Genomic DNA, 55,419 nt, shown 5'->3' with positions numbered 1-55,419 from the left:
TCGATTATCCGATGAATTACAATGTCACCGGCTCGATCCGGTTGGCGCACACTCAGGAGCGTTTGCAGGAGTTTCAGCGTGTCGTCGGCATGGGCCGCTATCAGGGCATGGATCTGAAGATCCTGACGCCGGATCAGATTGCCGAGGTTTATCCCTTCATTGCGACCCATGATCTGGTGGGGGCTTTGTATGACCCCTATGACGGCGACATTGACCCGGCGCAGTTGACCCAAGCCTTGGCGAAGGGCGCGCGGCAGATGGGCGCGCGGATTGAACGGTTTTGCCCGGCGACGGGCGTGCGGCGTGAGGGCGAGGAATGGGTGGTCGAAACCCATAAAGGCGATATTCGCTGCGAAATCGTGGTCAACGCAGCGGGCTATTACGCCCGCGAAGTCGGCAAATGGTTTGGCCGCGAGGTGCCGATGATGGTGATGAGCCATCAATATATGCTGTTTGACACCATCCCCGAGGTCGAGGCCCGTACCAAAGCCGTCGGCCACAAGCTGCCACTGCTGCGTGATGTCGACAGCAGCTACTACCTGCGGCAAGAGAAAAATGGCTTTAACCTTGGCCCCTATGAGAAGAACGGCAAAGCCCATTGGGTGACCAAGGATGATCCGTTCCCCGAAGATTTCAGCTTCCAACTGTTCCCTGACGATCTGGAGCGGTTGGAGTGGTATATCACTGACGCCATGGCCCGCGTGCCACTGCTGGAGACGGCTCCGCTGACCAAAGTGATCAACGGCCCGATCCCCTACACCCCCGACGGCAACCCGCTGATCGGCCCGATGCCGAGGGTGCCGAACGCCTATGAGGCTTGCGTGTTCACCTTTGGCATCTGTCAGGCCGGGGGTGCCGGCAAGGTTCTGGCCGAGTGGATCACCCAAGGTGCCACCGAATGGGACATGTGGTCCTGTGATCCACGCCGTTTCACAGGATTTGAAGATCAGGACTACTGCGTTGCCAAAGGCATGGAGGTGTATGGCCACGAATACGCCATCCACTTCCCGCATCATGTCTGGGGCGAAGGGCGCGGCAAGAAACTGTCACCGCTGCACGACCGCACGGCAGCGTTAGGTGCGCAGTTTGGCCCGTTCAACGGCTGGGAGCGGCCTTTGTGGTACGCCCGTCCGGGTGATGATGTGTCTGAGGATGCGCAGCGCACATGGAATCGTGAAGGCCCGTGGTTCGGTGCAGTGAAGGCAGAATGTGAAGCAGTGCGCGATGGCGTGGGCGTGCTCGATCTGCCCGGTTTCTCGCGGTTTGAGGTCGAAGGGCCGGGGACGGCAGAGTGGTTGGCGGGCCGCATCTCGGGCGCTTTGCCAAAGATCGGCCGGATGGGTCTGGCGTATTTCCCCGATGATCAAGGCCGAATCGTGACCGAAATGTCGGTGGTGCGGCGCGAGGAGGATGCCTTCACCCTGATCACCGCCGCCGTGGCGCAAAGCCATGACGCCGATTGGCTGCGCCGCGACATGGCCGCCGGGCTGACTTTCCGCGACCGCACCAATGATTTCACCTGCCTGATTGTCACCGGACCGAAATCGCGCGACTTTTTGGCGGGGCTGACCGAAGCTGACCTCAGCGCGCCTTGGCTGTCGGTGCAACCCGCTGTCGTGGCAGGACAGGATTGCGCGCTTTTCCGCGTCAGCTTTGCCGGAGAATTGGGCTGGGAGGTGCATGCCACCCCCGCGCGGATGCCGGCGATTTATGATGCGATCTTGGCTGGGGGTGCGGTGCCGTTCGGCATGTTCGCGCTGAACTCCTTGCGGGTGGAAAAGGGTTATCGCGCGTGGAAAGGCGATCTTTCCACCGATTACACCTTGCTGGAGGGTGGCCTCGATCGCTTCATCAAATTCGACAAGCCGCAGGATTTCCCCGGCAAGGCGGCTCTGCTGGCGCAAAAACAGCGCGGTGTGGGCAAGCGGTTCTGCACCTTGCTGATCGAGGCGGGCGATCAGGACCCGCCCTATATGTCAACGATCTGGGCGGGCGATACGGTGGTGGGTGAAATCACCAGCGGCTATTACGGTCACCGCGTCGGCGCTTGCATCGGGCTGGGCATGTTGCGGGCCGATCTGAACCTGCCGGGGCAGGCGGTGGAGGTGGAGATTTTCGGGCAGCGCTATCCAGCCGTGGTGCAGGCAGATGCGCCGCTGTGGGATGCAAAGAATGAGCGCATTCGCGCGTGATTGATGACGGAGCGGGGGCTAGCCCCCGCACCCCAAGAGTATTTTTGCCAAGATGAAAGACAAGTGATGGCTCAGGTTCCGAACAAAGCGCGGGCGGTGGTGATTGGCGGCGGGGTTTCAGGCTGCTCGGTGGCGTATCATCTGGCCAAAATGGGCTGGACCGATGTGGTGCTGTTGGAGCGCAAGCAACTGACCTCGGGCACCACTTGGCACGCGGCGGGGCTGATCGGGCAGTTGCGCGGTTCGGCCAATATGACCCGGCTGGCAAAGTATTCGGCGGATCTCTATGTGAACTTGGCCGCCGAAACCGGGGTTGAGACCGGGATGCGGCAGGTGGGCAGTATCTCGGTTGCGCTGACCGAAGCGCGGCACGAGGAACTCCTACGCCAAGCAACTGTCGCGCGGATTTTCGATGTCGATGTGGCCGAGATTTCGCCCAATGAGGTCAAGGCGATGTATCCGCATCTGAACGTCGCCGACGTGGTGGGCGCGGTGCATCTGCCGCTGGATGGCCAGTGCGATCCGGCCAATATCACCATGGCTTTGGCCAAAGGCGCGCGGATGCGGGGCGCGCAGATTTTCGAGCATGCCAAGGTTGTGGGCGTCACCAAGGCTGGGGGCAAGGTTACGGGCGTCGATTATATGGGTGCCGATGGAGAGCCGGGCCATATCGCGACGGATGTGGTGGTGAACTGCGGCGGCATGTGGGGCCGTGATCTGGCGGAGGCTTCGGGTGTCACCTTGCCGTTGCACGCTTGTGAGCATTTCTATCTGATCACCGAGCCTATTCAGGGCCTTGGCCATTTGCCGGTGCTGCGGGTGCCGGACGAATGTGCTTACTATAAGTCCGACGCGGGCAAGATGATGATCGGCGCGTTCGAGCCGAAAGCCAAGCCTTGGGGCATGAACGGCATCCGCGAAGATTTCATGTTCGACACCTTGCCCGAGGATTGGGACCATTTCCAGCCGATCCTGGAGGATGCGATGAACCGCATGCCGTTGTTCCAGACGGCGGGGATTCATACGTTTTTCAACGGGCCGGAGTCGTTTACGCCCGATGACCGCTATTACCTTGGCGAAGCACCGGAACTCGGCGGCTATTGGGTGGCGGCGGGCTATAACTCGGTCGGGATTGCCGGATCGGGCGGCGCGGGCATGGCCTTGGCGCATTGGATTGTGGAGGGCGAAGCCCCGTTCGATCTCTGGGAAGTTGACATCCGCCGCGCCCAACCGTTCCAGAAGAATCGTAAGTATCTGAAGGAACGGGTGACCGAAACCTTGGGCCTGCTTTACGCCGATCACTTCCCCTACCGTCAGGTCGAAACCGCACGCGGGGTGCGGCGCACGCCCTTGCACGAACATCTGAAAGCCCGTGGTGCGGTGTTCGGCGAAGTGGCGGGCTGGGAGCGCGCGAATTGGTTCGCCAATGAGGGCCAAGAGCGGGAGTATCGCTATAGCTGGAAGCGGCAGAACTGGTTTGAGAATCAGAAGGCCGAGCATCTGGCCGTGCGAAATGGCGTCGGCTTCTTTGATATGACCTCGTTCGGCAAGATCCGCATCGAGGGCCGCGACGCCTGCGCCTTGCTGAACCGGGTTTGTGCAGCGGAAATGAATGTGGCCGTGGGGCGGATCGTCTACACGCAAATGCTCAACCAGAAGGGCGGCATTGAAAGCGATCTGACCGTGACGCGGCTGTCGGAAACCGCTTATCTGGCCGTGGTGCCGGGGGCGACCTTGCAGCGCGATCTGGCTTGGCTGCGGCGGCATGTCGGTGAGGCTTTCGCGGTGATCACTGATATGACGGCGGCTGAATCGGTGCTCTGCGTGATGGGGCCGAAGGCGCGGGATGTGATGCAAAAGCTAAGCCCGAATGATTTCTCCAACGCTGCACATCCGTTCGGCTCCATGCGGCAGATCGAGGTTGGCATGGGGATCGCGCGGGCGCATCGGGTGACCTATGTCGGCGAACTCGGCTGGGAATTGTATGTCTCATCCGACCAAACCGCGCATGTGTTCGAGGCTTTGGAAGAGGCGGGCGCTGATCTGGGGTTAAAGCTCTGCGGGCTGCACACGCTGGATTCTTGCCGAATCGAGAAAGCTTATCGCCACTTTGGCCATGATATTACCGATGAAGATCATGTGCTTGAGGCGGGGCTTGGCTTTGCAGTGTCAAAGAAAAAGCCGGACTATATCGGCCGCGATGCCGTTCTGCGCAAACAAGAGACAGGGCTGGATCGCAAGTTGGTGCAGTTCCGGCTTACCAACCCCGAGCCGCTGCTGTTCCATAATGAGGCTGTGGTGCGGGATGGTGTGATCGTCGGGCCGGTCACAAGCGGCAACTACGGCCACCATCTCGGCGGCGCGATTGGTCTTGGCTATGTGCCCTGCAAAGGACAGTCGGACGCGGATATTCTGGGCGCGCGCTACGAGATTGAAGTGGCGGGGGTGCGGCATGAGGCCGTGGCCAGCCTTGCGGCAATGTATGATCCAAAATCCGAACGGGTGCGCGCCTGATAAGCGCCGGGAGAGCCGCAGGCCCTCCCGGACCCTCCCGAGGATATTTGAGCACAGAGGATGACGAAAATGAGCGATCTGAGCGAAATCGGTGAAGTGTGTGAACCCTCGCGGGCGCGGCGGTCTGGCGGGCGCACCGCACGGGTGGCGCTGCGCTCGGCCCCCTTGGCCGATGACGTGCGCCCGGTGCGCGGCGGCATGTCGGGCGGGCAGTATAAGCCTTTGAGTGATGCCGGGATCGCACAGATCCACGAAAGCGCCTTGCAGGCGTTGGAGCAGATCGGGCTTTCACAAGCACCACCTTCGGGGGTGAAGCTGTTGACCGAAGCTGGGGCCATCCAAGGCGATGATGGCCGCATCCGCTTCCCGCGTGCCTTGGTCGAGGATATGCTGGCGGTGGCGGCGCGCAATATCACTTTGCACGCGCGCGACCCCAAGCATGATCTGCACTTGTCCGGCAACAAGGTGCATTTTGGCACAGCCGGGGCGGCGGTGCATATCGTTGATCCGATCAGTCTGGACTACCGCGAAAGCACCGCGCAGGATCTCTATGATGCGGCGCGCTTGGTCGATAACCTCGACAATATCCACTTCTACCAACGCACGATGGTGTGCCGCGATGTGGTGGACAATCAGGATATGGACCTTAATACGCTCTATGGCTGCCTTGCGGGCACCTCCAAGCATGTCGGCACCAGCTTTTCTGATCCGTCACATGTCGCCGCCTGTTTTGATATGATCTACACCGTGGCCGGGGGCGAGGAGAAATGGCTGGAGCGACCCTTCGTCAGCAATTCCAACTGCTTCGTGGTGCCGCCGATGAAATTCGCCGAGGAATCCTGCATCACGATGGAGGATTGCATCCGGCGCGGCATGCCGATGCTTTTGCTGTCGGCGGGACAGGCCGGGGCCACGGCTCCGGCCCCGATTGCGCTGACCATTGTGCAGGCGATGGCGGAATGTCTTGCGGGTGTGGTCTACGCCAATGCAATCAAAAAGGGCGCGCCCTGTATCTTCGGCACTTGGCCGTTCGTCAGCGATCTGCGCACCGGGGCAATGTCGGGTGGTTCGGCGGAACAGGCATTGCTGACCGCTGGTTGTGCGCAGATGCACCATTTTTACGATCTGCCGGGGGGCGCTGCTTCAGGGATTTCCGACAGCAAACTGCCCGATATGCAGGCCGGATGGGAGCAGGGCATCACCAACTCGCTCGCCGGTCTGGCGGGTCTGAACATGTGCTACGAGGCCGTGGGCATGCACGCCAGCCTGCTGGGGTTCTGCCTGGAATCTCTCGTCCTGGGTGATGACCTGCTTGGCCAGGCCATGCGGCTGGTGCGCGGTATTGACGTAACGCCAGATACGACCTCGATTGACGCGATGAAACAGGTCTGCCTTGGTGGCCCCGGCCATTATCTGGGCAGCGATCAGACCCTGAAACTGATGCAAACCGAATATATCTACCCGGCATCGGCGAATAGGATGTCGCCGAAGGAGTGGAATGAGGCCGGAAAGCCACTGCTGCTTGACGCCGCCATCGCACGCAAGAATAGTATTCTCGCCAAGGCCGGATGCGTGATTGATCCCGAGATCGACGCCATCATTCGCGCCAAATATAAAATCTACTTCAAGTGAGGATGCCATGATTTCTGCCAACATGACCAAATTCTACATCAACGGCGCTTGGGTTCAGCCGAACTCGGCGGCTCGGATGGGGGTGGAAAACCCGGCGACCGAGGAGATTGTGGCCGAGGTGGCCTTGGGCAACCAAGCTGATATCGACAACGCCATCGCCGCCGCCCGCGCCGCGTTTGACGCCTACACCGTTTGGCCTGTGCAAAAGCGTATCGACTTGGTGAAGCGGATTTTGGAAGTTTACAACTCCCGCTACGAAGATTTCGCGCAAGCGATGTCCACCGAAATGGGCGCACCGATTGAATGGGCGCGTGGCGCGCAGGTTTGGGCGGGGCAGGTGCATATCGAGGCTACGATCAAAGCCGCCGAGGAAATGGCGTGGGAATATTCCCGCGGCACCACTCGGATCGTGCATGAAGGCATCGGCGTTTGTGCTTTGATCACACCGTGGAACTGGCCGATGAACCAGATCGCCTGCAAAGTGGCTCCCGCCCTGATCGCCGGTTGCACGATGGTGCTGAAACCGTCGGAAATTGCACCCTTGTCGGGCGTGTTGTTTGCGGAAGTCTGCCATGAAGCAGGCGTGCCTGCGGGCGTGTTCAACTTGGTGAACGGCACCGGGCCGGAGGTCGGCGCGCGGATGTCGTCACACCCCGAGGTCGATATGGTATCTTTCACCGGATCGACCCGTGCGGGCACGGCGGTGGCAGCTGCGGCGGCCCCGACGGTGAAGCGCGTGGCGCAGGAATTGGGCGGCAAATCTGCCAATATCATCCTGCCCAACGCCGATCTGGCGGCGGCTGTGGCGGCTGGCGTCAATGCGATCATGTCCAACACAGGCCAATCCTGCGACGCGCCGACCCGGATGTTCGTGCAGCGCGACCAGCAGGCCGCAGCGCTTGCGGTGGCGAAAACCACCGCCGAGGCTTTGATCCCCGGCGATCCGACGCTTGAGACCACCACGATGGGGCCGCTGATCTCGAAGACGCAATACGAGAAGGTACAGCGCCTGATCCAAGCCGGGATTGATGAGGGCGCGACCTTGGTGACGGGTGGCTTGGGGCGTCCAGCGGGGCTGAACCGGGGCTGGTTCGTGCAGCCGACGATTTTTGGCGATGTGCAGAATGATATGACGATTTCGAAGGAAGAAATCTTCGGCCCGGTGCTGGCGATCCTACCCTATGACACGATTGATGATGCGGTACGGATGGCCAATGATACGGTTTACGGCCTTGCCGCCTATGTCGCGGGCCCGGTAGAGGATGCCAAACCCGTGGCGCGGCGTCTGCGCGCGGGCACGATCAACCTGAACTACCCCGATTGGGACACCTCGGCTCCGTTCGGTGGCTATAAGCAATCCGGCAACGGACGCGAATATGCCGATTGGGGCATCCATGATTTCTGCGAGATCAAGGGCATCGTCGGCTACGGCGACTGACTGGTTTATACGCAGGGGCGGCTGCCGCCGCCCCCTCATTCCTTAGGATTTACCATGCACTACGGATATATCGGCCTTGGCAACCTTGGCGCCGCCTGTGCGGGCTGTTTGCTGAAGGCGGGCTTTCAGGTGACGGTCTATGACCTGAACCCAGCCTTGGCAGCACCGCTGATTGCGCAAGGTGCTGTTCTTGCCACCAGCGCCGAGGCTTTGGCCGCATCGGCTGATCATGTGATCACCTGCCTGCCGTCGCCCGCCGTATCGGAGCGGGTGCTGCGCAACATCTTGCCGCATATGAAGAAAGATGCGTCTTGGCTAGAGATGTCAACCTTGGGCCGCGATGAGGTGCTGAAACTCGCAAGAGTTGCCGCCGAATCGGGCGTGCGCATGATGGAACTGCCTGTCACGGGCGGCGTGCATCTGGCCTATCAGGGCAAGATCACCATGCTGGCGGGCGGCGATAAAGACCTGTTCGATCTGCACCATGGCGCTATGCAGGCCATGGGTGACAAGATTTTCCACATGGGGCCGCTGGGATCATCCTGCATCATCAAGGTGATCACCAATATGTTGGCCTTCATTCACCTGAAGGCCACGTCCGAGGCGTTAATGCTGGCCAAACGCGGCGGGCTTGATCTGGCGCAGGCTTGGCACGCGATTGCGGCCTCGTCCGGCAACAGCTTTGTGCATGAAACCGAAGGTGCGCTGATCCTGAACGGATCATATGATATCGCCTTCAACGTTGATCTGGCGCTGAAAGACCTTGGCTTTGCCTTGGGGTTTGGCCGCGAATTCGGTGTGCCGCTGGATCTGGCCTCGATGACCAATCAGACCTATATCGCCGCGAAAGCGGCCTATGGCGGTGAGGCGCAATCGCCGATGATCGCCAAGTTGCTCGAAGATCTGCTGGGCACCGATCTGCGCGCCGAAGGCTTTCCCGCCCGGTTGGAATAGCGGCTTGCGCTGGTGGGGGCTTTGGGCGAAACTGTTAACAATATCTTAAAGTCACCACCCTAACCCATTGAAATCAGGGTGAGTTATTTGGTCCCGAGTTGGGACCATGGAAAGAAGCGATGGATAAAGCCTCTCAAACCCGCGCCGCGCAACTGCTGCATCACCGCAGCGCAGGGCTGAAAAAAGGCGATCCGATCAGCTTGCCGATCGTGCCTGCGGCGACCTTCCATCTGCCCGAGGTCGCCGGGGCCAGCCACATTTACGGCCGCAACGGCATGACGACATGGGAGGCGGTCGAGGATCAGCTGGCCCTGCTGGAAGACTCGCCTTGCGTCAGTTTCCCATCTGGGATGGCTGCCATTTCGGCGGCTTTGATGGCGACCCTGAAGGTGGGGGCCAAGCTGATCATTCCAGCCGATGGCTACTACGTGACGCGGGTGCTGTCAGAGGGGTTTCTGGCCCCATTCGGGGTGGAGGTGGTGCAGATCGCGACAGCGGATTATGCCAGCTTTGACTTTGCAGGCGCGGCGGTGGTCTATCTGGAAACGCCCTCGAACCCCGGTCTGGATGTGGTGGATATTGCGGCGGTATCCGCGCGCGCCCACGCGGCCGGGGCTGTGGTGATCGTTGACAACACCACAATGACCCCTCTGTTGCAAAGACCGCTCGATCTGGGGGCTGATCTGGTGGTGGCAGCAGATACCAAAGCACCTGCGGGGCATTCCGATGTGTTGTTTGGCCATGTCGCGGGACGAAATGCGGGCCTGATGGCGCGGGTGCGCGATTGGCGTAAGCTTTCGGGTGCGGTGCCGGGTCCATTTGAGGCGTGGCAGGTGCATCGCGGCATCGAGACGCTGGAATTGCGGTTGGAGCGGATGTGTGGGTCGGCTGAGATTATTGCCAAGCGTTTGGCGGCGCATCGGGCGGTGGCCAATTTGCGCTATCCGGGGCTGGCGGGTGATCCGTCTTACGCAATTTCCAAAGTGCAGATGACGGGATTTGGCTTTCTGATCGGCTTTGAATTGGCGGATGAGGCGCGGGCAGAGCGGTTTTTAAGCGAGTGTTCTTACATTGTACAATCAACCAGCTTTGGCGGCACCCATACATCTGGGGAGCGGCGGGCCCGCTGGGGCGATAAAGTGGCACCGGGGTTTATTCGATTGTCGGTGGGCATTGAGCCATTTGAGCCGTTGTGGGCGGCGATGGAAGCTGCGCTGAACAGTTGAACAAAGGCGATTTCCGATGCGGAAATCGTGTATGGAATTTTTCTTAAAATTCCGAGGAATGCGGAGCGATGTTACAGTAGATTGATCAGCCGCGCGGCCTCATCTTGCGGGTGGATAAGGCGGGCGCGGTCTTCGCCGGGGAAGAAGCGCGCGCGGGTGGCGGTGGGCATGGGCGCTGGGGTTTCGATGCGCACCTGCGGGCCGATGTTGGCGTTTTCGGCAGCCCAGCTGCGGGCAAGGGCGATTTGTGCGGCTTTGGTCGCGCCATACGCCCCGAAGAATTTCTCGCCTGCGCGCGGGTCATCAAAAAACATCGCGGTGCCGTCACCTGCGCGCAACAAAGGCTCGATCATCGGGATCAGCGTACCAGTGGCGCGGACATTGGTAGCGATGCTTTTGTCCCAATCTTTGACGTCCAGCGAGCCCGCAGGCGCAAGCGGGGCGGCATGGATCGCCGTATGAATCCAAAGGTTGAGCCGGCTCCAACGCTGATGGATCGACAGGCAGAGATGCCGCATCGCGTCATCATTGGTGACATCCATCGGGGCGAGGGTCAGCCCACCCGCCCCCGGCAGTTTCAGGGTTTTGACGCGGTCATCGAGTTCTTCCAAGCCACCCACGGTGCGGGCGACTGCGACAACGTGCCAGCCGCGCGCGGCGAGTTGCTCCGCCATGGCAGCGCCCAAGCCGCGCGAGGCTCCGGTGATCAGGGCGAGGCGTGCGGTCATGGTTTAATCCTTTGGGCGGTAGTTTCGCAGCGGCGGTGGAAGCCTCCGGCGGGAGTATTTGAGCCAATGTGAAAGGGCAAGTAGCAAGGGTTATTCTGTGGCGTTGTGGCGCACGGTTCATTCATTTATCGCGGCGGCGAGATCGTCCTTTGCGGCGATCCAATGCCAGAATTTGGAAAAACCTTGCTCGATGGCCTCAACCCGCATCTGCATCGCGCGGGTTTTATCACGCAGGAAATAGGTGATGTTGCTTGTGGTGGTGGCGACGAGATCCCCGGCGATGATGGTGATATCGGTCTTGGGCTTGCGCAGCACGAGGTTGCAAAGCATGGTCTCGCCGCAGGCTTTGACGAGGCCGTAGTTCTTGCGGGCGACGTAAGTTTTATGACGGCGTCGCGGTCGCGGGTGAGGTGGGCGTAGTACTTGGTGTCGCCGAAGGTTTGGTCGTGTTTGCCGATCCATCAGGCGAGGCGGTTGTCGACCTCGATGTGGCTTTCGGGGTAGGCGAAGCGGTTCGCACCCAACAGGTGGCTGCGCGATTCGTGTTTGACAGTGAAATTGGTCACACGTTTGGTGTAACGGGTGGAGGTTTTGGAGCCGCAGCGGTCAGTGCAGAGCACGAAACCTTCGATCATTGCGCGCGCTTTACCGTCGTTGCGACAGCATTTCGGCGGATTTTTCCACTCATTCCGCCGCTTTCATTTCGAAACCTTCTTCGATCTTGTCGGAAGGGGCGATGGGGTATTGGCCGGAAAAGCAGGCGTCGCAATATTGCGGCGAATTGGCGTCGCGACCTGCAGCTTCGCCTGCAGCGCGGTAGAGGCCGTCGAGGGTGATAAATTTGAGGCTGTCCACACCGATCCAGTCGCGCATTTCATCTTCGGTCATGGTGGCGGCGAGGAGTTTGGAGCGTTCGGGGGTGTCAACGCCGTAAAAGCAGGGCCAAGCGGTGGGGGGCGAGGCGATGCGGAAGTGGACTTCGGCGGCACCTGCCTCAAGGATCATGTCTTTGATTTTGCGACTGGTTGTGCCACGCACGACGCTATCGTCGACGAGGATCACGCGTTTGCCTTTGATCAGGGCGCGGTTGACGTTCAGCTTCAGGCGGACGCCCATGTTGCGGATGGATTCCGAGGGCTCGATAAAGGTGCGGCCCATGTATTGGTTGCGGATGATGCCCATCGCATAGGGGATGCCTGATTGCTGGCTGTAGCCGATGGCGGCGGGGGTGCCACTGTCAGGGACGGGGCAGACGAGGTCGGCGTCAACAGGGGCTTCTTTGGCGAGTTCTACGCCGATGGCGTGGCGGGTTTCATAGACCGAGCGGCCGCCAAGGATGGAGTCGGGGCGGCTGAAATAGACGTGTTCAAAGATGCAGAAGCGGGATTTGGCGGGGGCGAAGGGGCGGGTGGAATTGACTTTGCCGTCTTCGATCACCACCATTTCGCCGGGTTCAATCTCGCGGACGAAATCGGCACCGATGATGTCGAGGCCGCAGGTTTCTGAACTCAGCGCCCATGCGGAATCGCCGATGCGGCCAAGGACCAAGGGCCGCACACCCAACGGGTCGCGGACGCCGATAAGTTTGGTGCGGGTCATCGCGACGACCGAGAACGCGCCTTCGACGCGGCGCAGGGCGTCTTTGATGCGTTCCGAGATGTTTTTCTGGATCGAGCGGGCCATCAGGTGGATGATGCACTCGCTGTCTGAGGAGGATTGGAAGATGCTGCCACGCTCGATCAACTCGCGGCGCAGGGCGCTGGCGTTGGTGAGGTTACCGTTGTGGGCGATGGCAGCACCACCCATGGAAAACTCACCGAAGAACGGTTGCACGTCGCGTATAGCAGTGGCACCTTTTGATCCGGCGGTGGAATAGCGGACATGGCCGATGGCGAGGCTGCCCGGCAGGGTTTCCATCACGTCGGGCTTGGTGAAATTGTCGCGGACATAGCCAAAGCGGCGGGCCGAGTTGAAGCCGGTTTGCGGATCGTAGCTGACGATGCCACCCGCCTCTTGGCCGCGATGTTGCAGAGCGTGCAGGCCGAGGACCACGAAATTTGACGCATCGGACACGCCGATCACGCCAAAAATGCCGCATTCCTCCTTCAGCTTGTCATCGTCAAAAGGATGGGCATAGAAGGGTTGCATGGAGCCTCCGAATCCGGGTTCGTTCTGCGCCTTCCCTTTAGGCCCAACCGGGGGCGGTGTCACCCCCTGAAAACCCTGCTAGTTGCTGCAATGCGGCATAGCCGCTCTGCGTTAATTGGAGGGGGCAGTTTCTGCTGCTGGGGCAACCTGTGGCAGCGTGCTGGTTTCTTTTGCACAGGTGGCAGTCAGCTCGTTGTAGCGCGCGACAACCCAATTCGGGGCATCGGTCGGCACGGCGGCGTTGATGTCGCCTTGGAATGAGGCGAAGATTTTGGCCGAGCGCGAATTGTCGACCATCGGCACGGTGTTGGCGGCAACAGCGCGGTCGTAGACGAGGAAGGCGATGCCAACCAGCAGCACGCCGCGCACAACGCCGAACAGGAAGCCTACGCCTTGATCAAGCCCGCCCAGGACCGAGCGTTGCACAACCGAGGAGAACAGCGGCGTGAACAAAGCCGCGACGATCAGGCCGACCGCGAAAACGGCGGCGAAGCCTGCGATCAGCGACAGTTCGCAGTTTTCAAGGAAGGAGCCGACGGCGGGGATTTCTTTCACCAAGGGCTGGGCTTGGGCGGCGAACATATAGGCAAGCACGGCAGCGCCGACCCAGCCGACAATCGCCATCGCCTCGCGCACGAAACCACGCGAATAGGCGAGCACCGCCGACAGCACGATGATGCCAGCGACGCCCGCATCAACAAGGGTAAAACCTTCCATCTTCCGCTCCTTAAGGCTTAGCCCGCCCCGAATATTTCCCCGAGGCGTTAGCCGGCCCCGAACATTTCACCGACGAAAGCGGTGAGGTCCGGCATTTGCCGCACGTTCATGCCCTCGACCTGCCCAAGTTTAGAACCCTTGGGCGCGATTGCTTGTGAGAAACCAAGTTTTGCGGCTTCTTTCAACCTGTTTTCGGTCTGACTGACCGGGCGCAAGGCCCCGGAGAGGCTGATTTCTCCGAATAATACGGTTTCGGGGGGGATGCTGACATCTTCGCGTGCCGAAATTAGCGCGGCGGCGACGGCGAGATCAGCCGCAGGTTCGGTCACGCGCATGCCACCTGCGACGTTTAGGAACACATCAAGGCCTGCAAACGGGATGCCGCAGCGGGCTTCTAAGACTGCGAGGATGGTGGAGAGGCGGCCTCCGTCGAGGCCGACAACCGTGCGGCGTGGGGTGCCTAAGGGTGAGGGGGCAACGAGGGCTTGGATTTCAGTCAAAACGGGTCTGGTGCCTTCGATGCCTGCGAAAACGGCGGAACCGGGGGAGGGTTGGCCGCGTTCGGACAAGAATAGCGCTGAGGGGTTAAGGACTTGTTGCAAGCCGTTGCCGGTCATCTCGAACACGCCAATTTCGTCGGCGGGGCCGAAGCGGTTTTTGACGGCGCGTAAGATTCGGAATTGGTGGCCGCGCTCGCCTTCAAAATAAAGCACGGTATCGACCATGTGTTCGACCACGCGTGGGCCTGCGATTTGACCGTCTTTGGTGACATGGCCCACCAAGATCACCGCGACGCCACGACGCTTGGCGAAGGTGACGAGCTCATGGCACGCGGCGCGGACTTGGCTGACCGAGCCGGGGGCAGAATCGACGGTGTCGAGCCACATGGTTTGGATTGAGTCGATGATGGCGAGGCCGGGGCGTTCGGTGTCCAAAGTGGTGAGGATGTCGCGCAGGTTGGTTTCAGCACCCAAGGCGACGGGGGATTCGGTGAGGCCCAAGCGTTGCGCGCGCATTTGCACCTGGGCGGTGGCTTCCTCGCCCGAGATATACAGGCATTTGACGCCGTGGCGCGAGAAGGATGCGGCGGCTTGCAGCAGCAGGGTGGATTTGCCGATGCCGGGGTCGCCTCCGACAAGGATCGCCGAGGCGGGCACAAGCCCACCGCCTAACACACGATCTAATTCGTCGATGCCAGAGGAGGCGCGCGGCGGGGCTTCGCCGATGGTGGCAAGGTCGGTGAGGTGAATGGCGCGGCCTTTGCCGCCCAAGGCCTTCGGGCCTGCGGACAGCGGGGCTTCCTCGATCAGCGTGTTCCAGCCGCCGCAGCCTTCGCATTTGCCGATCCATTTGCGATGCGCGGCACCACAGGTGGTGCAGGTAAAGGTGGGGGAGTTTTTGCTCATGGTTTGTCTTGCCCTGAAATGGTGCGCTCATCAAGCCTTGCGGCTTTCTTCGCAGGGGTGCGGTGCCAGCGAGGAGGCCCGTTAGGGCTGAGCAGCGGCTTTATGCGAAATGAACAGCGAGGCGAGGATGCAGGCGGTGAACAGGTAGAGGCCCCATGCGGTCTCAATCGTGACATAACCCGCGCCCTTGGCGATGACGATGTAAAGCGCGATCAGAAATACCTCGCCCATCGCGAGTTTGCCCAAGATGTGCAGGGCGGGGACGGTTTTGGGTGACAGCAGGCCGAAGTGGATCAGGGCAAGGCCAAGCGTTTTGGCGAAGGGGGCAAAGATCGCGAGGAAAGTGACCAGCAGCGCGAAGGCGGGGTCGCTGCCCCACAGAGATTGAAGGCCGGTGATGACGGATATTTCATCCATGCCAAAGATCGGCAGCAGGGCGGCGCGCAACAGGGGGGCGAACCATGCGATGGGGAACAGGATCAACAGGGCAAGGTTGGCATATTTCACAGCAGTGCCAGTGTTAGGAGGATGGCGGCGAGGGGGAGAGAAAACGCAAAACCAACAAGGCCGTAACCGAAGGCTCCGACGATGCCGCCGAGCAGGAAGGTGCCGAGCAGTTGCAGCAAGATGCTGAGTTTGGTGCGGTCGGCGCTGATCGTGGCATGGAAGGCACGGCCGTAGACGGCGCGGCCAAGTTCAATCCCGACATCGGTGATCATGCCGGTGGCATGGGTGGTGCGGATGCGGGCGTAGGAGATTTTGGTGATGGTGGCGTTTTGCAGGCCCATGATGAAGCATAGAAGGCCCAAGCCAATCGGATGGGCGACGGTTTCCGGTAGTGGGCTTGTGCCCAAGGCAGCAAGGGTTGCAAGCAGCGCGCCTTGCAGGCCGATGGGCAAGGAATATTGTCGGCTTGGTTTATGGGCGCGGGCCCAGTTGATCACGATGGCGCTGGTGGCGGCGCCGCACACAAACAGGCTGATCGCGAACAGGCTTTGCCCTACCAGCGCGAGATTTTGCAGCACGAGGTTGTCGGCGAGGGCAGAGAGGTAGCCTGTCATATGTGAGGTGTAGCTGCCGAGCAGGATAAAGCCGCCCGCATTAGCGGCCCCGGCGATGCCTGCAAGGATCAGCGCCAATACGCGGTCAGAGCTTGCTGCGCGGTGATGCGCTGCGATCAGCCGAACGCGGCGCAGGGCCGTGGATTTTGGCCCGGTTGCGCGGTTTGGCTTTGCAGGTTTGGGGTTTGGCGCGGGGGACATGGCGGCTCGGGGCTGGGGTTCGAGCCAGTGTTACGCCCTAAGCCGCGCGGTGCAAGGCCGCTATTTGCTGGGTTTTGGTAAGGCGACCACATTGGCGTCGCGGTGATCTTCCAGATCGAAATCATAGCCAAGGGTTGGCAGGATTTCCTTCAGATCGGCCTCCAGCCGTTTTAATTGCTTTTGCGCCTGCATTTCCTCGGCCTGCACATCGCCCATCCAGCGGCGGAGTTCGTCACAGGTGCGCCGCGCGATGGTAAGGCGGTCGGTCAGGTGCTGCACTTCTTCCTGACGCTGTTGCAGGAAGCTTTTGGCGCGGGCGACTTTGATGTCGGAATAGACCTGCGCCAGATCGCGGGTCTCAAGGCTCATTTGTGCGGCGAGTTGCAAGAGTTCGGGTTCAAGGTGCTGGAAATCGGGGTGCTGGCGCAAATGCTCCATCCGGGTGCGCATCGATTCGAACTCGGCTGACAAAGCGAAGACGCCTGCGCGGTCTGCGGCATGGGCGCGGGCATAGGCTTGCGCCACATCGTCCATACCTATGGCAAAGCTGCCGTGGCTGCGTTCAAGGCGGGTCATCCGGCTGTTGGCGGGCAGGTAGAAGGTCATCAGGATCAACAGCAGGGTCAGGCCGAGTTGCAGCCACATGCCTGCGTTGGGCAGGGCAGTGCCGCCGAAGAACAAAGCGATTTGCGGCCAAGGCAAGAGGCCAAAGCTGGCAGCGAGGCTGGCCCCGATCAGCAGCAAAGCCAGCGCCACGATCAGCCCCTGTGCGCAGGTTTGCACCACGATGCGCGCCGTCTGCGCTGTCTCGCGCCAATTCACTGCCATTACTACCCCCACACTCGCACAGCGGCTGGGCTTTGGCCCGCGCGCTTCTGAGAGCTACCTTTCCGAATTATCGCGATTTTTGCAAACATTTTGCTTAAATCGCAGGGAGTTAGCGACCAAAGCTTGGGGCATGAGCATGGTTGTGTCGGGATCGGAAACAGTGCCGCAACCTGCGCGGGAAATTGGCGCAGCTCAGGCCGAAAGCGCGGTATAGGCCAGCGCTGCGATCACCAGTGCCGCGCAGAGAATCACCAACAGATGCGCCCAGCGGGGATGCAAACCAGAACGCCACGCCTCGCGCAGCCAATCTTGCAGCACATAGCCGTAGGTGAACAAAGTCATCGAGCGGTTCATGCCGAGAAGGTCCGCATCGGTCGGGTGCCACGGCGCGAGCATCCAGAGGGTGAGGGCAATACTGGTGATCACTTGGACCCAAGCCAGAATCCGATCATCCGAGCGCGCGTTCAGGCTGGCGATCCCCGCGATGGCGATGCTGGCGGGCAGCAGAGTAATGGCAAGGGCGGGCAAGGGACGCTCGACCAAGGTGATCAGTTGGGCGGCGAGGGTCAGCGGTTCGGTCATCTTACAGATTCGATCGGGCCTTCGGCGCGGCCATGGATGAATTGTTGCAGATAGGGATCGTCGGCTTGATCCATATCCGACACCGGGCCGGTCCAGCGGATCAGCCCATCATGCAGCATCGCCACCCGGTCGGCGATGGCGCGGACCGAGGACATGTCATGGGTGATCGTCATTGCTGTGACGCCCATTTCTGTGACAATCTCGCGGATCAGCGCGTTGATGACGCCGGACATGATCGGATCTAGGCCGGTGGTGGGCTCATCAAAGAAGATGATTTCAGGCTCGGCGGCAATGGCGCGGGCGAGGCCGACGCGCTTTTGCATACCGCCCGAAAGTTCGCCGGGAAACAGGTCAGCCGTTTCAGGTTTCAGCCCGACGCGGCGGAGTTTTTCGATGGCGATGGCACGGGCCTCATCACTCGGCAGTTTGGTCGCACCCCGCATCAGCCGGAAGGCGACGTTTTCCCAGACTTTAAGGCTGTCAAACAGCGCGCCACCTTGGAACAACATCCCGAACCGGGCGAGGAAGGCGTCGCGATTGGCCTCGCGCACATCGGCACCGTCCAGCGTGATGCGGCCTGAATCGGGGGTAACGAGGCCGAGAATGGATTTCAGCAGCACGGATTTACCCGTGCCAGAGCCGCCGATGACCACCATGCTTTGCCCGCGCGGGATGGTCAGATTGACGCCACACAGGACGTGGTTTTTGCCGAAGGATTTGGCGACACGGGAAAGCTCTATCATGATCCGAACATCACCGAGGTCAGCACGAAGTTGGCAGCGAGGATCAGGATCGAGGCGGTGGCGACGGCGTTTTTGGTGGCTCCGCCCACGCCCTGCGCACCGCGACCGGAGTTCATGCCATAATAGCAGCCGATCAGGGTGGCGATGAAGCCGGACACAGCACCTTTGATCAGCGAGGAGACGACATCGGGGGTTTGCAGGAAATCGACGGTGTTTTTGATATAGCTGGCGCGGTTGAAGCCCAACTGCTCGGTTGAGACCAGAAAACCGCCCATGATGCCGATGATATCGCCGACGCCGACCAGCAGTGGCACGGTGAGGAAGCCCGCCAGCACGCGCGGCACGGTGAGGTATTTCATTGGGTTGGTCGACAGCGTTGTGAGGGCGTCGATCTGCTCGGTGACCTTCATCGTGGCGATCTCGGCGGCGATGGAAGATGTGACGCGGGCGGCGATCATCAGGCCGACGAGCACCGGCCCAAGCTCGCGCACCATACCGATGGCGACGATCTGCGGCACCACGGCCTCGGCTGAAAAGCGTTGGCCGCCGGCGTAGATTTGCAGGGCGAGTGCGCCGCCTGTGAAGATCGCGGTGAGGCCGACGACCGGCATCGACAGCCAGCCGACTTGCATCAGCGCGGTGAAAAATTCACGGCGGTAGAACGGTGGGCGGACGATGTGTGACAGGGTCAGGGCGGCATAGATCGCAATCCGGCCAATAGCTGCAAGGGCGTTGAAGGTGGCGCGGCCAAGTCTGGCGAGGCCGGATGCGGGCAGGGCGAGTAGGCTCACGCGGTGCCCTCGTAATAACGCCGGATGTAGCGGGGGCTAAGGCTGGTCAGGATTTCATAGCCAATGGTGCCTGCGATATCGGCAAGCTCATCGACGGTTTGGTTGGGGCCGATGATGTCGAGAGTACGCGGGATTTGGGGCAGGTGGCTGATATCGACGGTGATCAGATCCATTGAGACGCGGCCAATCAACGGGCAAGGGGTGTCACCATCCCAGAGCACGGCATTGTTAGACAGGGTGCGCGGCAGGCCGTCGGCATAGCCTGCCGAGAGGGTGGCGATGGTCGATGGCGCGTCCGCCACCCAAGCGCAGGCATAGCCGACAGCCTCGCCTGCCGCGACTTGGCGGGTCTGAATGACGGGGAGCGATAGGGTGACCGCAGGCCGGGCGGCCTCATACGGGTGGCCACCGAACAGGCCGATGCCGGGGCGGGTCAGATCAAAGTGGTATTTTGGCCCCAACAGAATGCCGCCTGTGGCCGCGAGCGAGCGTGGCACGCCGGTGCCGTTGGTCATCGCAAGAAAAGTGGCAAGTTGGGTTTCATTCAAGCCATGGTCGGGATCATCGGCGCAAGCCAGATGCGACATCAGCAGTTCGGGGCCAGCTTCCAGCACGAAGGGGGCGATGGCTTCCCATTCGGGTTCTTCCATGCCGAGGCGGTTCATGCCGGTGTCAAGTTGCACACCAAAGGCATGGCCGGGTAGCGATTCGAGATGGCGGGTGACTTGATCGAGGCTGTTCAGCATCGGGGTGAGGTCAAGATCGCCGATCATATCGGTGTCGCCTGCCATATGGCCCGACAGGATGCAGATTTGCGGGCCTGGGCCTAAGACTTGGCGCAGGGTTGCACCTTCTTCGGTGACGGCCACGAAAAAGCGCCGCGCACCGGCTTGGGCAAGGGCACGGGCGACCCGCGTGATGCCAAGCCCATATGCATCGGCTTTGACCACCGCAGCGGTCTGCACCCCCGAAGCGGAGGCTTTATCCAAGGCGCGCCAGTTGGCGGCGATGGCGTCGAGGTCGATGGAGAGGGTTGCTGTAGCCATTTGTCGGTTTTGACAGGGCGGCGCGCGGGGTCAAGGGGGAATTCGCGGGTGAGCGCTATACGGGTGCGGTCTCGGGGGTGGGAGGCGGATCAGAAAACGCGCTGGGGGCGCGTTTTCCCGACGAGCGGAGGCCCCGCTCGACCGCTGCTGCCGCTGGGATTTTCTGGATGCGCGGCGCGTGTGGAGGCGGGGGAGCGCGCCGCGCGGGAGTATTTCAGAAAGAGCAATCCGGTAGAGGGAGTGTTTGGGTCTAGGTGCCGATGGCGCGGTCGAGATGGGTGTAGCCGCCGTCGACGAACAGCCATTGCCCGGTGGTATGGGCCGCGCGGGGCGAGAGCGCGAAGACGGTGGTGGCGGCGATCTCACGCGCTTCGGTCATGCGCTGGCCGAGGGGGATGCGGGAGGTGATTTGGGCTTTTTGCGCGGTGGGGTCGGGGAAGCTTTGCAGCCATGCCGCATACATAGGGGTTAAGACTTCCGCCGGGATCACGGCGTTGACGCGCACGCCCCAAGGTGCCAAGGCTGCGGCCCATTCGCGGGTCAGACCCAGTTGGGCGGCTTTGGCGGCGACATAGGCCGAGGTGCTGCCTTGACCTGTCACCGCCGTCTTCGAGGCGATGTTGACGATGGCGCCAGCGCTTGCCTTGAGGTCGGCTTGCAGCAGATGGGCGAGGGTGTAGTAGTGCAACAGGTTTTGGTCGAGAGAGGCGCGGAAGGCCTCGGGTGGGGTGTCGAGATCAAGGTTGTCGTTGGTGCCTGCGTTGTTCACCAAGCCATAGATCTGGCCCCACTGGTTTTGTGCTTGCGAGACGGCGCGGCGGCAGTCTGCGTCACGTGAGAGATCGGCTTGCAGCCAGCCGGATTTGGGGCTGAGGGCTTTGAGGCCTTTCAAGAAGGCTTCGGGCGGAGTGCTGCGGGCGAAGATGACCGGGATGGCGCCTTCTTCGGCCAAGGTTTGGCTGATGGCGGCCCCGATGCCTGCGGCCCCTCCGGTGACGATGATGACTTTGTCCTTAAGACCCAGATCCATTGCTGCCTCGCTGCCCGATATGTTGCGACATGCTGACGGTTGCCAGCGGCATTGCCAAGGGGCAAGGCTGTTTTGATCGGGTTTTGGAGATGGTCAGGCCCTGGGCAACAAGAAACTGCCCATGGCACAGCAAGCCTTGCGGCGCGGCGCTGCGGAGCGGAGGCGGGCTGCATTGCTGCGGCGAGATATGGCTGACGCGGCGGCGGCAATGGATGTGCTGGGGTAAAGTCAGGGCGCTGATGCTGCGGCTGTCGAAGTACGGGGCGAAACGAATATCCGGCGCGGGTTGCTGAGGAAGGCCGCGACGGGGACGGTCACCAAAATGGGCAAGATGGTGATCTGCTGCTGGTGGGGTTGAGGACGCTGGGGCTTTGTATATTGGGCTGGAGGATGCGGTCGTTCTGCCCCTGCCGCCGCTGTTGGTGCTGGGCGCGTTGCTGTTGGCTTATCTGGCCGGATGGACCGGTGGCATTGCGCAAACTGTTCGGCGCGGGCCGCTGCGACATTGATCTGTTGATGTGGGGCGGCGCTGGCGGCGGCTTCGGTGGCGGCGGCACTGGAAGGCGTGGTCTCGCTGGCGCTGTTCGCGTTGTCGCGCGCATTCGCGTTGTCGCGCGCGATGGAGCTTTGCGCGATGGGGCGGTGGCTGCTTTGATGGCGCTGCCCCCCCGATACTGCGCTGCGCTTGCACGGGGTGTTGGCGCGGGGCTCGCCATGCCAAGACGCGATGTCCCGCGCGGTGGTGATCTCGGTTCTGGCGGTGATCTTGTTGGCATTGGCTGCTGCGGGGCGGCGAATGCGCGGATAGGGGCGGATCTGTTGCATCGAGATTTGCCGGCCTTGCAGCCGCCTAAGCGCAGACCATGGTCTGTTTTGGCCGAGGGGCGCTGGTTTTTGGGGCCTTGGCGTAGGCGGCGGCAGATACGCCGCGCGCTGCTGCTGCGGCGGCCGCCTTGTGCGACGCAGGGGTGGCGCAGCTTGTGATGATGACCGGGGATCGCCGCGCGCGGCTTTGCCGATTGCAATCGCGCTTGGGGTGCGGCCGCAGGAGGTGTTCGCCGAACTGATGCCTGCCGACAAACTGCGGCTCGTCGGTGATCTGGCTTGGCGGGGTAGGGTGGCATTTGTCGGCAACAGGGTGAATGGCGCGGGCGGATATGGTGGGGACTGCGGGAAGTCAGGTGGCATTGCAGGCCGCCGATGTGATGTTGCTGTCCGACGATATGGCGCGTCTGGCGCTGGCGCATCGGCTGGTGCGGCGGATGGCATGGGTGATCAAGCAGAACCTTGGTTTCGCACTGGGCGCGATGGCGGTGCTGGTGGTGATGGGCGTGTTTTTCAACCTGCCGCTGCCGTTGGCGGTGATCGGCCATGAGGGCGGCACGTTGCTGGTGGTGCTGAACGGACGGCGCTTGCTGCGCGATCCGATCCGGGTGGGGTGATCTGGGAACGGGGCGGTCTCGGCCCCCATCGAGGGGGCGCTCGACCGCGCTGCCGGGGGATGGGTTATCGAGCGGGAGGGATGGGGCTGGCCTGCGCCTCCGGCGGGGATATTTGCGCCAATGTGAATGGCAGCGGCTTGGCACTGTGGCAGGCCGTGCGGTGGGCGCGGCCTGAGTGAGGGCGGTTTGGGTGCTTGGGCGCGATTGCCTTAAAACCCCACGTCGTCGCCGGGGCCGGAGCCCTGCCATTGTTTGGCGAGGTTGCCAAAGCGGGTGAAGCGGCCCTCAAACGAAAGCTCGACATGGCCGATCGGGCCGTGGCGCTGCTTGCCAATGATCACTTCGGCCTTGCCGCGCACGCTTTCCATGGTGACCTGCCACTGCGCCATTTTTTCCAACTCGTGATCGCCGGGCTTTTCGCGTTCTTTATAATATTCGTCGCGGTAGACGAACATCACCACGTCGGCGTCTTGCTCGATCGAGCCGGATTCGCGCAGATCTGACAGCTGTGGGCGCTTGTCTTCGCGGGATTCGACCTGACGCGATAGCTGTGAGAGCGCGATCACCGGGATGTTAAGCTCTTTGGCGATGGCCTTCAGGCCTTGGGTGATTTCCGAGACTTCCTGCACGCGGTTGTCGCCTTTGCCGGTGCCTTTCAACAGCTGCAAATAGTCGATGATCAGCACATCCAGGCCATGCGTGCGTTTCAGGCGCCGCGCGCGGGCGGCGACTTGGCTAATGGGGAGCGCGGGGGTGTCGTCTATGTAAAGCGGGCAGGATTCCAGCGATTTCGCGGCCTCGACGAATTTGCGGAACTCAAATTCCTGCATATCGCCGCGACGGATTTGTTCGGAGGGGACTTCGGAGGCCTCGGACAGGATACGCGCGGCGAGTTGTTCCGAGCTCATCTCAAGACTGAAGAAACCGACGACACCGCCCTCAACCGCGCCCTCGTGGCCGTCATGGGTGCGGCCGCGTTTGTAGGCCTTGGCGATGTTGAAGGCGATGTTGGTGGCGAGCGAGGTTTTGCCCATCGACGGGCGACCGGCGAGAATCAGCAGGTCAGAGGCGTGCAACCCGCCGAGTTTTTTATCCAGATCAATCAGCCCGGTGGAGATGCCAGCCAGACCGCCGCCGCGTTGGTAGGCGGCGTTGGCGACGTTGACGGCTTCAGTCACGGCTTTCAGGAAGGATTGAAAGCCGCGCTCTGCCACGCCTTGCTCGCCCAGTTTGTACAGGCGCTGTTCGGCCTCGATGATCTGGTCTTTCGGTTCGGAGTCGATTTCAACCTTGGCGGCTTTGGCGGTCAGGTCACGCCCCAGCGCCATGAGTTCCCGGCGCACGGCGAGGTCATAGATCATCTGCGCATAGTCGCGCGCGGCGTAGGATGAAATCGCGGCACCTGCGAGACGCACAAGATAGGACGGGCCGCCGAGTTCTTTCAGACCTTCATCGTCCTCGAAATAGATTTTGAGGGTGACGGGCGACACCAGCGCGTTTTTCTGGATGCGGGCAGCGCTGCGTTCAAAGATGCGCTGATGCACCGGATCGAAGAAATGCTCTGGCTTCACCAGGCTTGCGATGCGGTCATAGACATCGTTGTTGGTCAAGATCGCGCCCAGCAGTTGCTGCTCGGCTTCGATGTTATGCGGCAGCGCCTCGGTTTCCGGGGCGGCGGCAACAGCGGGCGGCATCGGGCGGAGGGTGGCGAGTTCATTCATGGGCTGCCTCGTGTTCTGACCCAGACATACCGGGCAAGGGGGCGTTATTGCCCCAAATTGGCCCGCCGCGATAGCAGGCATATCTCTGTAGATAAGTCAGCGTTGAGTCGTATCTATCAGCACGATACTACCACATCTTGCGGGGAATGGGGGTGCAATCCACCAACAACCGCAGCTTTGTGCGGAGTTGTTCACAATCCGCCCACAGAGTCGCCCCCGGAAAATCTTTGCGCTATTTTGCAGCGCGGGCGGCTTGCCAAGCGCGGGGATCGTTCAGAAACACTTCAACCTCTGCCAAGGTTTTGGCATCAAACGACCCTTGCGCGCGGGCTTCGGTGAGGACGTCCCACCAGGTGCAGAGGTGGTGCAGCGCGACACCGTGATCGGCGAGGCGCTGGGTGGTTTCGGGGAAGATGTCGTAGTAGAAAATCACCGCCGTATGGGCGCAGGTAGCACCGGTTTGGCGAATGGCATCGACGAAGGACAGTTTAGAGCCGCCGTCGGTGGTCAGATCCTCGACCAGCAGCACGCGCTGGCCGGGCGTCATCACCCCTTCGATGCGGGCGTTGCGACCGTAGCCTTTTGGTTTCTTGCGGATGTAGGTCATCGGCAGGGCCAGACGTTCCGCCACCCAAGCGCCCAACGGGATGCCTGCGGTCTCACCGCCTGCGATGTTGTCGAAGGCTTCAAAGCCTGCATCGCGCATCACGGTGACGGTGAGGAAATCCATCAGGGTGGCGCGGATGCGGGGGTAAGAGATCAGCTTGCGGCAGTCGATATAGGTTGGGCTGGGCAGACCGCTCGCCAGTGTGAACGGGGTTTCGGCGTTGAAATGCACCGCCTTGATTTCCAGCAAAGCGCGGGCGGTGAGGCGGGCGATTTCTGACGCAGGGGGGAAGCTGGTCGGGATCATGGCGGTTCCTTTATGGCGGGGCTCGACGCTCCCTTACGGGCGCTTCTCGCGCAAGCGCAGAGGCCTGAGAGGGCCGATAAGCGGGTGGTCAGGCCTCGACGTGCCAATGCACGGGAAAGCCAGGGTTGAAGACGGTGACGGGGCCCGCTTCGGTGAGAATTTTTTCGGGGAAGCTTTGCGGCTGTTCGTGTTTGACAAGGGTGAGTTGCGTCTCATTGACGGGCAGGCGGTAGAAGGCGGGGCCGTTGAGGCTGGCAAAGGCTTCGAGGTGGTGCAGCGCGGCTTCTTCCTCGAACACATGCGCCAGCAGCGGCATGGTGTTGGTGGCGGTGAAGCAGCCCGCACAGCCGCAGGCGTGTTCTTTCAGCGCATCGACATGCGGGGCTGAATCGGTGCCGAGCAGAAAGCGAGCTTCGCCAGAGGTGGCGGCGGCGCGTAAGGCGAGGCGGTGCTTTTCACGTTTTGCGACGGGCAGGCAGTAGTAATGCGGCTTGATGCCGCCTGCGAGGATGTGGTTGCGGTTGATGATCAGATGATGCGTGGTGATGGTGGCGGCCAGATCATCGCCGCCTGCGCGGGCGTAAGCCACGCCTTCCTCGGTTGTGATATGCTCCATCACCACCCGCAGGCCGGGGATGCGGCGGCGCAGGGGATCAAGCACGATGTCGATGAATACGGCTTCGCGGTCGAAAATATCGACAGAGGGGTCGGTGACTTCGCCGTGCAGGCACAACGGCAGACCGATCTCGGCCATTTTCTCTAACACGCCTTGGACTTTCGCGAAATCCGCCACGCCGGAGTGCGAGTTGGTGGTGGCCCCGGCGGGGTAAAGTTTAACGGCTTTCACCAGACCGGAAGCGGCAGCAGTGGCCACATCGGCGGCGTCGGTGGTTTCGGTGAGATACAGCGTCATCAGGGGTTGAAACTTGGAGCCCGTTGGAAGCGCTGCCATGATCCGCTCGCGGTAGGCCTGTGCCTGCGCGCCTGTCACCACGGGGGGCACGAGGTTGGGCATGATCAGGGCCCGGGCGAAATGCCGCGCGGTTTCGGGCAAAACGCCCTTCAGCATCGCGCCATCGCGCAGGTGCAGGTGCCAGTCATCGGGGCGGCGAAGCGTGAGGCTTTGTGTCATGGCAACTCAGATAGCCTAGGCCCCAGTGATTCTCTAGGGGGTGCAATTCTGAGGCAGATGCGCGTCTTGGCGGCAAGTGGCGCAGGGTTGCGACATCTGGCTGTGTCAATTCGGGGCTATGCCTCCTGCGCAGAGAGGTACCGCGCAAAAGCTCTTGTTGCGGCGCAGCATAGGGCTACGTCATATAAGCAACTTGTTCAGGAGAACACGATGAAGCTGATGACTCCGATGGATTTTATCGCTCCGGCGCTTCAGGCGAGCCAGATCATGGCGGAATCGCAGATGGTGATCGGGATGCGACTGGCAGGCATGGCGGGGCTGTGGCCGATGGCAAAATCTGAAACCGACCGGATGCTGGCGGAAAAGCTGTCTGCGGGGATGGATCCGGCACATGCCGCGTTGCGCAGTGGCATGGCGGGCGGTAATCTTTCCGAAATGGCAATGGCGGCGATGCAGCCCGTGCGGGCGAAAACCCGCGCCAATGCCAAGCGGTTGCAGCGCAAGGTAACGGGTGGCTGAGGCCACGCCCGCGAACGGGGGGATATAGATGCGGTTGAATTGGTTGGGATGTGTGGCGGCGCTGGCATCGGCTCCGGCACTGGCGCAGGATGTTGATTGCGCCAATGCCGAGGTGCAGGTTGAGATGACCTACTGCGCCGAGCAAGATTGGCTGGCCGCTGATGCCGATTTGAACGCGGCCTACGGTGTGGCGCGGGACTTGATGCAGGGCATTGATGCAGACCTTGAAGCGTCACAGCGCGGCGCTGCGGATTATTTGCGCGATGGCCAGCGGGCTTGGGTCACCTTCCGCGATGCGACTTGCGCGGCTGAGGGCTATACGATGCATGGTGGGTCGGCAGAGCCGATGGTGATCTATGGCTGCCGTGCGCGTTTGACCGCGCAGCGCACAGCTGATCTTGAGGCGATGGCTGAGGAATACTGAACGTTAGAGCGGGTTGCGTTTGATCTGATGCAATGCTCGTCGAGCGCCGAAAAAACCTTCCCAGCGGGGAAACACTTGTGGGTTTCTTCATTATAGACGGTTTTATCACCACATGTTGTGGTCTTGTAGCGTGCTGTGATTTGAAGGATTGTTAAAGATTGAGGCGACAAGCCTGCTGCGCCTGATCAAACCCCAGAGCGGTTTCCGGATCGGTTTGTACCTATCTTTAGTCGGCATGCGCGCCAATACCTGCACGCAATCCGATGCCGCTTGTGTCAGGAAAAATGCAAACCGGTTTTATATCGCGGCAGCGCGCGCCACCTCAGTTTGTGGGGCAGGCTGTTAGGCGTCGGCCCCAGCCTGAACAACCGTCTCTACCCCTGCCATTCGATCGGTCAATTTCGCCAGACGGCGAGCAAAGCTGGGCGCGCGCAGGCGCTGGCTGACCGAGCGGCAGATCATGATCGCCAGTTTATTGCGCCCGGTGTTTTCGGCTTTGGCAAGGATCGCGCGCAGGTAAGGTGAGTAATGCCGCCGCGCCCGCCACAGCACTGCGAAGCTTTGCATCGTCAGGGTTCCTTCCATCGCCTGATCAACCAGAGCGGGTAGAATACCGCTGCCGATCAGCGCGCGTTCCAGCGTATCGCCCATGTGTCGGGCCGACAGCCGGGTGATATAGGGCGCGCGGAACAGGCTGGCGTGCATCGCCTCGGCGGCAATGGTGGGATCGTGGATCACCACGGCAGTCCCGGCACCTTCCAGCATGTCAGGCGCATAGCCATAGCGTGAGGTGAAATCGAGCCTGCGGGCGGCAAGGTCGCGCCGATCCCACCGCGATTGCGCAGGTTCCAGCGTGGCGCGCGGGTTCAGCGCCAGCACTTGCGCCCCCGGTGCCGTCACTGCAAAGGCGCAAGCGGCATAGCCCGCCATGCCCGCGCCGTAGAACAACACCTGATCGAAATCTTCAAAGAATGCGTCATCGACCTGACGGTCAAAGAAGCCATAAACCGCCGGATCGCGAAACCAAGTGTCGCCATCGGCGATGATGGTCAGCACCGACCAGCCATACGCGCGGGCCAGAGCATCGGCCAAGGGCATCTGATTGGGGCGGGCGAGTACGGCGTCAATCGTCTCAAAGCTGACCAGCAAAGTGGTGCCTTCATCGGCGAAATAGGCCCAATGTGCATCGCCCACACTGTGGAAATAGCCCGAATCTTCGGTCGCCTTTTCCATGCGCTGCTCCCACGCATCGCGGTCGGGCAGTGTGTCGGTTGGCGGTGGCAACTCGGCAATTTCGGCAAAATCGGTCATTTTACATCCAGTCAAACGCTTTACAGGGGGCACTATGGGGTTATGCCATAATCTGCCCTCTGCGCCGTTACGGCAAGCGCAGATCAGGCCAAACTAGCATGGGCTTTGTGAACACTGGGTTAAGACTGTTTCAAGCTGCGATGCTTCGTGTGCCCTTGCGCGTGCCGCAGCACATGGCGCGCCCGCTCTGGTTGTAAAACCTGCGATGGCGGCGTCATCAGCAAGCGGCCAAACAACGCGCGCCACGGCTCTTGCTGCATCAGAGTCTCAAAGCGCGCCTGTCGCCATGCCACGGCTTGATGGTGCAGCGGGCCGAGGATGGGGTCGGCCATCAGTTCGGCGCGTAGCGGCGCGGAGTTCAGCTTCAGGATCGAGCGGTCTTCGACTTCACTGAAGTTGCGCTCGACCCAATAGCTCATATCAAACCCCGAAGCGTCGCGGTTGGCGCGGCCGCGGTCGGCCTTGACCAGATAGTTCTGCATTGACCCCAGCGCGTAGTGGTTCAACTGCACCAGTTGATAATTGTCGCGTGTGTAGTCCGAGAAAATCCGCGCTTGCGGAAAGTCTGCGGGCAGCGGGCGGCCCGAGCCGTCAAACCATCTCGCTTGGCCTGCGCGCGCAGGATCAGGGTTGCGGGGGCGATGCACGCCGAGTTTGCGGTAAGTGCCGTCATTGCGAAACAGCGTTTTGAACAGTTGCGCGCGCCATGGCCATGCAAAGCTGGCGGGGGCGGCGCTGGTGAAGGTTTCGGTTATGGGCTGATCGGTGATTTCGATCACTCCCGCATTGCCAAACATCCGCCAAGTCAGCGCGATGGCGGTGGCCTCGGGCAGGGCGTTCAGCAGCGCCGAAAGGCTGCGGTCGCCGGTATGGATGTTGACAAACTCGTCGATGTCGCAAAACAGCAGCCAATCGGCCTGTGCAACCAGAGGGTGTTTATTGGCAGCCTTCAGCATCGCCCATTGCGGGCCTTCCGGGTGGGGTCCGGCGTTGCGGATATGGCTGAGCCAACCGATGGCTGAGAGGCGGTCAAGCATCACATCGGTGCCATCGCTGCAATCGTTGGAATAGACGAGGAAATCCGTAAAGCCACAGGCGCGGTGATGCGCCAGCCATTCGATCAGGAACGCACCTTCATTTTTCACTCCAAGCAGGGCGGTGGCGCGCATTCTGATCCTTTGCGGCGGGTTGGGGCGTTGTTTGCCTCCGGCGGGGATATTTGGGCAGAGAGGATGACCAAAGGAAAGGGGCAACTTGACGTGTGGGCGTGGCGGCGGCAAGCATGGCGCAAGTTTGGGGGGATTTCGATGCTGTCACACCTGCGGATATCAGAGCCTCATCCGGGGATACTGGCGTTTTATGATGGCCGGGTGGCGGGGCATCGCTTTGCCGATGGGCCGAATTGGGTCGATGATGGGGCGTTGTCGCTGGGAATCGCGTCTTATGCGCTGATCGCGGGGGCGCAGGCGATTGTCTATGACAGCCATGTTTCGGTGCTGCACGGGCGGTTTATTCGGGATACGTTAACGCAGCGCGGAGTGACGGATATCCGTGTGGTGCTGTCGCATTACCATCTGGATCATGTCGCGGGCACCGAAGCGTTTGCGGATTGTCAGGTGATCGCCAATGCCCGCACTCTGGCGCATCTGACCCAGCGGCAGGCGGCGATTGAGGCGGGCACCGATCACGGCCTGCCCGCAATCAATCCGCTGATCCTGCCGGATCTGGTGTTTGACGGGCATCTGACGCTTGATCTGGGCGGCGAGCGGGTGGAGTTGATTGAAGCCAATATCCACTCGGATGATGCGACGGTGCTTTGGTTGCCAGAGCGGCGGATATTGTTCGCAGGCGATACGGTCGAGGATTGCGTGACCTATGTCGGCGCGCCGCAGGATTTCGACATCCATCTCGCCGATCTGGCCCGGTTGCAGGCGCTGGGTGCAGAATGGGTGCTGCCCAATCATGGTGCGTCGGACGTGATAGCGGCGGCGGGCTATGGGCCGGGCCTACTGGCTGCGACGGCGGATTATATCCGGCATCTGCAGAACGATGATCCGCGCCCGATGGCGGAGATCATAGCTTTTTGGCTCGACAATGGCACCCTGCGCTACTTTGCACCCTATGAGGCGGTGCACGCGCAAAACCGCGCCAGGGTGAAAGCGATGCAGCAAAGTTGAACTGGGGAACCAGTGCCGCCATGCGGTGTTATCAAAAGTAAGGCTGACCACACGCGCTGAACGAGGCAGGTGCGAGCGGCTGGCACAGGAGAGCGATCTGGGAGGACTGCTAGCCGATATCATTGCAAAACCCAGCCAATTTGGCCTGCGGTTTAGTCGCTGTTATCGCATATCACCGCCCATCCTGTGCTTTGATGCCAAAGAGGCGGCCCAGTTCGGAATCAGTTTTGAACCTTGCCGCCACGCGATTTTGAAAGGACGACCAATGAGAAGAATGCTTGGAACCACCACGGCGCTGTCGATGGCGATGTTCAACGTACAGCCTTGGCCCTTGATGGCGCAAACGCTGACGGACAGCGGTGCTGTGGTGGCTGTGGATGGCACGGTTTTGTGCGAACCGACCGCAGATGCGGCTTGCGATCCGGCGGCATTTGTCGATCAGGCCAATGCGATCGCGGCGCGGATTGCGGAAGATGCGGCCAAAGCTGCGGCGGCGGCTGAAGCCGAAGCGCAGGCGCAAGTCGAGGCAGATGCCGCTGCTGCGGCTGCCCAAGCAGAAGCCGAAGCTGCCGCCGCTGCGCAGGCCGAGGCGGACGCTGCCGCGCAAGCCCAAGCAGAAGCTGCGGCACAGGCGGAAGCCGATGCGAAAGCCGCGGCTGATGCAGAAGCTGCTGCGCAGTCCGATGCTGACGCAAAAGCGCAAGCCGATGCCGAGGCTGCGGCTCAGGCCGATGTGGCCGCACAGGCTGACGCCGATGCAAAGGCTGCAGCGGATGCTGCCGCACAAGCCGAGGCTGATGCGAAAGCCGCCGCCGATGCGGAAGCTGCGGCTCAGACTGACGAGGATGCGAAAGCCGCTGTTGATGCTGCGGCCGCCGAAGCTGATGCGAAAGCCGCCGCCGATGCGGAAGCTGCAGCGCAGGCTGATGCTGATGCGAAAGCCGCTGCTGATGCCGCCGTGGCTGGCCAAACCGAGGCTGACGCGAAGGCCACCACCGAGGCCGATGCAGCCGCACAAGCCGATGCCGATGCCAAAGCGCAAGCCGATGCAGACGCTGCCGCCAAAGCTGAGGCTGATGCCGCAGCTGGCGCCGAGGTGACGCCTGACGTTGCTCCGGCTGACGAAACCGCCCCGGCGGATCAGGCGACCGAAGCCGCTCCGGCGGATGATTCCGATGCCGCGCCGATGGATCCGACGGTCGAAGCGGCACCGGCTGACCCTGCGACCGAAGAAGCGGCACCTGCGGATGCCACCACTGAAACTGCTCCGGCAGAGGGTGCGGACCCGGCTGCGGTTGATGCAACCACAACGGATGCACCCGTCGTGCTGCCTGCCACGGTGACCGATCCGGCCACCGGGGAAACCCTTGTGGTTGATCCGGCAACCGGTGCGGCTATGACCGAAGCAGAAGCCACAGCCCAAGCCGCCGAGCAGGAAAAGTCCCTCGCCGAAGCGCAAAAGGAAATCGCGGTTGAGGCGGATGGCAGCGTGGTTGACCCCTCGGCTGGCCTGAAAACCTCGCCACCCGTGATGAACCCTGACACCCCGCCAGTTGACGCGCCGGTTGCGTCTGAAGCAGAGGTGCAAACCCTGACCAACCTCTTGGCGCAGCCAGAAGGCGTTGATCCGGCCACGTTGGGGGCGGCTGCGGCTTTGGCAACGGCTACACCTGCTGTGGAGGGTGAAAAGCCCACCGATCAAGCCCCGTCGGCAGATGCGGTCGCGACCGTGACCGAAATGCTGACCAATGACAGCGTGCGGTCTTCGACGCAGGAATTTGCGCCGGCACCGGTGATGTTGGGTAGCGACAAGAAGAAAAAGAGCGGCCTGTCCGATCTGGAAAAAGTCGGTCTGGTGGCGCTGGGCGCTTTGGTGGTCGGTGCGATCATCAAGGACAACAACAAAGACCGCCGTGGTCGTGAGGGCGCGCAAGTGGTCTCGAACACCGGCGACCGGGTTGTGGTGCTGAAACCCGATGGCACCTATCAGGTCTACAAGGACGATGATGCCGTGCTGCGTCAACCGGGCTCGAACGTGCGGACCGAAACCTACCGCGATGGCTCTACCCGTTCGATTGTGGAACGTGCCGATGGCACCCAGATCGTGACGATCCGTGATGCCACTGGGCGTGTGCTGCGCCGCTCGCAATATGACAGCCGGGGCCGCGAATTGGTGCTGATCGACGATCTTGAGCCAGAACAGGTGGTGATCGTGCGCGATCTGCCGAAGCCACGTCCAAATCGGGTGGTGATCTCGACCTCGGACAACGACTATGCGCTGAAAGCCGCGCTTGCGGCGAAGGACATCGAGAAAATCGGCCGCACCTTCAGCCTGCGTCAGATCCGCGAGATTCCGCAGGTGCGCTGGCTGGCCGCGACGATTGATGTGGATAACGTCAATTTCGAGTCGGGATCTTCGGCGATCACGGCGGATGAGGCCTCGGATCTGGCTGATCTGGGCAGCTTGATGCAGGAAATGCTGGATAAAAACCCCGGCGAGATTTTCCTGATCGAAGGCCACACCGATGCAACCGGCAAGGCTGCGATGAACCTTGCTTTGTCGGATCGTCGTGCGGAATCGGTGGCACTGGCGCTGAGCGAGTATTTCGAGATCCCGCCGGAAAACATGGTCATCCAAGGTTACGGTGAGACCGAATTGCGAATCGACACCCAAAGCGATGAAAAGCGCAACCGTCGCGTGGCGGTGCGGATCATCACGCCGCTGTTGAAGGTCGGCAAGTAAGCATCAAATGGTGCGGAAGGCCCCGGGGGAAACCTCGGGGCCTTTTTCGTTTTGGCGGTGGCGGGCGGTTTGGCTTTGCGGCAAGTTGGCTGGAAAGGAGCCCCAGCATGAGCCATGATCTGATCCCCGAAGCCGCCCTCGCCTGGGCGCGTGCGGGCAAAGCTGCCGCCTTGGCGACGGTGGTGGAAACCTGGGGCTCGGCGCCGCGCCGGGCGGGCAGTCAGATGGCGGTGTCAGAGTTGGGCGAGATGGCGGGTTCGGTTTCGGGCGGTTGTGTCGAGGGTGCTGTGGTGCTGGAGGCTTTGGAGGCGATTGCCGCTGGGGTGCCCCGGCTGCTGAGCTATGGTGTGGCGGATGAGACGGCGTTCACGGCGGGGTTGGCTTGCGGGGGGACGATCCGGGTGTTGGTGGAGCCTGTGGCACCGATGTTGGGGCTGCTGGAGGATCTGGTGGCGGCACGGGCGGCGCGGGCTGCGGTGGGCTATGTGGTGGACATGGCGGATTGGAGCCGCAGGCTAATGGCCTTGGGGGACGAGGCTGCGGTGGATGCGCGCTTGCGGGCGGATAAGGCTGGGGTGGAGGACGGGCGGTTCATTCTGCCCTGCAACCCGCCCTTGCGGTTGATTGTGGTGGGGGCGGTGCATGTGGCCCAAGCCTTGGTCGCGATGGCGCGGCTGGCGGGGTATGATCCGATCCTGGTGGACCCGCGGCAAAGTTTTGCCACGGCGGCGCGGTTTCCCGGCGAGGTGATCTTGGAGGCTTGGCCGGACGAAGCGCTTCTTGGGTTGGGCTTGGACAGCCGGACGGCGGTGGTGACGCTGACCCATGATCCGAAGCTGGACGATCCGGCGATTATGGTGGCGTTGCGGTCGGGGTGTTTTTATCTCGGGTGCTTAGGGTCGCGAAAGACTCATGCGGCGCGGCTGGAAAGGTTGCGGGCTGTGGGGTTTTCTGAGGCCGAGATCGGGCGGATACGTGCGCCGGTGGGGCTGGCGATTGGGGCGCAGGGGCCGGAGGAGATTGCGGTGTCCATTCTGGCCGAGGTGACGGCGGTTTTGCGGGGGGTATAGGGTGGTCCCAACTCGGGACCTTTTTTGTTTGTTTTATATCAATGACTTGGGTGTGTTGATTTAAGGATTTGTTAAGACTTGCGCCAGATCGAGCGCGGTTTCGCAATGGATCAAGGTGGTGTCGAACACCGGGACCGCGACGTTGGCTTGGCTTAAAAGCATCCCGATTTCGGTGCAGCCGAGGATCAAACAATCGGCACCTTGCGTGATCAGGCGGGCGGCGATGGACTCGAAAGCGCTGCGGCTGTCATCGGTGGTGATGTCGCGGCACAACTCGGCGTAGATGATGCGGTGGATGGTGCTGCGATCATCCGTGTCGGGGATGATCGGGGTCAGGCCAGCGGCGTGAAGTTTGTCGGTGTAGAAAGCTTCCTGCATGGTGAAGGCGGTGGCCATCAGGCCGGGGCGTGTCAGCCCGGCTTGGGCGATGCGGGTGGCGGTGGCCTCGGCGATGTGCAGCAGGGGAATGGTGACGCCGTCCATCATCGGGGCGGCCAGTTTGTGCATGGTGTTGGTGGCGAGCAGCAGGATGTCGGCGCCGCCGCGTTGCAGGGCTTTTGCATTTGCGTTGAGGATATCGCCTGCGGCATCCCAGTCACCGCTGGCTTGCAGGGCGGCAATCGGGGCGAAATCTATCGAGCGGATCAGCAGTTCGGGCGAGTGCAGGCCACCAAGGCGATGCCGCGTCAGATCACAGAGGGGGCGGTAGTAGGTTTGGGTTGAGGCCGCAGACATGCCGCCGAGGATGCCGATGGTTTTCATCGAAGGTGAGGGCATGGCAGGGGCTTTCATAGGGGGTTTTTGGGGGGAGGCTACGGGTATCTCAAAAATGGCGGGGTGAACCCCGCCCTACCGATCGTGCATGCCCTTGCCATCCAGAATCCGGGCGCTGTGTTTTTCGATGCGGGCGGTTTTGGTGGTGGAGGCTTTGGGTTGGTTGAAATGCAAGAGATAACCGCGTCTGCGGCCCGGTGTCAGCGCGTCGAAGGCCAGCGCCAGATCGGGGTTTTCGTCGAGGGCTGCGATCAGTTCTTCGGGATAGGGCAGATCATCCTTGGCGAAGGTGACTTTCTGGCCGGATTTCTCTAGCGCGATGGCGGCCTCGGTATAAGCGGTCAGGGTCGCTGTGGCGGCGGTGATTTGCGCCATATCGGTGAATTTCACCATCCGCACGGAACGGGAATTTTCGCCGGGAGGTATCAGGATGGCTTCTGGATCGGGCAGTAAGACGCCCTTGAAAAAGCCCAGAACGCAGGCGTCTTTGAAGCCCCAGAGGGTGGCGACATTGCCACCCTCAAAGCAATAGCAGGGGCCGCGCCATTTGAAAATTTCCGTCAGACCGCAGCCCAGCAGAATGGCGCGCAGGGCGCGCAACTCGGCTTGCCAGATTGGGGCTGCGTTGAAGAAGGCGTCGATTTTGGGGTCGGGGGTGCTCATCGCCTGCGCCTTTGCATCGGATCGCATAGGGGTAGCGCAGGCGATGTTGTCTGTCTATCGGCGCGTCAGGCGAGGGTGGCTTGCAGCGCGTTCAGGATGCTGGTCCAACCGCGCTCGTGTCCGTTACGGCTATCCTCGGACTTGAAGCGCAGCTGCGTCAGTGTGACAAAGGTGCCGCCGTCTTGCGGGGAGAAGTCGATGCTGATGGTGCTGCCTTCGGCAGAATGCGGCGATTCCCAAGTGAAGCCGAGGCGGCTGTGCGGGGTGATTTCCAGATAGGTGCCGCCATGCGGGATTTCGCGGTCTTCCACCTTCATGGTGATGGCATAGCGGCCGCCGACTTTTGGGTCAGTTTCGGCATGGGCGACGCTGACGCCGATCCCAGAGGTCATGAATTTCATCAGCATTTTGGGGTCGAGCCATGCTGCGAACACCCGCTCGGGCGGGGCTGCGATCAGGCGGGATACGGTGAGGGAAAGTTCAGTCATCGGTCTGCTCCTTGGTGAGTAGGTCATCGAGTTTTTCGAGGCGCAGCGCCCAGATCGAGCGCAAAGCGGCGAACCATTGGTCGATCAGGGCCAGCGGAGCCATCTGCACCTCGATCAGATGCTCGCGCCACAGGGTGCGGCGGGAAACGAGGCCGGCTTGCTCCAGCACTTTGATGTGTTTCGAGACGGCGTTGAGGCTGATGTCAAAACGCGCGGCGATCTCAGTCACGCGGGTGGGGCCGGATTGCGCCAGCAGGGTCAGGATGCCGCGCCGGGTGGGATCGCTCGCGGCTTTGAGGATTTCGGTGAGGGGGTCTTCGGTGGGGGCTTGTTGTTCAACCATATGGATGAATTAGACTGTTGTGCGACATCAGTCAACCAAAAAGTGGAATGATGAAATTTGGGCATGAAAAAGGGGGCCAGTGGCCCCCAAATTCCGCATATTTGCCGGGCCGCCTTACTTCGGCGTCACCATCATCACCATTTGGCGGCCTTCAAGCCGCGGCATCGATTCGATTTTGCCCGCCTCGCCGACATCGGCTGCGACTCGGTGCAACAGTTCCAGACCGAGTTCCTGGTGTGCCATCTCGCGACCGCGGAAGCGCAGGGTGACTTTCACCTTGTCGCCTTCTTCGAGGAATTTCAGCACCGAGCGCATCTTCACGTCATAATCATGCGTGTCAGTGCCGGGGCGGAACTTGATCTCTTTGATCTCAATAATGTGCTGTTTCTTGCGGGCTTCGGCCTCACGCTTCTGCTGTTCATACTTGAACTTGCCGAAATCCATGATTTTACACACCGGAGGCTCGGCATTTGGCGAGATTTCCACCAGATCGAGCCCGGCTTCCTCGGCCATCTGCATCGCGCGTGCGGGGGTGACGACGCCGACATTTTCCCCATCTGCGCCAATCAGGCGAATCTCGGGCGACCGGATGCGATCGTTGATGCGCGGGCCGGTTTCGCGTTGCGGCGGGGCATTGTGAGGTCTGCGGGCTATGGTGGTGGTCCTTTGAATGGTTATTGGCTGGCACAAGATAGTCTTGGTGGGCGACAGCTTCAACCTTAAAAGCCGGATGATTTGCGCTTGGTTTGGCTGCGTGGGGGTGGGGATGCTGCGTAGGTCTTTCCTTTTGCTGTCGATTCTGTCATAGCCGGGGTAACCGAAGGGTACTCGGTATTGGGAGAATAAACATGAACAAGAACGTCCTTATCGGCATCGTGCTGATCGCTTTGGCCGGTGCTGGCTATTACCAGTTCAGCATGAAGCCTGCTCAGGAAGCGGCGGCTATGGCTGCGGCTGAGGCCAAGGCTGCGGAAACTGCGGCGGCTGATGCTGCGGCAGCGACCAAGAAAGCGGCTGACGATGCGGCGGCAGCTGCTGCGACCGCAGCAACCGCTGCGGCGGCTGCAACCACCGAAGCTGCAACTGGTGCTGCGACGGCGACGACTGAGGCTGCAGGTGCTATGACCTCGGCTGCGACCGATGCGATGGCAGCTTTGGACCCGGCAAACTTTGACGCGGCGAAGGTCAACGCGATGATCGACGCGTCGGCTTTGGACGCTGCGATGAAAACCACCCTGAAGGCTGGCGTTGATGCAGCGGCTACTGATGCGGCGAAAGTGCCGGAAGCTCTGGCTGCTGTGAAAACCGCACTGGGCATGTAATTTTTGCCTTAGGGCAAAAGGGCATGTAATCTTCGCCTTAGGGCAAGATCGGGCCGCGCCGGGGAAACCCGAGCGCGGCCTTTTCATTGCAGGCGGTGCTCGGTGTCGATCAGCTTGAGACTGGGCCACTGCCACAGCACCAGATTGCGCGCGCCGGGCGGGCCGCCTTTGGCGAAGGACGGCGCGATCAGGCCGGTGTAGCCAGCGGCGATCAGGGCTTCGGTGATATCTTGCGCCTTTGAGCGGCCCTGCGCCATCATCTGCAAGCGCCAGTCATCGGCGGCAAGATCGGCGGCGGCGATGCCATGGGCTGCGAGATGTGCCGGGTTTAGGCTGTCGAAGATCTGTACAAGATCGGCGTCGTAGCTGACCAGCGTCACAGGTTCAAATGGGCGGCCGATCTGGTTGGCCTCGGCCACGGCGTCCATCACGGTCATCGCGGTGTAAAGCGCTGCGCGACCCTTGGCGTTAAAGCGGCCGCCGTGGCGTTTTGCACCCTCACCCGACAGCGGGTCACGCGCCCAGATCGGGTTGAGGGCGCGGTAGAGCGGGCCTTGGCAGCTGGTCGAGGGATCAGGCAAAGCCGCCCGCATCCACCGCGTCGATATAGTCCATCACCGCAGCCGCCTTGCCATCCTGCAGCAGCCGCGCCGGGGTCAGGCCACCAAAGCCGGGCAGCGGTTCCGAGCGGAACCACGCATAGGCCACCAGACCGGAGCCAAAGCGCGGGGTGAGGCGGTTGATGATTTCGACCATCTCGCGCAACCGGGTTTGGGTTTTCGCCGAGGCCAAGCGATCCTTGCGCGCAATCGCATCGCGGCCAAGACCTGCGGTTCGGGCGATTTCATCTTGAGTGGTCAGCCATTCCTCGGCCAGCAGCCGGGGCTGGAACAGGGAATGATCGGCAAAGGCGAGGATGTTCATCGTGACCTCCATACGGATTGACTGATATATATGTCAATCGGCGCGGAAAGTCAAAGGGCGTGGGCTCTTGGGGTTTCATCTGTTCTTAAATATCCCCGCCGGAGGCTCCTGATGCCTATGTCGGATGCCTCCGGCGGGGATATTTAAGAACAGATGAAATAGCTTGGCGTCAGATGCCGTCGCCGACGAAGGCTTTTTCGACCACGAATTGCTTGGGGTCAGAGTTTGCACCTTCGTGTAGGCCAAAACCTTCGAGGATGGTTTTGACATCGACGTTGAAGGCAAGGCTGCCGCAGACCATGGCGCGGTCTTCCTCGGGGTTCATTTTTGGCAGGCCGAGGTCGGTGAACACCTTGCCCGAGGCGAGGTTATCGGTGACGCGGCCCATGTGGTGGAATGGCTCGCGGGTGGTGGTGGGGTAGTAGCGCAGTTTGCCTGCGACCAATTCGCCGATCAGCGGGTCTTCGGCGAGGCTTTCGACGAGGGCCTGACCGTAGGCGAGTTCGGCGACTTCGCGGCAGGTGTGCATCATTATGACCTGGTCGTATTTCTCGTAGGTTTCCGGCTCGCGCAGCAGGCTCGCAAAGGGGGCAAAGCCGGTGCCGGTGGACAGAAGCCACAGGCGTTTGCCGGGCAGCAGCGCGTCATGCACAAGGGTGCCGACGGGTTTCGGGCGCAGGATGATCTCATCGCCGACTTGGATGTGTTGCAGTTTCGAGGTCAGCGGACCGTCCGGCACTTTGATCGAGTAGAACTCCAACTCCTCATCCCAAGCCGGGGAAGCGATGGAGTAGGCGCGCAGCAGCGGTTTGCCGGTGTCGCCCATCAGGCCGATCATCACAAACTCACCCGAGCGAAACCGCAGGGTTTTGGGGCGACTGACGCGGAAGGAAAACAGACGGTCGGTCCAGTGCTTCACCGCTGTGACGGTTTGCGCATCGGGCAGGTGCGGTTTGGCGGGGGCGATGGTTGCTTCGGCGGAGGAGGACATGCGGGCTCTCTCGTTTATTTCGTTCGTATACATACAAATATTTCAGGCTTTCGTAAACAAAAACCTGGCAGAGATTAGCAATATTATAGAGCCGATACTTGGGGCGGGGAAATTGGGCTTAAGCGCGCAGGCGGGCTTGGTAGTCGTGCGCCTTCCAGTCGGCGCGGGATTTCCACTGCGCCTCGGGCTGGCGGGCGGCCATCTCATCGGGGATTTCCACATCGTCAAAGCCAATGCGCCGCGCCATCGGATATTGATCGGCGATCACCGGGCCCATGGCGCGCAGATGGCCTTCGTATCCCAGCGCGCGCAGGCGGTGGCCGATGGTGAAGGCTCGGCCATCCGAGAACGCCGGGAAGGCGATGCGGATCAGGGTGAGGTCGGCGAGGTAAGGCAGCAGGGCTTCGGGGGCGTCAGTGTGGAGCAGGTCCACCGTGCCGTGGTGGCTGGCGATATCGGCCAAGGTCACGGCGTTGACTTCGGGGGCGGGCGAAAAGCCCTGATCGGTGACGAGGACGCTCATGCGGCGGTATCCTTTCTGATCGGGACGGCTTTGCCATTGATAAAATGGATGCCACATTCGGTTTTGTCCTGCCCGCGCCAGCGGCCCGAGCGGGGGTCTTCGCCGGGGGCGACTTTGCTGGTGCAGGGGGTGCAACCGATGGAAGGATAACCTTGGGCCACCAGCGGGTGACGCGGCAGGCGGTTGTTGACGATGTATTCTTCCAGATCGTCACGGCCCCAATGGGCAAGTGGGTTGACCTTGATGCGGGTGTCGCCCTCGGCCTCGAAGAATTCCACCGCTTGCCGGGTCGCGCCTTGGAAGCGCTTGCGTCCGGTGATCCAGCCATCGAACGGGGCCAAGGCGCGTTCCAAGGGTTCGACCTTGCGCACGGCACAGCAAGCATCGGTGTTGAACTGGTGCAGGGTGTTGTCGGGGTCTTCAAAGTTCAGCCGTGCCGGGTTGGCGCGGATGGTGCGCACGTCGCAGAGGTGGAGTTTCTCGGCCAGCTCGCGCTGGTAGTCGAGGGTTTCCTGGAACAGCATGCGGGTGTCGATGAACAACACCGGGGTTTCGGGTGCTATCACTGACACCAGATGTAGCAGCACCACGGATTCAGCGCCGAAGGAGGACACCAGCGCCACTTGGCCCAGATCATCATCCTTCAGCGCATGTTCCAGCACCGAGGTGGCGGCATGATGTTTGTAGCGGGCGTTCAGCGCCGTGACGCGCTCGGCGACCGAACCTGCGGGGAAATCACGCGGCATCACGGCCGCCTTCAACGTCATACAGCGCTGATTTGAAGGGGGCGAAACCTGCGCGGCGGTAGGTTTGCAGGAAGGTTTCCGACGCATCCTCGCGGATGGCGAGGTAAGCGCGGATGATCCGCTCGATGGCGGGGACGATCTCGTCATAGGCAAAACCGGGGCCAGTTTTTTCGCCAATCGCGGCGGTTTCGGTGCCGTCACCGCCCAGGGTGATCTGGTAGTTTTCCACGCCTGCGCGGTCCAGCCCCAAGATGCCGATATGGCCGACATGGTGGTGGCCGCAGGCGTTGATGCAGCCGGAGATTTTGATTTTCAGCGGGCCTACGTCGTGTTCAAGTTTGAGTTCCTCAAACCGCAGCGCGATTTCTTGTGCCACGGGGATCGAGCGGGCGGTGGCCAAAGCGCAATAATCCATGCCGGGGCAGGCGATGATATCGGAAAGCAGGCCGACGTTGGCGGTCCCCAAGCCAGCTTGGGTCAGGGCCGCATGGACGGCGGGCAGGTCGGATTTATGGACATGCGGCAGGATGACGTTCTGCTCGTGGCTGATGCGCAGGTCACTGTGGCCGTATTTTTCCGCCAGATCAGCCATGACGCGCATTTGGGCGCTTGTCGCATCACCGGGGGTTTCGCCGTGGGCTTTCACCGAAATGGTGACGATAGAATACTGGTCATTGCGGTGCTGGGCGAGGTTGGTATCGACCCAAGCGCGGAAAGACGGGTCGGCTTTGTAGAACGCGTCGTAGCCATCGGTCGGCGCGTTGCGGAACGCCGGGGGGGCGAAGGCTGCACGGATGTCATCCAGCAAAATCTGGTCGGCACCACCAAATTGCAAGCGGGTTTCGAGGAAGCGTTCTTCGATCATCCGGGAAATCTCATCCCGGCCAGTCTCATGCACGGTGATCTTGATGCGGGCTTTGTATTTGTTATCGCGGCGGCCCAGCACGTTGTAGACTGACAGCACCGCCTCGACGTAGGGCAGCAGGTCGGCGATGGGCAAGAAATCGCGGACGGTGAAGGCGATCATCGGGGTGCGGCCAAGGCCACCGCCGACCATGACTTCAAAGCCGGGCTCACCTTGCGCATTACGCACCATGCGCAGGCCGATGTCATGGGCTTTGGTCACGGCGCGGTCGTTGGGGCTGCCATTGACGGCGATTTTGAATTTGCGCGGCAGGAATTGGAATTCCGGGTGGTCGGTGGACCACTGACGCAGCAGTTCGGCATAGGGGCGCGGGTCTTCGATCTCATCCGCGGCGGCACCGGCGAAATGGTCGGCGGTGACGTTGCGCACGCAGTTGCCAGAGGTTTGGATTGCGTGCATTTCAACATCGGCCAAGGCGCTAAGGATCGCGGGCACCTCGGGCAGTTTTGGCCAGTTGAACTGGATGTTCTGCCTTGTGGTAAAGTGGCCGTAGCCTTTATCCCAAGTGTCGGCAATCAGCGCGAGTTGGCGCATCTGGTTGGGGTTCAAAGTGCCGTAGGGGATGGCGACGCGCAGCATGTAGGCGTGCAATTGCAGATAGAGCCCGTTCATCAGGCGCAGCGGGCGGAATTCATCCTCGGTCAGGCTGCCATCCAGACGGCGGCTGACCTGATCGGAAAATTGCGCAACGCGGGCGCGCACAAAAGATTCGTCGAAGTCGGAGTAGCTATACATGGTAGAGATCCACTTGCTTGCCCTCAACTTGCTTGCCATGCGCATAGTTCGACGGGCCACGGGTGCGGAACGCCTCGCGGAAATGCACCGGCTCGGGGCCGTTGGGCCCGGCCTTGGCATCGGCGAGGTAAGCGCCGACGATCACATTGCGTTGGGCAGCACCGAACAGCAGGCGGATTTGGGCATGAGCTTCGTCTTCGATCAACTCGGCCTCGTGGTGCTGGCGGCTCCAGCGGTCATCGGCGGTGAGATAGACCACGTCGCCTTGCCGCAAATCATTGGCGGTGACGACTTTCGGGATAAACTGGCGGCTCATGCTTGTGTCCCTTTGGGAGTGCTCGGTGTGGCGGTGTTGGTTGCCGCGAGGCGGTAGTGGATCGCGCGACGTCCTGCAAGGGCAGTTGGGCAGGTCGTGGCGTGATCGCGTTGTTTTACCCGCTCAATATAGGATATTTTCCCCTGTTTTCGCCAGTCCCCCTTGCGGATAAGGAAGAATGTTCCGATACTCGGGCGGAATGGAATGAATTTCCGCAAAGCAAGGTGTCTGGCGAATGGCGGCCCAGTTGGATGAGTTGGATCGGAAAATTCTTGCCGAGTTGCAAGAGGATGCCGAGCAGTCGTTGGATGAAATCGCCCGCAAGGTGGGGTCGTCCAAAACCCCGGTGTGGAACCGCATAAGGCGGATGCGCGAGCAGGGGGTGATCCTGAAGCAGACGGCATTGCTTGATGCCGAAAGTCTGGGGTTGGAGGCGTGTTTCTTCGTGCTGATCCGCACATCCGAGCATGAAGCCGACTGGCAGCGCAAGTTTTTGCAGGTGCTGCGCTCGCGTCCAGAAGTGCTGGAGGCGCATCGGCTGGCGGGGGATATTGACTATATCCTGAAGGTGCGGGTGAAAAACGCGCGGGCCTATGACACGTTTTATCAGGCGCTGATTTCGGAAGTGAAGATCTATAACGTGACGGCGCTTTTAAGCATGGAAGAAATCAAGGCGACGACGGTTTTGCCGCTGTAGTGCCAAGCGAAATTCAATAGGGCGAATTTCAGGGGGCATTCTGCCCCCTCGGCTTCGCCTCACCCCCTGAGGATATTTGTTCCAATGTGAAAGATAAGCACACCAAAATGGGCTTTCACATTGGTCTAAATATCCCGGGGTGAGCCCAAAGGGCGAGGGGCTGGCCCCTAATCTGCCCGCACCATCAACTTGGTCAGTCCGTGGAAGTGATAGACATCGCCGTAAACCGGAGCCTCCACCAGCCGCAGTTTCGGCAGGCGCTGGAACAGGATCGGCAGGGCGGCTTGCAACTCCAGCCGGGCGAGGGGCGCGCCGACGCAGAAATGCAGGCCTGCGCCGAAGCTGACATGCGGTTTTGCGGGGCGGTTTGGTTGGAAGTGGTCGGGGTTCTCCCAAACGCCGGGGTCTCGGTTGGCGGCTGCCAGCAAAAGCGCAACTTGGTCGCCGCGATGAAAGCTGTGGCCCATCACCTCGATATCTTCATAGGCCCAGCGGTTGAACATATGCAGGGCGGGATCGAAGCGCAGGATTTCCTCGATGCAGGTCCCGGCGTTCTCAGCGGTGACAGTATGCCCGGTTTGCAGCAGGGTTTTCACGCCATTGCCGATGGTGTGGACGGTGGCCTCATGCCCCGCGTTCAGCAGCAGGATGCAGGTGGTGATCAACTCATCGGTGGTCAGCTTTTCGCCCGCTTCTTCGGCGGCGATCAGTGAAGTGATCAGATCGTCGCGCGGGTCTTGGCGGCTGGCCTCGACATATTGCCGCATGAAGGCGACGAAGCTTTCCGTCGCCGCAATCGCGCGGTCTTCGCGGGCGCGGCGTGCGATAGGATCGGCTGGGCCCGCCATATACATGCCGACCATGGCGTTGGACCATTTCAGCAGATCGTCGGACATGGATTCCGGCACACCGAGCAGGCGGGCGATGATGATCACGGGCAGCTTCTGTCCGAACCGCGCCAGCAGATCGAACGGGCCTGCGGGGAAGCTGTCGATCAGCTGATGGGTCAGAGCTTCGATCTCGGGCTGCAGCGCGGCGATGCGGCGCGAGGTGAAGGCGCGCAGCACCAGACCGCGCAGTCGGGTGTGGCGGGGTGGTTCCAGTTCCAGCATCGAATGGGCCTCAACCGCGTAGAACGGTTTCAGATGGTCGGGGATTTTCGGGGCCAGCTCAGTTGGGGCCTCACGACCAAAGCGGCGGTCACGGAAGATTGCACTGGTGGCGGCGGCATTGCCGGTACAGGCCATGTTATACTCGGCCCAATGGAAGAATGGGCCAAGGCTGCGGGCGGTCTCATAGAACGGATAGGGGTTTTGCACAAAAGCGGAGTCTAGCGGCGATTGGTGCAGCGTGTTTAGGCCGGCCATGTTCAGGCTCTCCGCCCCAAGGGGATGATACCCTGCGCGATCAGCACACCGAAGGCCACAAGGCAGGCCGCGGCGGCTTGGCCCCAATCCCAGCGCCCGCCGAGCAGAAACAGGATGATCATGACGTAGAAGGGGGCTGCGTTGATATGCAGGCCCGACAGGCCGATGCCGAGTTTCTCCACCGACATGATCCACATCAGCTGACTTATCCCCAGTGATCCGACCGAGAAGGCCAGCAGGGCAAGGGTTTCTTTCCAGCCCCAAGCGCTGAAATCTGGTGGCGGGGTGCCAAAGGCTATGCCCAGAGCCGCCACGGTGGAGACCGCAATCGCAGCCCCTGAAATTGTCAGCGCGGTGCGGCCGATGGGCGAGACGCCGGGGAAGGCGGTGACGGTCAGGCGGGAGCCCAAGGTGAAAGACAGCACCGATCCGAAGCACAAAAGCGCGCCAAAACCCATCGACATGCCACCGGCTTTGAAATCCAGCGCCATCATTCCCCCGGCCAGCGACAAAAGCAGACCAAGCACCAGCGCGACGCTCAGTTTGCGGCCATCCAGCACGACCTCCATCGCGATGCCAACCACCGGCAGCGTGGCCGAGATCACCGCTGCGGTCACCGCGCCACCCCGGGCTTGACCCTGAATCAAAAACCATGCGCCTAAGCCGATCAGGCTGCCGACGGCGATGCCTTTCAGCCAGTTGACGCGCCGGAATGCGCCCGGCCCCTCCATCAGCGCCCAGACCGGCAACAGGGCGAGGGCCGCAAGCGCCATCCGCAACGCGCTTAGCTGATCAGCAGGCAGCAGCGGGATGATGAAATCGGCGGCAGGCAGGCCTGCGGCCCAGACCAGCATCGAGGCCATGCAGATCAGATTTGCGCCCAGCAGGCTGGGGGCAGGGGTGGCGGGGGTGTTGGCTTCTACGCTCATAGCTTGGGTCTAACAGAGCGCGTCCGTCCGGGCTGATCCATCCGCGACGCGGGCAGGTCAGGCTGCGGCGAGGGCACTGACAATCGCACCAAAATCGGCGGCTTTCAGGCTGGCGCCGCCAACCAAAGCGCCATCGACATCCGGCACCGCGAAGATTTCACTGGCGTTGGAGGGCTTCACCGAACCGCCATAAAGCAGGCGGGTTTTCGCCGCTTCGTCACCGATATGCGCGGTGAGGCGGGCGCGCAGGAAGGCGTGGACCTCGGCGATTTGCTCCAAAGTGGGGGTACGCCCGGTGCCGATCGCCCAGACCGGCTCATAAGCTAAAACCAGATTGGCCGCGGTGGCGGTGCTGGGCACAGAACTGTCCAGTTGCGCTGCGATCACCGCAAGCGTCTCGCCCGCATCGCGCTGCGCTTCGGTCTCGCCCAGGCAAACCACAGCGATCAGGCCTGCGGTAATGGCGGCTTCCGCCTTGGCCCGCACCAAAGCATCGCTTTCGCCATGATCGGCGCGGCGCTCAGAATGGCCCAAGATCACATGGCTTGCGCCCGCATCCACCAGCATCGCCGCCGAAATATCGCCGGTATGCGCACCAGAGGCTTTCGGATGGCAATCCTGCCCGCCAACCTGCAGCGCCGATCCTGCGGCCAAAGCTGCCATCTCGGCAAGCAAAGTGGTGGGCGGGCAGAGCAGCATCTCGCAGGCAGGCGCGGGATGTGCCGACAAAAGGCGCGCAACTTCGGCCAAAGCCGCCCGGTTGCCATTCATTTTCCAGTTGCCTGCGGCCAGCTTTTTCATCGCATCCCCCCAATGTTCGCCAAAGGGTTAGCGAAGCGCAGCGCCAAGGGAAAGCCCTTGCATTTGCTCTTTTGAAAATACTCAATCTGATCGCAACGCAGCCGCTAAAGCCAGGCGTCAAATCCAGCCCGAACGCTGCATCCCGCGCCCACCGCGCGTCAGCGCTCAAGGGTCTTGCGGCGTCAGCCGCGCGATCAGATCACCGGGATCAGGCAGAGTGCCGTCAGAAGAACAACCGCGCAGGATCAGGCGTCTTTGAACTTGATGCTTTCGCCACAGCCGCAGGCCTCGGCGACGTTGGGGTTGTTAAACTTGAAGCCGGCTTGCAGCAGATCCATCTCGTAATCAATCTCGGTGCCGAACAGAAACATCTGTGCCATCGGCGCGATCAGCACCCGTGCGCCGTCTTGCTCGACCACTTCGTCCATCGGATTGGCTTCCGCCACGTAATCCATGGTGTATTCCATGCCCGCGCAGCCACCCTTTTTGATGCCGATGCGCAGGCCCTGCGAGCCTTGCTTTGCCATCAGCCGCGCGATTTGCTTGGCGGCTATGGGTGTCAGGGTAACGGCGGATTTGCCGGGGATGCCGAACATGGATTTGGTCCTTTAAGCTATACAGCAAAGATAGGATTACAGCAGGCGTCCTGCAAGAGTGTTAGATTACGCGGCCCCGCGCAGGGCCTTACATAAAGCCCAATTCCAGCCGCGCTTCATCCGACATCATCTCCATCCCCCAAGGCGGATCAAAGGTCATGCCGACCTTGACCTCTTTCACCCCGGCGACGGGTTCCACCGCATCCTGCACCCAACCCGGCATCTCTCCCGCCACCGGGCAGCCGGGCGCAGTCAGGGTCATCAGAATTTCAACTGCGTTTTCCGGGCTGATTTCAATGGTATAGACCAGACCCAGATCATAGATATTCACCGGAATTTCTGGGTCATAGACCGTGCGGCAGGCCTCTACGATCTGCTCATAGAGCGCATGTTCGGTCGAGGAGGGGCGAATCAGGGGTGCACCCTCAATCTGGTTTTGCAGCTGGGTCATCACATTCTCACGCGGTTAGTTGACTAATTATATAGGGAATGGCCAGCAAAGGTCCAGTGCGGCAAAGCAGTTTTCGACCTTGCGGGTTTGCGCGTCAAACCACAGGCCAGATCCCGGGGCCAGATCTTGCGCCAGATATTGATGCCGAGCCTGGGTTAAAGCAACCGCCGCGCCAAGCCGCCGCGCCGGATCGCCCATGTCAGCAGGATTGAGCCTGCGACCGCCAGCAGATAGATCGCGGGCCGGGGCAGCACACTGTAGCGAAACAGCACCGCGCAAAACGCGACGTGGATGAAGTAAATCCCCGAGGCATAATCCCCCAAGCGGCGGTCGGCCACCAACGTGGAGCCTTTCAACGCCAGCAGCATCAGCGCCGGGGCCGCAAGGCCAAGTGCGAGCAGCGTGTCATGCCCGACGCCCTTCGGGGCAAACCGCGCCAGAGCCAGTGATTCGACCAGCACCAGCGCCACACCGATGGCCGCAGCCAGTTGCAGCCAACCAACGCGCAACCGCTCGGCGATGCTCTCGCGCCGGATCAGGAACCCCACCAGCATGAAGGGCAAACACAGCAGCAGCGGATTGCGATTGGCCAGCAAGGGGTCAGAGAAAATCAGCTTGTTGGGCGTAATCAGGTTCCAAGCGATGCCATAGGTGACGGCAATGCCGGCAAAGAAGGTCAGGGCGGCCAACCAAGCCAGCGCCCGGCTGGACCATGCCGCGATGACCACGATCAGCGCCGCCGCCATCACCATTCCGGCCAAATACCACAGATGCCAATAGCCAAACAACGCGCTGCGCAGGTTTTGCAGGGGCGAATGGGCCAGCAGCATCGGCCAATAGATCGGCAGATACAGCAGCATCCACAGCACATAAAGCTGGCCCCCGCGCTGGACATAGGCCCACCCGCGCGCGCGTTCGACCGCTGCCTGCAGGAAATAGCCGTTGAACAGCAGAAAGATCGGCACGCCCAGCCGGAACAGCCCGTCGCCGGTCAAAAGAATCGCCGTTCGCCCCAGCGGGGCAAACGGATTGGCGTGAATACCGACGACCATGAAAGCCAGAGCGAGCTTCAATGCATCAATGGCGCGATTGCGGTCCGCGCTGGACATCAGGGGATATGGCCTTGCTAGAGTTAAATACAGAACGCGGCGTTATGTTTAGAACGGGATTTCGTCGTCGATGTCCGAGCGCCCACCACCCGAACTGCCGCCCGAGCCACTGCCAGACCCGCCACCCGACGATGAACCGCCGCCATAGCCGCCGCCGCTCGACCCGCCCCGGCTGTAGCCGCCGCCTGACGCACCACCACCCGAGCCGCCGCCCTGATCTTCATAGCGGCCGCGATCATCATCACCACCGCCGCCACCCGAACCGCCACCATCCCGACCGCCCAGCAGCGTCAACTCGCCGCGGAACTGCCGCAGCACGACTTCGGTGGTGTAGCGATCCGCGCCGGATTGGTCCTGCCATTTGCGGGTTTCCAACTGGCCTTCGATGTAAACCGTCGAGCCTTTTTTGAGATATTGTTCGGCAATCTTGCCGATGTTCTCGTTGAAAATCGCCACGGAATGCCATTCGGTGCGCTCTTTACGCTCGCCGCTTTGCTTGTCGCGCCAGGTCTCGCTGGTGGCGATGCGCAGGTTCACCACTTTGCCGCCGTTCGGGAAGTTGCGCACTTCCGGGTCGCGGCCCAGATTTCCGACGATGATCACCTTGTTGACCGAGCCTGCCATCCTAGTCTCCCTGATTCCGTAAATCCCCGCCAGCATCGCGACAGGTGGTTAATAATTTCTATAGACCGCCGCCATGCGCCCCGCAACCGGGCAGCTTGCGGGGCTCCGGCAAGGTTTTGCCGAAGCAGTCTGGGCGGGTCAGATCACGGCGCTGGAACTTGGTGCAAACTTCGGTATAGTGCCGCCAGTTTTGGTCTGGGTTGAAGACAGGGTCTCCATGCGATTTTCGCCGATGGTGTTGACGATCATGATGGCCGCAGGGCTGGCTTTGGCTGCCCCTGTGATGGCGCAGGCGGAGGCGTTGAAGCTGGGCGGCAAGAAAAACCGCGCCAATATGCTGAAATCGCAAATGGCGCTGCTGGATGGGCGGCTGGCGGTGGAGTATGAAGGCTCGGACCGGCTGAAGCCGAATTACAGCAAGGCGGATGCGGGCGGCTCGGATACGCCGACACCGCGGTTTTCCGGCAAGTATAAGGGTGAGTATCTGGAGGTCGCCAAGGCCGCAGCCCGCAAGCATGGCGTGCCGGAGGATGTTTTCTTGCGACTGGTGCAACAGGAAAGCGGCTGGAATACCGGGGCGGTGTCGGTCAAGGGGGCGACGGGGCTTGCGCAACTGATGCCGGGGACGGCGGATCGGTTGGGGGTGGATATCAACGATCCGGGTGAGAACCTTGAGGGCGGCGCGCGCTATCTGCGGATGATGTATGATCGGTTTGGGACATGGAAGCTGGCGCTGGCGGCTTATAATGCGGGGCCGATGGCGGTGGAAAAGCATGGCGGGGTGCCGCCTTATGATGAGACGCAGAACTACGTTTTGGCGATTCTGGGGTAGCGACTTGGGGCGTGTCCACGCGTGGGCAGGCATAGGTTTTATTGGAAATCAATAGGTTATAAGGGCGCGTTAACGCGGCGTTAGGGTTTTAAGCTGTGGTTTTGGCGGCTTTGGCAGAAGCCTCCGGCGGGGATATTTTTGCCAAGATGAAATTGCAGAGCGGGGGCGTTGGGGCCGGTTTACTTCCCTTGCCCGGATCGCTATACCGCGCGTTTTGCGAACGCTCGGGGGCTGCTATGACGCTGTTTTGTGGGATCGACTTTGGCACCTCTAACTCGACGGTTTCCTTGGCGGATGAAACCCGCGCGTGGCTGATCGCATTGGAAGATCAGGCCGTTACTTTACCTTCGGCGGTGTTTTGGGAGCAGGACGGTGGCGCGCCAGAGTTTGGCCGCGCGGCGATTGCGGCCTATTTGCGCGGCGACGAAGGCCGGCTGATGCGGGGGCTGAAAAGCACGCTCGGCTCGGGGATGATTGACGAACGCACGGCAGTTGGATCGCGGGCGGTGTCGTTCCGCGAGGTTCTCACACGTTTTATGCGGCATATGGTAGAGGTGTTGCGCCTTCATGCGCCGGGGGCGGATCGGGTTGTGCTGGGCCGCCCGGTGCATTTTGTTGATGGCGATGCGGCGGGGGATTTGAAGGCGCAGGTGGCGCTGGAGGAGATTGCGCGCGGTTTGGGCTTTCGCGAGGTGTCGTTTCAGTACGAACCGATTGCGGCGGCGTTGCAGTATGAGCAGGGCATTGCGCGCGAAGAATTGGTGCTGATCGTCGATATTGGCGGCGGTACCTCGGACTTTTCCATCGTGCGGGTGTCGCCAGAGCGGGCGCGGGCGGCGGATCGGGCGGGCGATATTCTGGCGAATGACGGGATCAGGGTTGGCGGCACGGATTTTGATCGGTTTTTGAGTCTGGCCGAAGTGATGCCGCATCTGGGCTATAAGGCCACGACCAAGCACGGCAAGGGCCTGATGCCGAACCATTATTTCTTGGATTTGGCGACTTGGCACCGGATCAACATGCTGTATACCCAGCGCTGTCTCGCGGATTTGAAGGCGTTTCGGCGCGAGATTGATCGGCCGGAATTACTGGATCGGTTGATGAAGGTGATCTCGGAACGCCAAGGTCATGCGGTGGCGATGGCGGTCGAGGCGGCGAAGATCGCGCTGTCGGATCAGGATGCTGTGCGGCTGCAACTGGCGGCTTTGACTGGGGGGCCGAACCCGATGCTGAAGCGGGAAGGCTTTGAGGCGGCGGTACTGCCATTGGTGGAGCGGATTTCCGAGCGGTTGGGCGCGGTGCTTTCGCAAGCGGGTGTTGGTATCGGCGATATTGGCACGGTGTTTATGACAGGCGGCTCATCTGGCTTGCCGATTTTGCGGGCGTGTGTGCAGGCGGCGCTGCCGGGGGTTGCGATTGCTACCGGGGATATGCTTGGTTCGGTCGGGACGGGCCTCGCGCTCGATGCGCGGCGGAAGTTTTCCTGAGGGGCCAAAATGGTTGGGCAGATGTTCGCAGCGATTGAGGCGTTTTTACCGGAAGCGGTGGCATGGCGGCACGATTTTCATGCGCATCCAGAGTTGAGTTTTCTGGAACACCGCACCAGCGCCCGCGTGGCAGAACTGCTGCGTGGCTTTGGCTGTGATGTGGTCGAGGCTGGCGTCGGTGGCACGGGCGTTGTGGCGGTGATCAACGGTGCTGGGCCAGGGCGGCGGATTGGGCTGCGGGCGGATATGGACGCTTTGCCGATTTCCGAGGCCTCGGGGGTGGAATTTGCCTCGACCCTGCCGGGAGTTATGCATGCGTGTGGGCATGACGGGCATACCGCGATGCTGCTTGCAGCGGCAAAATATCTGGCGGCATCGCGCGGGTTTTCCGGGACGGCGGTGTTGGTTTTTCAACCCGGTGAGGAAGCGGGCGGTGGCGCACGTGCGATGATCGCGGCTGGCTTGCTTGCGCGCTATCCGGTTGATGAGATTTACGCCTTGCACAATATGCCGGGGTTGGCGGTGGGGGCTTATGCGTCACGTCCGGGGCCGATCATGGCGGCGGCGGATATGTTTTCGATTGAGATTGCGGGGCGGGGTGGTCATGCGGCGCAACCGCATTTGGCGCTCGATCCGGTGATGATCGCGGGGCATGTGCTGGTGGCGTTGCAGACGGTGGTATCGCGCAACGTTGATCCGTTGAAGCCTGCGGTGTTGGCGGTGTCTACGGTGGTAAGCGACGGCTCGGGGGCTTGTGTTGTGCCGGGGCGGGTGGTGCTGACGGGGACAGTGCGGTCGTTTGAATTGGCGGTGCAGGATTTGGTGGAGAACCGTTTGCGCGCCGTGGTGACGGGGATTGCGGCGGCACATGGTGGGGTGGCGACGGTTGAGTATTTGCGCGATGCACCTGCGACGGTGAATGATGCGAATTGTGCGGGGTATGCGTTGGATGTGGCGCGGGGATTGTCTGGCGCGGTTGAGGGCGATGTCGCACCGATGATGGTGTCTGAGGATTTCTCCGAGTTTCTTACCCTTGTGCCGGGGGCGTTCATGTTTGTCGGTAATGGCGACGGGCCGCTTTTGCATCATCCAGCGTATGCGTTCAATGACGCCGGCCTGCCTTACGGCGCTGCTTGGCTGGCGGGGATGGTCGAGGCGCGCGGCTGAGGGGTTGCGGCGCGGGCGCGATTGGCACAGGCTGCACGCAAAAGGAGAGCCATCATGCCCGTAAAAAACCGATTTGCCGAGATGCTGCCCGAGATCGCCGGATGGCGGCAAGATTTCCACGAGAACCCCGAGTTGTTGTTCGAGGTGCATCGCACGGCGGGACGCGTGGCAGAACTATGCCGTTCGTTTGGGTGTGATGAGGTGACCGAGGGGATTGGGCGTACTGGCGTTGTGGTTGTTATCAAAGGAAAAACCGACACTGCGGGGCGGGTGATCGGGCTGCGGGCGGATATGGATGCTCTGCCGATCATCGAGCAGACCGGGGTTAGCTACGCCTCAAAGGTGCCGGGGAAGATGCATGCTTGTGGGCATGACGGCCATACCTCGATGCTGCTGGGGGCTGCGAAATATCTGGCGGAGACGCGGAATTTTGACGGCACGGCGGTGTTGATTTTCCAACCTGCGGAAGAGGGCGGCGGCGGTGGGCGCGAGATGTGCGCCGATGGCATGATGGACCGTTGGGGGATTCAGGAAGTTTACGGCATGCACAATATGCCGGGGATTCCGGTTGGACATTTTGCCATTCGCCCGGGGGCAATGATGGCGGCGGCGGATCAGTTTGAGATCACGGTGACGGGCAAGGGCGGTCATGCCGCCAAGCCGCACGAATGCATTGATACCACGGTGGTCGCAGCACATATCATCGTGGCGTTGCAGACCATTGCCTCACGCGGGGTCGATCCGTTGAAGCAGGTGGTGGTGTCGGTCTGCACGGTGGCGACGGATTCTACGGCGCATAATGTGATCCCGCAGGTGGTGAAGATGAAGGGCACGGTGCGGACGATGGATTTCGGCGTGCAGGATTATGTCGAGGGTCGGGTGAAAGAGATCACGGCCGGGGTGGCGCAGGCTTTGGGGGCGGTGGCTGTTGTGGACTATACGCGCGGCTATCCGGTGACGGTGAACGCGCCCGCACAGACCGATTTCGCGGTTGAGGTGGCGCGGGCGGTGTCGGGGCAGGTCAACGCCGATACGCCGCCGGTGATGGGGGCGGAGGATTTCAGCTTCATGCTGCTGGAGCGGCCGGGGGCGTATATTTTCCTTGGCAATGGCGATACGGCGATGGTGCATCACCCGGCGTATAACTTTGACGATAATGCGATCCCGTTTGGCTCAAGCTGGTATGCCGGGATGGTTGAGGCGCGGATGCCGAGCGCCTGACGGACTGCCCCCCTCAGGCGGCGCCCACCCGCCCACCCCACCGCCATCGGGGGGCAGTTTGGGGATGCGGATGTGCTGACTGGGTTTTTGACAGGTTGCGCGGGGTTTAACCGCGAAGCCTCCGGCGGGGATATTTATCGCCAATGTGAAAGGGTTTGGGGTGGTTATGGGCGGCTTGGGGAGGGTTGCAGGATGATTGCTATGGCTTTGGTGGCGCTGATTGCGGCGCTACATGTCTATATTTTGGTGCTGGAGATGTTTTTATGGGAAGCGCCGCGGACGCGGGCGGTGTTTGGCACCTCGGCGGAGTTTGCGGCGGCGAGCAAAGTTTTGGCGGGCAATCAGGGGCTTTATAACGGGTTTCTGGCGGCGGGGTTGGTTTGGGCTTTGTGGTTGGGGGCGGAGGGGCGCGGGGTGGCGTTGTTTTTCTTGGCTTGCGTGCTGGTGGCGGGGATTTACGGTGCTGCGACGGCGTCACGGCGGATCTTGTTTGTGCAGGCTTTGCCAAGCGCGCTGGCGATTGTGGCGGTGTTGGCGGGGGTTTGAGGAAATATTGACTGAGCGTTTATGCCGTCGTTGGGGCTCTGTTGCACAAATCGTGAGGGATTCCCTGCGTGACTGCAAGGTGTTAGTCGCAGGGTATGAGCAAACCTGCACCTCCGACCTACCGCACGACGAACTGGCGCTCTTACAACGCCG

Annotated in this window: 58 protein-coding genes (1 of these 58 only partly in view); 20 read left to right on the top strand and 38 right to left on the bottom strand. The window is 61.4% G+C overall.

Going from position 1 to position 55,419, the window contains the following annotated elements:
• The 6 genes from ACP7AP_RS00290 to ACP7AP_RS00265 form a co-directional block, all read left to right on the top strand.
• On the top strand, positions 1-2,192 hold the 3' portion of the coding sequence (locus ACP7AP_RS00290; protein WP_426031060.1) for a GcvT family protein. The gene continues 241 nt to the left of window position 1, outside the view; only the last 2,192 of its 2,433 coding nucleotides appear in the window; its start codon lies off the left edge, out of view; its stop codon occupies positions 2,190-2,192.
• Positions 2,193-2,258: 66 nt separating this feature from the next.
• Positions 2,259-4,706, top strand: a complete 2,448-nt coding sequence (locus ACP7AP_RS00285; RefSeq protein WP_426031058.1) for a GcvT family protein — start codon at positions 2,259-2,261, stop codon at positions 4,704-4,706.
• A 69-nt stretch (positions 4,707-4,775) separates the two neighbouring features.
• Positions 4,776-6,338: a trimethylamine methyltransferase family protein gene (locus tag ACP7AP_RS00280; RefSeq protein WP_426031056.1), complete on the top strand. Its 1,563-nt coding sequence runs from the start codon at positions 4,776-4,778 to the stop codon at positions 6,336-6,338.
• A 7-nt stretch (positions 6,339-6,345) separates the two neighbouring features.
• Positions 6,346-7,776, top strand: coding sequence for an aldehyde dehydrogenase family protein (locus ACP7AP_RS00275; protein WP_426031054.1), 1,431 nt, complete (start codon positions 6,346-6,348; stop codon positions 7,774-7,776).
• Between the two features lie 54 nt (positions 7,777-7,830).
• Entirely contained in the window at positions 7,831-8,730 is a 900-nt protein-coding gene (locus tag ACP7AP_RS00270) for an NAD(P)-dependent oxidoreductase (protein WP_426031052.1), read from the top strand.
• Positions 8,731-8,849: 119 nt separating this feature from the next.
• Complete coding sequence (locus ACP7AP_RS00265; RefSeq protein WP_426031050.1) at positions 8,850-9,956, top strand: cystathionine gamma-lyase; 1,107 nt, start codon at positions 8,850-8,852, stop codon at positions 9,954-9,956.
• Between the two features lie 71 nt (positions 9,957-10,027).
• Here ACP7AP_RS00265 and ACP7AP_RS00260 read toward each other — a convergent pair whose 3' ends face one another.
• The 14 genes from ACP7AP_RS00260 to ACP7AP_RS00195 all read right to left on the bottom strand — a co-directional run bounded on the left by ACP7AP_RS00260 (position 10,028) and on the right by ACP7AP_RS00195 (position 21,237).
• Entirely contained in the window at positions 10,028-10,684 is a 657-nt protein-coding gene (locus tag ACP7AP_RS00260; RefSeq protein ID WP_426031048.1) for an SDR family NAD(P)-dependent oxidoreductase, read from the bottom strand.
• 117 nt (positions 10,685-10,801) lie between these two features.
• A complete protein-coding gene (locus ACP7AP_RS00255) occupies positions 10,802-11,014 on the bottom strand; it encodes a hypothetical protein (protein WP_426031046.1) in 213 nt (70 codons plus the stop codon).
• Between the two features lie 131 nt (positions 11,015-11,145).
• Complete coding sequence (locus tag ACP7AP_RS00250; RefSeq protein WP_426031044.1) at positions 11,146-11,319, bottom strand: hypothetical protein; 174 nt, start codon at positions 11,317-11,319, stop codon at positions 11,146-11,148.
• A gap of 49 nt (positions 11,320-11,368) precedes the next feature.
• The gene (purF, locus tag ACP7AP_RS00245) at positions 11,369-12,832 is read right to left on the bottom strand and encodes an amidophosphoribosyltransferase (RefSeq protein ID WP_426031042.1); all 1,464 of its coding nucleotides are present in this window, start codon (positions 12,830-12,832) and stop codon (positions 11,369-11,371) included.
• 111 nt (positions 12,833-12,943) lie between these two features.
• Positions 12,944-13,549, bottom strand: a complete 606-nt coding sequence (locus ACP7AP_RS00240; RefSeq protein WP_426031040.1) for a CvpA family protein — start codon at positions 13,547-13,549, stop codon at positions 12,944-12,946.
• 47 nt (positions 13,550-13,596) lie between these two features.
• Positions 13,597-14,955, bottom strand: coding sequence for a DNA repair protein RadA (gene radA, locus ACP7AP_RS00235; protein WP_426031038.1), 1,359 nt, complete (start codon positions 14,953-14,955; stop codon positions 13,597-13,599).
• An 81-nt stretch (positions 14,956-15,036) separates the two neighbouring features.
• Entirely contained in the window at positions 15,037-15,462 is a 426-nt protein-coding gene (locus ACP7AP_RS00230) for a paraquat-inducible protein A (RefSeq protein ID WP_426031036.1), read from the bottom strand.
• A complete protein-coding gene (locus tag ACP7AP_RS00225) occupies positions 15,459-16,217 on the bottom strand; it encodes a YoaK family protein (RefSeq protein WP_426031034.1) in 759 nt (252 codons plus the stop codon). Before ACP7AP_RS00225 ends, ACP7AP_RS00230 begins: the two co-directional genes overlap by 4 nt.
• Positions 16,218-16,277: 60 nt before the next feature.
• Complete coding sequence (locus tag ACP7AP_RS00220) at positions 16,278-17,045, bottom strand: DNA repair protein (protein ID WP_426031032.1); 768 nt, start codon at positions 17,043-17,045, stop codon at positions 16,278-16,280.
• A gap of 192 nt (positions 17,046-17,237) precedes the next feature.
• On the bottom strand, positions 17,238-17,627 hold the full coding sequence (locus ACP7AP_RS00215; RefSeq protein ID WP_426031030.1) for a hypothetical protein: 390 nt from the start codon (positions 17,625-17,627) through the stop codon (positions 17,238-17,240).
• Positions 17,624-18,370 carry an ABC transporter ATP-binding protein gene (locus ACP7AP_RS00210; RefSeq protein ID WP_426031028.1) on the bottom strand — a complete coding sequence of 249 codons (747 nt, stop codon included), beginning with the start codon at positions 18,368-18,370 and terminating at the stop codon, positions 17,624-17,626. Before ACP7AP_RS00210 ends, ACP7AP_RS00215 begins: the two co-directional genes overlap by 4 nt.
• Positions 18,367-19,161: an MlaE family ABC transporter permease gene (locus tag ACP7AP_RS00205; protein WP_426031026.1), complete on the bottom strand. Its 795-nt coding sequence runs from the start codon at positions 19,159-19,161 to the stop codon at positions 18,367-18,369. Before ACP7AP_RS00205 ends, ACP7AP_RS00210 begins: the two co-directional genes overlap by 4 nt.
• A complete protein-coding gene (alr, locus tag ACP7AP_RS00200) occupies positions 19,158-20,207 on the bottom strand; it encodes an alanine racemase (RefSeq protein WP_426031024.1) in 1,050 nt (349 codons plus the stop codon). Before alr ends, ACP7AP_RS00205 begins: the two co-directional genes overlap by 4 nt.
• Positions 20,208-20,457: 250 nt before the next feature.
• Positions 20,458-21,237 (bottom strand): SDR family oxidoreductase, encoded by a 780-nt coding sequence (locus ACP7AP_RS00195; protein ID WP_426031022.1) that lies wholly within the window; start codon positions 21,235-21,237, stop codon positions 20,458-20,460.
• Between the two features lie 465 nt (positions 21,238-21,702).
• Between ACP7AP_RS00195 and ACP7AP_RS00190 the strand changes: the two genes are divergently transcribed.
• Positions 21,703-22,221, top strand: coding sequence for a hypothetical protein (locus tag ACP7AP_RS00190; protein WP_426031020.1), 519 nt, complete (start codon positions 21,703-21,705; stop codon positions 22,219-22,221).
• 158 nt (positions 22,222-22,379) lie between these two features.
• Entirely contained in the window at positions 22,380-22,679 is a 300-nt protein-coding gene (locus ACP7AP_RS00185) for a hypothetical protein (protein WP_426031018.1), read from the top strand.
• Positions 22,680-22,888: 209 nt separating this feature from the next.
• Here ACP7AP_RS00185 and ACP7AP_RS00180 read toward each other — a convergent pair whose 3' ends face one another.
• The 3 genes from ACP7AP_RS00180 to pyrC all read right to left on the bottom strand — a co-directional run bounded on the left by ACP7AP_RS00180 (position 22,889) and on the right by pyrC (position 26,445).
• Positions 22,889-24,400 (bottom strand): replicative DNA helicase, encoded by a 1,512-nt coding sequence (locus ACP7AP_RS00180; protein WP_426031016.1) that lies wholly within the window; start codon positions 24,398-24,400, stop codon positions 22,889-22,891.
• 232 nt (positions 24,401-24,632) lie between these two features.
• Positions 24,633-25,313 carry an orotate phosphoribosyltransferase gene (locus ACP7AP_RS00175; protein WP_426031014.1) on the bottom strand — a complete coding sequence of 227 codons (681 nt, stop codon included), beginning with the start codon at positions 25,311-25,313 and terminating at the stop codon, positions 24,633-24,635.
• Between the two features lie 88 nt (positions 25,314-25,401).
• Positions 25,402-26,445 (bottom strand): dihydroorotase, encoded by a 1,044-nt coding sequence (gene pyrC, locus ACP7AP_RS00170; protein WP_426031012.1) that lies wholly within the window; start codon positions 26,443-26,445, stop codon positions 25,402-25,404.
• Between the two features lie 210 nt (positions 26,446-26,655).
• Here pyrC and ACP7AP_RS00165 point away from each other — a divergent pair, with 210 nt between their 5' ends.
• Complete coding sequence (locus tag ACP7AP_RS00165) at positions 26,656-26,964, top strand: antibiotic ABC transporter (protein ID WP_426031010.1); 309 nt, start codon at positions 26,656-26,658, stop codon at positions 26,962-26,964.
• Between the two features lie 28 nt (positions 26,965-26,992).
• Positions 26,993-27,388: a lysozyme inhibitor LprI family protein gene (locus tag ACP7AP_RS00160; RefSeq protein WP_426031008.1), complete on the top strand. Its 396-nt coding sequence runs from the start codon at positions 26,993-26,995 to the stop codon at positions 27,386-27,388.
• 342 nt (positions 27,389-27,730) lie between these two features.
• Here the strand turns inward: ACP7AP_RS00160 and ACP7AP_RS00155 are convergent, their stop codons facing one another.
• Complete coding sequence (locus tag ACP7AP_RS00155) at positions 27,731-28,699, bottom strand: hypothetical protein (protein WP_426031006.1); 969 nt, start codon at positions 28,697-28,699, stop codon at positions 27,731-27,733.
• A gap of 119 nt (positions 28,700-28,818) precedes the next feature.
• The gene (locus ACP7AP_RS00150; protein WP_426031004.1) at positions 28,819-29,868 is read right to left on the bottom strand and encodes a glycosyltransferase family 2 protein; all 1,050 of its coding nucleotides are present in this window, start codon (positions 29,866-29,868) and stop codon (positions 28,819-28,821) included.
• Between the two features lie 63 nt (positions 29,869-29,931).
• Here ACP7AP_RS00150 and ACP7AP_RS00145 point away from each other — a divergent pair, with 63 nt between their 5' ends.
• From ACP7AP_RS00145 to ACP7AP_RS00135, 3 genes are all read left to right on the top strand, one after another.
• Complete coding sequence (locus ACP7AP_RS00145; RefSeq protein ID WP_426031002.1) at positions 29,932-30,876, top strand: MBL fold metallo-hydrolase; 945 nt, start codon at positions 29,932-29,934, stop codon at positions 30,874-30,876.
• A gap of 265 nt (positions 30,877-31,141) precedes the next feature.
• A complete protein-coding gene (locus ACP7AP_RS00140; RefSeq protein WP_426031000.1) occupies positions 31,142-33,619 on the top strand; it encodes an OmpA family protein in 2,478 nt (825 codons plus the stop codon).
• A gap of 107 nt (positions 33,620-33,726) precedes the next feature.
• A complete protein-coding gene (locus tag ACP7AP_RS00135; RefSeq protein ID WP_426030998.1) occupies positions 33,727-34,689 on the top strand; it encodes an XdhC family protein in 963 nt (320 codons plus the stop codon).
• 60 nt (positions 34,690-34,749) lie between these two features.
• Here the strand turns inward: ACP7AP_RS00135 and ACP7AP_RS00130 are convergent, their stop codons facing one another.
• The 5 genes from ACP7AP_RS00130 to infC form a co-directional block, all read right to left on the bottom strand.
• Positions 34,750-35,481, bottom strand: a complete 732-nt coding sequence (locus ACP7AP_RS00130; protein ID WP_426030996.1) for an aspartate/glutamate racemase family protein — start codon at positions 35,479-35,481, stop codon at positions 34,750-34,752.
• A gap of 57 nt (positions 35,482-35,538) precedes the next feature.
• Positions 35,539-36,126, bottom strand: a complete 588-nt coding sequence (locus ACP7AP_RS00125; RefSeq protein WP_426030994.1) for a YdeI/OmpD-associated family protein — start codon at positions 36,124-36,126, stop codon at positions 35,539-35,541.
• 65 nt (positions 36,127-36,191) lie between these two features.
• Complete coding sequence (locus tag ACP7AP_RS00120; RefSeq protein WP_426030992.1) at positions 36,192-36,614, bottom strand: SRPBCC family protein; 423 nt, start codon at positions 36,612-36,614, stop codon at positions 36,192-36,194.
• A complete protein-coding gene (locus ACP7AP_RS00115; RefSeq protein ID WP_426030990.1) occupies positions 36,607-36,957 on the bottom strand; it encodes an ArsR/SmtB family transcription factor in 351 nt (116 codons plus the stop codon). Before ACP7AP_RS00115 ends, ACP7AP_RS00120 begins: the two co-directional genes overlap by 8 nt.
• A gap of 114 nt (positions 36,958-37,071) precedes the next feature.
• Positions 37,072-37,674, bottom strand: a complete 603-nt coding sequence (gene infC, locus ACP7AP_RS00110; RefSeq protein ID WP_426030988.1) for a translation initiation factor IF-3 — start codon at positions 37,672-37,674, stop codon at positions 37,072-37,074.
• Positions 37,675-37,805: 131 nt separating this feature from the next.
• On the opposite strand from infC, the gene ACP7AP_RS00105 reads away from it, so the two are divergent.
• Complete coding sequence (locus ACP7AP_RS00105; RefSeq protein WP_426030986.1) at positions 37,806-38,279, top strand: hypothetical protein; 474 nt, start codon at positions 37,806-37,808, stop codon at positions 38,277-38,279.
• An 83-nt stretch (positions 38,280-38,362) separates the two neighbouring features.
• On the opposite strand, the gene ACP7AP_RS00100 is transcribed toward ACP7AP_RS00105, so the two are convergent.
• From ACP7AP_RS00100 to ACP7AP_RS00070, 7 genes are all read right to left on the bottom strand, one after another.
• Positions 38,363-38,860, bottom strand: a complete 498-nt coding sequence (locus ACP7AP_RS00100; RefSeq protein WP_426030984.1) for an RES family NAD+ phosphorylase — start codon at positions 38,858-38,860, stop codon at positions 38,363-38,365.
• Positions 38,853-39,203, bottom strand: a complete 351-nt coding sequence (locus ACP7AP_RS00095) for an MbcA/ParS/Xre antitoxin family protein (RefSeq protein WP_426030982.1) — start codon at positions 39,201-39,203, stop codon at positions 38,853-38,855. The genes ACP7AP_RS00100 and ACP7AP_RS00095 overlap by 8 nt, the downstream gene beginning before the upstream one ends.
• A gap of 169 nt (positions 39,204-39,372) precedes the next feature.
• On the bottom strand, positions 39,373-40,194 hold the full coding sequence (locus tag ACP7AP_RS00090) for a ferredoxin--NADP reductase (RefSeq protein ID WP_426030980.1): 822 nt from the start codon (positions 40,192-40,194) through the stop codon (positions 39,373-39,375).
• A 118-nt stretch (positions 40,195-40,312) separates the two neighbouring features.
• A complete protein-coding gene (locus ACP7AP_RS00085) occupies positions 40,313-40,717 on the bottom strand; it encodes a DUF934 domain-containing protein (RefSeq protein WP_426030978.1) in 405 nt (134 codons plus the stop codon).
• Positions 40,714-41,463 (bottom strand): phosphoadenylyl-sulfate reductase, encoded by a 750-nt coding sequence (locus ACP7AP_RS00080; RefSeq protein ID WP_426030976.1) that lies wholly within the window; start codon positions 41,461-41,463, stop codon positions 40,714-40,716. The genes ACP7AP_RS00085 and ACP7AP_RS00080 overlap by 4 nt, the downstream gene beginning before the upstream one ends.
• Positions 41,453-43,123 carry a nitrite/sulfite reductase gene (locus tag ACP7AP_RS00075; protein WP_426030974.1) on the bottom strand — a complete coding sequence of 557 codons (1,671 nt, stop codon included), beginning with the start codon at positions 43,121-43,123 and terminating at the stop codon, positions 41,453-41,455. Before ACP7AP_RS00075 ends, ACP7AP_RS00080 begins: the two co-directional genes overlap by 11 nt.
• Positions 43,116-43,439: a DUF2849 domain-containing protein gene (locus tag ACP7AP_RS00070; protein ID WP_426030972.1), complete on the bottom strand. Its 324-nt coding sequence runs from the start codon at positions 43,437-43,439 to the stop codon at positions 43,116-43,118. Before ACP7AP_RS00070 ends, ACP7AP_RS00075 begins: the two co-directional genes overlap by 8 nt.
• A 235-nt stretch (positions 43,440-43,674) precedes the next feature.
• On the opposite strand from ACP7AP_RS00070, the gene ACP7AP_RS00065 reads away from it, so the two are divergent.
• On the top strand, positions 43,675-44,136 hold the full coding sequence (locus ACP7AP_RS00065; protein ID WP_054004843.1) for an Lrp/AsnC family transcriptional regulator: 462 nt from the start codon (positions 43,675-43,677) through the stop codon (positions 44,134-44,136).
• Between the two features lie 167 nt (positions 44,137-44,303).
• On the opposite strand, the gene ACP7AP_RS00060 is transcribed toward ACP7AP_RS00065, so the two are convergent.
• The 7 genes from ACP7AP_RS00060 to ssb all read right to left on the bottom strand — a co-directional run bounded on the left by ACP7AP_RS00060 (position 44,304) and on the right by ssb (position 50,013).
• Positions 44,304-45,503 (bottom strand): cytochrome P450, encoded by a 1,200-nt coding sequence (locus tag ACP7AP_RS00060; RefSeq protein WP_426030970.1) that lies wholly within the window; start codon positions 45,501-45,503, stop codon positions 44,304-44,306.
• Positions 45,504-45,505: 2 nt separating this feature from the next.
• Positions 45,506-46,432, bottom strand: coding sequence for an EamA family transporter (locus ACP7AP_RS00055; protein WP_426030968.1), 927 nt, complete (start codon positions 46,430-46,432; stop codon positions 45,506-45,508).
• A gap of 57 nt (positions 46,433-46,489) precedes the next feature.
• Positions 46,490-47,233, bottom strand: a complete 744-nt coding sequence (tpiA, locus tag ACP7AP_RS00050) for a triose-phosphate isomerase (protein WP_426030966.1) — start codon at positions 47,231-47,233, stop codon at positions 46,490-46,492.
• A gap of 245 nt (positions 47,234-47,478) precedes the next feature.
• Entirely contained in the window at positions 47,479-47,829 is a 351-nt protein-coding gene (locus tag ACP7AP_RS00045; RefSeq protein WP_426030964.1) for a HesB/IscA family protein, read from the bottom strand.
• 88 nt (positions 47,830-47,917) lie between these two features.
• On the bottom strand, positions 47,918-48,280 hold the full coding sequence (locus ACP7AP_RS00040; protein WP_426030962.1) for an SUF system Fe-S cluster assembly protein: 363 nt from the start codon (positions 48,278-48,280) through the stop codon (positions 47,918-47,920).
• A gap of 155 nt (positions 48,281-48,435) precedes the next feature.
• Positions 48,436-49,389, bottom strand: coding sequence for an acyltransferase family protein (locus tag ACP7AP_RS00035; protein WP_426030960.1), 954 nt, complete (start codon positions 49,387-49,389; stop codon positions 48,436-48,438).
• 48 nt (positions 49,390-49,437) lie between these two features.
• The gene (gene ssb / locus ACP7AP_RS00030) at positions 49,438-50,013 is read right to left on the bottom strand and encodes a single-stranded DNA-binding protein (protein WP_426030958.1); all 576 of its coding nucleotides are present in this window, start codon (positions 50,011-50,013) and stop codon (positions 49,438-49,440) included.
• Positions 50,014-50,263: 250 nt separating this feature from the next.
• Between ssb and ACP7AP_RS00025 the strand changes: the two genes are divergently transcribed.
• The 5 genes from ACP7AP_RS00025 to ACP7AP_RS00005 all read left to right on the top strand — a co-directional run bounded on the left by ACP7AP_RS00025 (position 50,264) and on the right by ACP7AP_RS00005 (position 55,266).
• Positions 50,264-50,845, top strand: coding sequence for a lytic transglycosylase domain-containing protein (locus ACP7AP_RS00025; protein ID WP_426031394.1), 582 nt, complete (start codon positions 50,264-50,266; stop codon positions 50,843-50,845).
• Between the two features lie 236 nt (positions 50,846-51,081).
• Entirely contained in the window at positions 51,082-52,332 is a 1,251-nt protein-coding gene (locus tag ACP7AP_RS00020) for an Hsp70 family protein (RefSeq protein WP_426030956.1), read from the top strand.
• A 9-nt stretch (positions 52,333-52,341) separates the two neighbouring features.
• The gene (locus ACP7AP_RS00015) at positions 52,342-53,499 is read left to right on the top strand and encodes an amidohydrolase (protein WP_426030954.1); all 1,158 of its coding nucleotides are present in this window, start codon (positions 52,342-52,344) and stop codon (positions 53,497-53,499) included.
• Positions 53,500-53,553: 54 nt separating this feature from the next.
• A complete protein-coding gene (locus ACP7AP_RS00010; RefSeq protein WP_426030952.1) occupies positions 53,554-54,720 on the top strand; it encodes a M20 aminoacylase family protein in 1,167 nt (388 codons plus the stop codon).
• Positions 54,721-54,912: 192 nt separating this feature from the next.
• Positions 54,913-55,266, top strand: a complete 354-nt coding sequence (locus tag ACP7AP_RS00005) for a DUF1304 domain-containing protein (RefSeq protein WP_426030950.1) — start codon at positions 54,913-54,915, stop codon at positions 55,264-55,266.
• The last annotated feature ends 153 nt before the right edge of the window (positions 55,267-55,419 follow it).

This window comes from Cypionkella sp. TWP1-2-1b2, from assembly GCF_049896245.1.
Lineage (GTDB): Bacteria > Pseudomonadota > Alphaproteobacteria > Rhodobacterales > Rhodobacteraceae > Cypionkella.
This window is presented reverse-complemented; position numbering and strand designations above follow the sequence as displayed.

Coding starts and splice junctions, on each gene's coding strand:
- ACP7AP_RS00285 (WP_426031058.1), top strand. CDS start 2,259: ATGGCTCAGGTTCCGAACAAAGCGCGGGCGGTGGTGATTGGCGGCGGG.
- ACP7AP_RS00280 (WP_426031056.1), top strand. CDS start 4,776: ATGAGCGATCTGAGCGAAATCGGTGAAGTGTGTGAACCCTCGCGGGCG.
- ACP7AP_RS00275 (WP_426031054.1), top strand. CDS start 6,346: ATGATTTCTGCCAACATGACCAAATTCTACATCAACGGCGCTTGGGTT.
- ACP7AP_RS00270 (WP_426031052.1), top strand. CDS start 7,831: ATGCACTACGGATATATCGGCCTTGGCAACCTTGGCGCCGCCTGTGCG.
- ACP7AP_RS00265 (WP_426031050.1), top strand. CDS start 8,850: ATGGATAAAGCCTCTCAAACCCGCGCCGCGCAACTGCTGCATCACCGC.
- ACP7AP_RS00260 (WP_426031048.1), bottom strand. CDS start 10,684: ATGACCGCACGCCTCGCCCTGATCACCGGAGCCTCGCGCGGCTTGGGC.
- ACP7AP_RS00255 (WP_426031046.1), bottom strand. CDS start 11,014: ATGCTTTGCAACCTCGTGCTGCGCAAGCCCAAGACCGATATCACCATC.
- ACP7AP_RS00250 (WP_426031044.1), bottom strand. CDS start 11,319: ATGATCGAAGGTTTCGTGCTCTGCACTGACCGCTGCGGCTCCAAAACC.
- purF (WP_426031042.1), bottom strand. CDS start 12,832: ATGCAACCCTTCTATGCCCATCCTTTTGACGATGACAAGCTGAAGGAG.
- ACP7AP_RS00240 (WP_426031040.1), bottom strand. CDS start 13,549: ATGGAAGGTTTTACCCTTGTTGATGCGGGCGTCGCTGGCATCATCGTG.
- radA (WP_426031038.1), bottom strand. CDS start 14,955: ATGAGCAAAAACTCCCCCACCTTTACCTGCACCACCTGTGGTGCCGCG.
- ACP7AP_RS00225 (WP_426031034.1), bottom strand. CDS start 16,217: ATGTCCCCCGCGCCAAACCCCAAACCTGCAAAGCCAAACCGCGCAACC.
- ACP7AP_RS00220 (WP_426031032.1), bottom strand. CDS start 17,045: ATGGCAGTGAATTGGCGCGAGACAGCGCAGACGGCGCGCATCGTGGTG.
- ACP7AP_RS00215 (WP_426031030.1), bottom strand. CDS start 17,627: ATGACCGAACCGCTGACCCTCGCCGCCCAACTGATCACCTTGGTCGAG.
- ACP7AP_RS00210 (WP_426031028.1), bottom strand. CDS start 18,370: ATGATAGAGCTTTCCCGTGTCGCCAAATCCTTCGGCAAAAACCACGTC.
- alr (WP_426031024.1), bottom strand. CDS start 20,207: ATGGCTACAGCAACCCTCTCCATCGACCTCGACGCCATCGCCGCCAAC.
- ACP7AP_RS00195 (WP_426031022.1), bottom strand. CDS start 21,237: ATGGATCTGGGTCTTAAGGACAAAGTCATCATCGTCACCGGAGGGGCC.
- ACP7AP_RS00185 (WP_426031018.1), top strand. CDS start 22,380: ATGGCGCGGGCGGATATGGTGGGGACTGCGGGAAGTCAGGTGGCATTG.
- ACP7AP_RS00180 (WP_426031016.1), bottom strand. CDS start 24,400: ATGAATGAACTCGCCACCCTCCGCCCGATGCCGCCCGCTGTTGCCGCC.
- ACP7AP_RS00175 (WP_426031014.1), bottom strand. CDS start 25,313: ATGATCCCGACCAGCTTCCCCCCTGCGTCAGAAATCGCCCGCCTCACC.
- pyrC (WP_426031012.1), bottom strand. CDS start 26,445: ATGACACAAAGCCTCACGCTTCGCCGCCCCGATGACTGGCACCTGCAC.
- ACP7AP_RS00165 (WP_426031010.1), top strand. CDS start 26,656: ATGAAGCTGATGACTCCGATGGATTTTATCGCTCCGGCGCTTCAGGCG.
- ACP7AP_RS00160 (WP_426031008.1), top strand. CDS start 26,993: ATGCGGTTGAATTGGTTGGGATGTGTGGCGGCGCTGGCATCGGCTCCG.
- ACP7AP_RS00155 (WP_426031006.1), bottom strand. CDS start 28,699: ATGACCGATTTTGCCGAAATTGCCGAGTTGCCACCGCCAACCGACACA.
- ACP7AP_RS00150 (WP_426031004.1), bottom strand. CDS start 29,868: ATGCGCGCCACCGCCCTGCTTGGAGTGAAAAATGAAGGTGCGTTCCTG.
- ACP7AP_RS00145 (WP_426031002.1), top strand. CDS start 29,932: ATGACCAAAGGAAAGGGGCAACTTGACGTGTGGGCGTGGCGGCGGCAA.
- ACP7AP_RS00140 (WP_426031000.1), top strand. CDS start 31,142: ATGAGAAGAATGCTTGGAACCACCACGGCGCTGTCGATGGCGATGTTC.
- ACP7AP_RS00135 (WP_426030998.1), top strand. CDS start 33,727: ATGAGCCATGATCTGATCCCCGAAGCCGCCCTCGCCTGGGCGCGTGCG.
- ACP7AP_RS00130 (WP_426030996.1), bottom strand. CDS start 35,481: ATGAAAGCCCCTGCCATGCCCTCACCTTCGATGAAAACCATCGGCATC.
- ACP7AP_RS00125 (WP_426030994.1), bottom strand. CDS start 36,126: ATGAGCACCCCCGACCCCAAAATCGACGCCTTCTTCAACGCAGCCCCA.
- ACP7AP_RS00120 (WP_426030992.1), bottom strand. CDS start 36,614: ATGACTGAACTTTCCCTCACCGTATCCCGCCTGATCGCAGCCCCGCCC.
- ACP7AP_RS00115 (WP_426030990.1), bottom strand. CDS start 36,957: ATGGTTGAACAACAAGCCCCCACCGAAGACCCCCTCACCGAAATCCTC.
- ACP7AP_RS00105 (WP_426030986.1), top strand. CDS start 37,806: ATGAACAAGAACGTCCTTATCGGCATCGTGCTGATCGCTTTGGCCGGT.
- ACP7AP_RS00095 (WP_426030982.1), bottom strand. CDS start 39,203: ATGAACATCCTCGCCTTTGCCGATCATTCCCTGTTCCAGCCCCGGCTG.
- ACP7AP_RS00090 (WP_426030980.1), bottom strand. CDS start 40,194: ATGTCCTCCTCCGCCGAAGCAACCATCGCCCCCGCCAAACCGCACCTG.
- ACP7AP_RS00085 (WP_426030978.1), bottom strand. CDS start 40,717: ATGAGCGTCCTCGTCACCGATCAGGGCTTTTCGCCCGCCCCCGAAGTC.
- ACP7AP_RS00080 (WP_426030976.1), bottom strand. CDS start 41,463: ATGCCGCGTGATTTCCCCGCAGGTTCGGTCGCCGAGCGCGTCACGGCG.
- ACP7AP_RS00075 (WP_426030974.1), bottom strand. CDS start 43,123: ATGTATAGCTACTCCGACTTCGACGAATCTTTTGTGCGCGCCCGCGTT.
- ACP7AP_RS00070 (WP_426030972.1), bottom strand. CDS start 43,439: ATGAGCCGCCAGTTTATCCCGAAAGTCGTCACCGCCAATGATTTGCGG.
- ACP7AP_RS00065 (WP_054004843.1), top strand. CDS start 43,675: ATGGCGGCCCAGTTGGATGAGTTGGATCGGAAAATTCTTGCCGAGTTG.
- ACP7AP_RS00060 (WP_426030970.1), bottom strand. CDS start 45,503: ATGGCCGGCCTAAACACGCTGCACCAATCGCCGCTAGACTCCGCTTTT.
- ACP7AP_RS00055 (WP_426030968.1), bottom strand. CDS start 46,432: ATGAGCGTAGAAGCCAACACCCCCGCCACCCCTGCCCCCAGCCTGCTG.
- tpiA (WP_426030966.1), bottom strand. CDS start 47,233: ATGAAAAAGCTGGCCGCAGGCAACTGGAAAATGAATGGCAACCGGGCG.
- ACP7AP_RS00045 (WP_426030964.1), bottom strand. CDS start 47,829: ATGTTCGGCATCCCCGGCAAATCCGCCGTTACCCTGACACCCATAGCC.
- ACP7AP_RS00040 (WP_426030962.1), bottom strand. CDS start 48,280: ATGACCCAGCTGCAAAACCAGATTGAGGGTGCACCCCTGATTCGCCCC.
- ACP7AP_RS00035 (WP_426030960.1), bottom strand. CDS start 49,389: ATGTCCAGCGCGGACCGCAATCGCGCCATTGATGCATTGAAGCTCGCT.
- ssb (WP_426030958.1), bottom strand. CDS start 50,013: ATGGCAGGCTCGGTCAACAAGGTGATCATCGTCGGAAATCTGGGCCGC.
- ACP7AP_RS00025 (WP_426031394.1), top strand. CDS start 50,264: ATGGCCGCAGGGCTGGCTTTGGCTGCCCCTGTGATGGCGCAGGCGGAG.
- ACP7AP_RS00020 (WP_426030956.1), top strand. CDS start 51,082: ATGACGCTGTTTTGTGGGATCGACTTTGGCACCTCTAACTCGACGGTT.
- ACP7AP_RS00015 (WP_426030954.1), top strand. CDS start 52,342: ATGGTTGGGCAGATGTTCGCAGCGATTGAGGCGTTTTTACCGGAAGCG.
- ACP7AP_RS00010 (WP_426030952.1), top strand. CDS start 53,554: ATGCCCGTAAAAAACCGATTTGCCGAGATGCTGCCCGAGATCGCCGGA.
- ACP7AP_RS00005 (WP_426030950.1), top strand. CDS start 54,913: ATGATTGCTATGGCTTTGGTGGCGCTGATTGCGGCGCTACATGTCTAT.